Here is a 57,671-nt window from a genome sequence, read left to right on the forward strand (position 1 = left end):
CGACGCTGAACGATCATGCTGTCAGTGCGCTTGTTGTTGCGAGTACGGTAGCCACGGGTGAGCTGGCCCCACGGAGTAACCGGAGCGCGGCCCGTACCAGTCTTGCCTTCGCCGCCGCCGTGCGGGTGATCCACCGGGTTCATCACAACGCCGCGGACCGTCGGGCGAATGCCGCGCCAGCGGTTGGCGCCGGCCTTGCCGAGCTCGCGCAGGTTGTGGTCATCGTTGGAAACCACGCCAATGGTGGCGCGGCAGTTGATGCCGATGCGGCGCACTTCGCCGGAACGCAGGCGAACCTGAGCGTACTCGCCTTCACGGGCGATCAGCTGAGCGTTGGAGCCAGCAGCACGGGCGAGCTGAGCGCCCTTGCCCGGGAAGAGCTCGACGCAGCAGATCGTGGTGCCGACCGGGATATTGCGAAGGGGCAGGCAGTTGCCGACCTTGATGGCGGCCTCGGAGCCGTTCACGATCTCGGAGCCGGCAGTCAGGCCCTTCGGGGCGATGATGTAGCGGCGTTCGCCGTCTGCGTACAGCACCAGAGCGATGTGCGCGGAACGGTTCGGATCGTACTCAATCCTCTCCACGCGGGCGGGGATGCCGTCCTTGTTGCGGAGGAAATCAATCAGGCGATAGGCGCGCTTGTGGCCGCCGCCCTTATGACGGGTCGTAATGTGACCGAAATTGTCGCGGCCGTTGATGCGGTTCTTCTTTTCGGTAAGCGCAGCAAAAGGCTTGCCCTTGTGAAGTTCCGGATGAACAACCTTGACCATGTGACGGCGTCCGGCGGACGTCGGCTTCATGCTGACGAGAGCCATTACTTCACCTCCTGCGCGAAGTTAATGTCCTGACCAGGCTTGAGGCACACGTAAGCCTTGCGGACATCCGAACGACGCCCCTCAAAGCGGCCAAAGCGTTTCTGCTTGCCCTTCAGGTTAGTAACCTGGACGGAGTCAACCTGCACCTTGAACAGCAGCTCGACTGCATCCTTCACTTCTTTCTTGGTCGCGTCCTTGGCAACGCGGAAGGCAACCTGGTTGTTTTTGTCGGCGATCATGGTGCTCTTTTCAGAGACGATCGGGCCAACCAGCACCTTGTAAAGACGTTCCTGGCTCATCCCAGCATCTCCTCGATCTTGGCGATCGCAGCCTTCTCAACCACCACGTTCTTGTAGTGAATAAGGGAAAGCGGATCAGCGTAGCGCGGCGTAACAACAGAGACATTCTTCAGGTTGCGGGAAGCAAGATAAAGATTGTCGCTGACTTCGTTGGCAATGAACAGCGCCGAATCGGCAACGCCCAGAGCCTTGGCCTTGGCGGCAAATGCCTTGGTCTTGGGAGACTCGACATCAAGCGACTCGACCACGACCAGACGGCCGTCCGCAACCAGCTTCGAGAAGATCGAAGACAGCGCGGCGCGATACATCTTCTTGTTGACCTTCTGGCTGAAGTTCTCATCCGGAAGGTTCGGGAAGGCGCGGCCGCCCTTGCGCCACAGAGGAGAAGAGCTCATGCCGGCGCGAGCGCGGCCGGTACCCTTCTGCTTAAACGGCTTCTTGGTGCTGTGGTGAACTTCGGCGCGGGTTTTCTGCGCGCGGGTTCCCTGGCGTGCGTTCGCCATGAAAGCGACAACGATCTGATGAATCAGAGCTTCGTTGTATTCGCAGCCAAACACGGCATCGGCAGCCGCCAGCTTGGCGGTTTCCTTACCCTGTTCGTTAATAACATTCAGTTCCATGGGTCACTCCTTACGCCTTAACTGCAGGACGGACAACAACCTGACCGTTCGCAGCGCCGGGAACAGCGCCACGGACTAACAGCAGACCGCGGGCAGCGTCCACACGGGCAACAACCAGATTCTGGGTGGTGCGCTGGACATCGCCGAGGTGACCGGCCATGCGCTTGCCGGGGAACACACGGCCCGGGTCCTGGCGGTTACCGGTCGAACCGGGGGAATTCGTCGTCACGGAGTTGCCGTGGCTCGCGCGCCCGGAACTGAAGTGGTGACGCTTGATCACGCCCGCGTAGCCTTTGCCGATCGTACGGGCGGTCACATCGACCTTCTGCCCGACGGTGAACATTTCTACGCTAAGAACCTGACCGGGCTTGTAGGAATCAAGCTTATCGGCGTCAACGTGAAATTCTTTAAGGGTAGAGCCGGCTTCAACACCGGCTTTGGCGAACTGGCCGGCAAGGGCTTTCGTCACGCGGCTAGGACGGCGGGTGCCAAAGGCAACCTGAATGGCGTTGTAGCCGTCGGTTGCTTCAGTCTTAACTGCCGTGACACGGTTGTTCGACACATCGAGCACAGTCACGGGAACGGACTTGCCGTCATCCGTGAAAATGCGCGTCATGCCGACCTTGCGACCAACAAGGCCAAGCTTATCACTCATTGTTTTCTCCACCCCGGCTACGATTGGCCGGGACCGTTACTTAAAAGCGCCGCCAAAAAGAGTGCTGGCGGCAAAAAGAGGTGCGATTTTAACCCAAAGCCAGAATTGCTGCAACCCGGGCAAAAATCAAATCCGTTACTCCACCTTGATCTTCACATCCACGCCGGCCGGAAGATCCAGCTTCATCAGGGCGTCAACCGTCTTGTCCGTCGGGTCGATGATGTCCATCAGGCGCTGATGCGTGCGGATTTCAAACTGATCGCGGCTGGTCTTGTTGACGTGCGGGGAACGCAGGATGTCGAACCGCTGGAAGCGGGTGGGAAGGGGAACCGGGCCGCGGACAACGGCGCCAGTGCGTTTGGCCGTATCGACGATTTCCTGAGCGGACTGATCGATCAGTTTGTAGTCGTAGGCCTTGAGGCGGATGCGGATGCGCTGAGACTGCATTTCAAATTTCCTAAAAGAACTTAGAAAGAACAAACAACAAAACAGGGCCGAGATTTTATCTCGACCCTGTTTGTTTTGTCAACTGCCGGAGCCCGACAGTTAATAATCCTTGAGTTTACTCAAGAATCTTGGCCACAACGCCGGCGCCAACCGTGTGACCGCCTTCGCGAATAGCGAAGCGCAGGCCCTCTTCCATGGCGATCGGGGCGATCAGCGTGACGGTCATCGTCGTGTTGTCGCCAGGCATCACCATCTCAACGCCTTCCTCGAGCTCGATCGTGCCGGTCACGTCCGTCGTGCGGAAGTAGAACTGCGGACGATATCCCTTGAAGAACGGGGTGTGACGGCCGCCTTCTTCCTTCTTCAGCACGTACACCTGAGCCGTGAACTTCGTGTGCGGAGTGATCGTGCCGGGCTTGGCAACCACCTGGCCGCGCTCGACTTCCTCGCGCTTCGTGCCGCGCAGCAGGCAGCCGATGTTGTCGCCGGCCTCGCCTTCGTCGAGCAGCTTGCGGAACATCTCAACGCCCGTGCAGGTCGTCTTCTGAGTCGGCTTGATGCCCACGATTTCAATTTCATCGCCCACGCGGATCGTGCCGCGCTCAACGCGGCCCGTCACCACCGTGCCGCGGCCGGAAATCGAGAACACGTCCTCGATCGGCATCAGGAACGGCTTGTCAAGCTCACGCACGGGCTCCGGGAAGTACGTGTCCATCGTGTCGGCCAGCTTCAGGATGGAGGGAACGCCGTACTCGGACTGATCGCCTTCCAGGGCCAGCTTCGCAGAACCCTTGATGATCGGGATCTCGTCGCCGGGGAACTTGTACTCGGTCAGCAGGTCGCGGACTTCCATCTCAACCAGCTCGAGCAGCTCCGGATCGTCAACCAGGTCGCACTTGTTCAGGTAGACGATGATGTTCGGAACGCCGACCTGACGGGCAAGCAGAATGTGCTCGCGGGTCTGGGGCATCGGGCCGTCGGAGGCGGCCACCACCAGGATCGCGCCGTCCATCTGGGCCGCGCCCGTGATCATGTTCTTCACATAGTCGGCGTGCCCCGGGCAGTCCACGTGAGCGTAGTGGCGCTTCGCGGTCTCGTACTCCACGTGAGCGGAGTTGATCGTGATGCCGCGGGCCTTCTCTTCAGGAGCCGCGTCAATCTGGTCATAAGCCATGGCATGCCCGCCGAACTTCTGGGCGAGGACGGTCGTGAGCGCAGCCGTCAGGGTGGTCTTGCCGTGGTCAACGTGACCGATCGTGCCCACGTTCACGTGGGGCTTGGAACGTACATACTTCTCTTTTGCCATTTTTCTTCCTTATTGGGAATTGCTGTGAAGATCTGATTATTTTATCTCAGATCATCAAATTACTTTGCTTTTTCTGCGATGACGGCCTCGGTCACGTTGCGCGGGGTTTCCTCGTAGTGGTCGAATTCCATCACGTACGTAGCGCGGCCCTTGGTGAGCGAACGCAGACGGGTCGCGTACCCGAACATTTCAGCCAGCGGCACCATGGCGCGAATGGCCTTTCCGCCATTTTCCATGTCGTCCATGCCGTCAACCTTGCCGCGGCGGGAGGACAGGTCGCCGACCACGTCGCCCATGCTCTCTTCCGGAGTCTCGACCTCGACCTTCATGATCGGTTCGAGCAGAACGGGCTTGCCCTGGCGCAGGCCGTCCTTGAAAGCCATGGAAGCAGCCACCTTGAAGGCGTTTTCGTTCGAGTCCACCTCGTGGTAGGAGCCGAAGTACAGGGTCGCCCTCACGTCAACCACCGGATAGCCGGCGAGCACGCCGGACTTCAGAGAGTCCTCGATGCCCTTCTGGACGGCCGGGATGTACTCGCGCGGCACCACACCGCCCTTGATGGCGTCGACGAACTCGAAGCCCTTGCCGGCAGGAAGCGGCTCAAGCTTGAGCACGACGTGGCCGTACTGGCCACGGCCTCCGGTCTGCTTGACGAACTTGCATTCCGCCTTCTCAACCGTGGCGCGGATCGTCTCGCGGTACGCCACCTGAGGCTTGCCGACAGTCGCTTCAACATTGAACTCGCGGCGCATGCGGTCAACCAGCACGTCGAGGTGCAGTTCGCCCATGCCGGAAATAATGGTCTGACCGGATTCTTCATCGGTGTGGACGCGGAAGGACGGATCCTCCTGGGCCAGGCGCTGAAGGGCGAGAGCCATCTTCTCCTGGTCGGCCTTGGTCTTGGGCTCGACAGCCTCAGAAATCACAGGCTCCGGGAATTCCATCTTTTCAAGAATGACCGGGTGGTCGATGTCGCAGAGCGTATCGCCGGTGGTGACCGTCTTCAGGCCCACGGCAGCAGCGATATCGCCGGCCTCGACTTCCTTGATTTCCTTACGGTGATTCGCGTGCATCTGCAGCAGGCGGCCCAGACGCTCCTTCTTGTCCTTCGTGGCATTGAGCACGGTTTCGCCGGAAACCATGACGCCGGAGTAGACGCGCAGGAACGAGATCTGGCCGACGAAGGGGTCGGTCATGATCTTGAAGACCAGGCAGCTCGCGTATTCCTTGTCGTCGGCACGGCGCTCGACAGGCTGATCGTTCAGGTCAAAGCCCTGAACCGGGGGAATGTCAACAGGAGAGGGCAGGAACTCGATCACGCCGTCGAGCATGCGCTGCACGCCCTTGTTCTTGAAGGCCGAGCCGCAGAACATCGGCTGAGCCTTGTTGGCGATGGTGAGCTGGCGAAGGCCCTTGACGATGTCCTCGTTGGAAAGCTCTCCGTTCTCGAGATACTTTTCCATGAGCTCGTCGTTCGCCTCGGCGGCAGACTCAATCATCTTTTCGCGCCATTCCTTGGCCTGATCCACCAGCTCGGCGGGGATCTCCTCGTAGTCGAACTTGGTGCCCTGGGAGGCTTCGTCCCAGACGATGGCCTTCATCTCCAGCAGGTCGATCACGCCTTTGAAGGCATCCTCAGCGCCCAGCGGAATGACGACGGGAACCGGGTGGCCCTTCAGGCGGGTCTTCATCTGATCGTAGACACGGAAGAAGTTCGCGCCGACGCGGTCCATCTTGTTCACGAAAGCGATGCGGGGCACGTGATAGCGCTCCGCCTGGCGCCAGACCGTCTCGGACTGGGGCTGCACGCCGCCAACGGAGTCATAGACCATCACGGCGCCGTCAAGCACGCGCATGGAGCGCTCGACTTCCACCGTGAAGTCCACGTGCCCCGGGGTGTCGATGATGTTCAGACGATAGGCATCCGGGTACTGCATTTTCATGCCGTGCCAGAAGCAGGTCGTGCAGGCGGAGGTAATCGTGATGCCGCGCTCCTGTTCCTGCTCCATCCAGTCCATCGTGGCCGCGCCGTCGTGGACTTCGCCGATCTTGTGGTTCACGCCGGTGTAGAACAGAATGCGCTCGGTCGTGGTCGTTTTGCCCGCATCAATATGGGCAGAAATACCAATGTTGCGATAGCGCTCAATCGGAGTGGTACGCATAGTAAATTTGTCCCTTTAAAGGGAGGCGTTTTCAGCAAACGTCCTCCCTTGTTTGAAAAATTAGAAGCGGAAGTGGGAGAACGCCTTGTTGGCTTCAGCCATGCGATGGACCTCATCGCGCTTCTTAACCGCACCGCCGCGGCCCTCGGCGGCATCCATCAGCTCACCGGCGAGACGCTGGGGCATAGATTTTTCGGAGCGGCTCTTCGCGGATTCACGCAGCCAGCGCATGGCCAGCGCCATACGACGAATCGGGCGGATTTCGACAGGGACCTGGTAGTTCGCACCGCCGACACGGCGGCTCTTCACTTCAACCAACGGACGGACGTTATTCAGAGCTGTAGTGAAAACTTCCAGCGGGTCCTTGCCGGATTTTTCCTGAATCTGCTGGAGAGCGCCATAGACGATGCGCTCGGCGACGGCCTTCTTGCCGTCCAGCATGATCACATTGATGAACTTGGTGATTTCAACGCTGCCGAACTTAGGATCCGGCAGGACTTCACGTTTGGGTACTTCACGACGACGGGGCATTCTTTCCTCTCGTTAAATCTTCAGTCATTTTGACCCATTATGGCGGGCCATATATCCAGCAGCCACTTACTGCAGGCTGCGACTTACTCGGCATTCGGTTAAACCGACCCTGCCGTTCTGTCCTTGCAGCTGCTCTGCAATGATCAGGCAGCCTTCGGGCGCTTCGCGCCGTACTTCGAACGGGACTGCTTGCGGTCCTTGACGCCCTGGGTATCCAGAGAACCGCGGACGATGTGGTAGCGAACGCCCGGCAGATCCTTCACACGGCCGCCGCGGATCAGCACCACGGAGTGCTCCTGAAGGTTGTGTCCTTCGCCGCCGATGTAGGAAATGACTTCAAAGCCATTGGTGAGGCGAACCTTCGCGACCTTACGAAGAGCGGAGTTCGGCTTCTTCGGGGTGGTGGTGTAGACACGGGTGCAGACACCGCGCTTCTGCGGGCTGTTCTTCAGCGCAGGGCTCTTGCTCTTCTCATGAGTGAGAGTGCGAGGCTTGCGCACAAGCTGATTGATGGTTGGCATTAAAAACGTCCGTTAAATAAAAAACTTTTAAATTAAAAGTTTCCGTTGGCTAATACATACTTATGTCTTTTCACGCCGGCGCGCGGCAAAGCCTGAGCCTTCCGCACACCTGTCGAGAAAAGACATGTGAGTATGGACTTTAAAGGCCGAATTGTCAAGTCACCTTCTGATTTTTTAAGATTTTTAGCCTCCGGAGACCTCAAGCTGCGCCCCAAACTAAAAGGCGGACCATCATTCCTGACGGTCCGCCCTGCTGCGCGAGAACTTAACGCTTATTGCGCAGAAGGATCTGCCTTGGGAGCCGAAGCGCTCTGCGCGGCAAGCTCAGAGGCCGCAGCCACCTGTTCGGCGGCGGTAGCTTCGGCCAGAGCCCTGGCCTCAGCCGCCTCAGCAGCTTCCTTCGCCTTAACGGCCTTGTGATAGGCAAGTCCGGTTCCAGCCGGAATCAGGCGGCCGACGATCACGTTCTCCTTGAGTCCGCGGAGGTGATCGACCTTGCCCATGATAGCGGCCTCGGTGAGCACCCGGGTCGTTTCCTGGAAGGAAGCGGCGGAAATGAAGGAGTCCGTCGACAGCGAGGCCTTCGTGATGCCAAGCAGCAGATTCTGGTAAGTGGCAGGCTGCTTGCCTTCCTTGACGGCAGCGTCATTGGCATCGAGAAGCTCAGCGCGCTCGACCTGCTCACCCTGGATGAACCCGGTATCTCCCGGATTTTCCACGATGACGCGGCGCAGCATCTGGCGAACAATGACTTCAATGTGCTTGTCATTGATCTTCACGCCCTGCAGCCTGTACACGTCCTGCACTTCATCAACGACGTACCGGGCGAGGGCCTCGATGCCGAGCAGCCTCAGAATGTCATGCGGATCCGTCGGGCCGTCCACAATCTCCTCGCCCTTCTGGACAACCTGGCCGTCATGGACCAGCACGGTCTTGTCCTTCGGGATGAGGAACTCGTGGTCGTTGCCTTCGCCATCGGTGATGATGAGGCGCTGCTTGCCCTTGGTCTCCTTGCCGAACGTCACGGTGCCGGTCACCTCGGCGAGCATGCCGGCGTCCTTCGGGGAGCGGGCCTCGAAGAGCTCGGCCACGCGCGGCAGACCGCCGGTAATGTCGCGGGTCTTCTGAGACTCGACCGGAATGCGGGCGAGGACCTCGCCCCGGCCGATGCTCTGGCCGTCGCGAACCAGCACCAGAGCCCCCACGGGCAGCTGAATCGTCACCGCGTGATCCGTGCCGGGAACCTTGACCTCGTTGCCGTTCACATCGAGCAGATGAACCAAAGGACGCAGGGTCGACACCGACCCGCCCTTGCGGGACCCGTGGCCGGAGGCGCCGGAACGCTTCGGATCGATCACAACCTGAGTGGACAGTCCGGTCACCTCGTCGGTCTGGCTCATCACCGTGACGTTTTCGATCACGTTTTCAAAGCGGACCTGGCCAGCGTGCTCGGAAATGATCGGACGAGTCATCGGATCCCAGGTCGCGATCTGAGCCCCGGCCTTGACCAGCTGGTCGGGATGCACGAGCAGCGTCGCGCCGTAAGGGATCTTATGCCGTTCACGCTCGCGGCCGGTGGTGGCGTCGGAAACGACGACCTCACCCGAACGGGAGATGACGACAAGCTCGCCCTTGTCGGACGTCACGTAGCGCATCGCCGAGGTGTAGGACACCTTGCCCGCGGCCTTGGCCTCGACGCTGGAGGCGACCGCCGCGCGGGAAGCTGCACCGCCGATGTGGAACGTACGCATCGTCAGCTGCGTGCCCGGTTCGCCGATGGACTGGGCGGCTATGACTCCGACCGCCTCTCCGACATTGACCAGCGAGCCGCGCCCGAGGTCGCGGCCGTAGCACTTCGCGCAAAGCCCGTGACGGGTTTCGCAGGTCAGCGGCGTACGGACGGAGACCTCGTCAATTCCGGCCGCGTCGATCTTGTCGCAGATATCCTCGTCAATCAGCGTCCCGCGGGCCGCAATCAGCTCATCGGTCTCAGGATTATGGATATCCTCGGCAGCCACGCGTCCGAGAATTCTGTCGCGCAGAGCCTGAACAATGTCGCCGGACTCCACGAGAGCGCGCATCTTGACGCCGCGGGTCGTGCCGCAGTCCTCTTCGGTCACCACGAGGTCCTGCGTCACATCGACCAGACGACGGGTCAGATAACCGGAGTTCGCGGTCTTCAGGGCCGTATCCGCCAGGCCCTTGCGAGCGCCGTGGGTCGAAACGAAGTACTGCAGCACGTTCAGGCCTTCACGGAAATTCGCGGTAATAGGCGTTTCAATAATGGAGCCGTCCGGCTTGGCCATCAGGCCGCGCATGCCGGCCAGCTGGCGAATCTGGGCAGGAGAGCCGCGGGCGCCGGAATCTGCGGCCATGTACACGGAGTTGAAGGACTCCTGCGTTGTCTTCTTGCCGTGGCGATCCACAACGGGCTCGACCGACAGATTCTGCATCATGACCTTGCCGACCTTATCAGCCGTACGGCCCCAGATGTCCACCACCTTGTTGTAGCGCTCGCCCTGAGTGACGAGGCCGGAAGTGTACTGGGACTGAATTTCCTTCACTTCTTTTTCAGCCGCAGCCACAAGCTCGTCCTTCTGAGCCGGGACCTTCATGTCCGACACGCAGATCGAGATGCCCGCCTGAGTGGACAGGTAGTAGCCGCGGTTCTTCAGCGCATCCACAAAATCCACCGTGGCCCTCAGTCCGCAGGTACGGAAGGACGTCGAGATCAGGCGGCCGATTTCCTTCTTCTTCAGCGTCTTGTTGATTTCAGCGAACTTCATGCCCTTCGGCAGGATCTCGGACAGCAGCGCCCGGCCTGCCGTGGTCTCGACGCGGATCACATGGTCCTTGAGCTCGCCCGTCTCGCGATTGAGCTCGTACTCCTTGATGCGGACCGTGCACCGGGTCTGAAGCGTAACCACCTTGGCGGCGAGGGCGCGGCGCACTTCGTCCACATCCTCGAAGAACATGCCCTCGCCCGGCGCGTTCACGCGGGCGCGGGTGCTCCAGTAAAGGCCGAGCACCATGTCCTGAGAAGGCACGTTGGCCGGATCGCCGTTGGCCGGGAACAGAATATTGTTCGTCGACAGCATGAGCGTGCGGGCCTCAAGCTGGGCCTCCAGCGACAGGGGCACGTGAATGGCCATCTGGTCGCCGTCGAAGTCGGCGTTGAACGGAGCGCACACGAGAGGCGGCAACTGCAGGGCCTTGCCGCTGATCAGCTTCGGCTCGAAGGCCTGGATGCCCAACCTGTGCAGCGTCGGGGCGCGGTTGAGCAGCACCGGGTGCTCGTAAATCACTTCTTCCAGGATGTCCCAGATGACGGGATCCTGCGTTTCGACCATCTTCTTGGCGGCCTTGATGGTGTTGGCCAGACCGCGCATCTCGAGCTTGTTGTAAATGAACGGCTTGAAAAGCTCGAGAGCCATGGGCTTCGGCACGCCGCACTGATGCATCTTGAGCTCCGGCCCCACGCAGATCACGGAGCGGCCGGAATAGTCGACGCGCTTGCCGAGCAGGTTCTGGCGGAAGCGCCCCGACTTGCCCTTGATCATGTCGGCCAGGGACTTGAGCGGGCGCTTGTTCGGACCGGTCATGGCCTTGCCGCGGCGGCCGTTGTCGATCAGGGAGTCCACGGCTTCCTGCAGCATCCGCTTCTCGTTCCTGACGATGATGTCGGGGGCCTTCAGCTCAAGCAGCCTCTTGAGTCGGTTGTTGCGGTTGATGACTCTGCGGTACAGGTCGTTCAGATCCGAAGTGGCGAAACGGCCGCCGTCGAGCGGAACCAGCGGACGGAGATCAGGCGGCAGCACCGGAAGCACTTCGAGGATCATCCACTCGGGATGGATGCCGGAGCGGTTGAAGCCCTCGAGCACCTTCAGGCGCTTCGCGTACTTCTTGATCTTGGCGTCGGAGTTGGTCTCCTTCAGCTCCGCGCGGAGCTGCTCGATCTCCTTCGGGATGTTGATGGACTTCAGGAGCTCGCGAATAGCCTCCGCACCCATCATGGCCTTGAATTCGTCGCCGAACTCCTCGGTCTTCGCGACATAGTCGTCTTCCGTCAGCAGCTGGCCGCGCTTGAGCGGAGTCATGCCGGGGTCCACGACAACATAGGCTTCAAAGTAGAGCACGCGCTCGATGTCGCGCAGCGGGATGTCGAGCACCATGCCCATGCGGGACGGCAGGCTCTTCAGAAACCAGATGTGAGCCACGGGGCTCGCGAGTTCAATGTGCCCCATGCGCTCGCGGCGAACCTTGGACAGCGTCACTTCCACGCCGCACTTCTCGCAGATGACGCCGCGGTGCTTCATCCGCTTGTATTTGCCGCAAAGGCATTCGTAGTCCTTGATCGGCCCGAAAATGCGGCAGCAGAAGAGCCCGTCACGCTCTGGCTTGAAAGTGCGGTAGTTGATCGTCTCCGGCTTTTTGACTTCGCCGTAAGACCACTCTCTGATTTTTTCCGGAGAAGCAATCGAAATGCGCAGGGCATCAAAATGATTATCCTGCTGCACCTGCTGAAACAGATTGAGAAAGGCGTTATTCATTCCGATAACCGTCCTTAATTTTTCACATAGTCGAGATCAATGCCAAGCGAGCGGATTTCACGAACCAGCACATTGAACGATTCCGGAGTTCCGGCGTCAATGGACAGATCGCCCTTGACAATGTTTTCGTACATCTTGGTGCGGCCGTTCACGTCGTCGGACTTGACGGTGAGCATTTCCTGCAGGGTGTATGCCGCGCCGTAAGCCTCGAGCGCCCAGACTTCCATCTCGCCGAAGCGCTGGCCGCCGAACTGGGCCTTTCCGCCCAGCGGCTGCTGGGTAACCAGAGAATACGGACCGGTGGAGCGGGCGTGCATCTTGTCGTCCACCAGATGATGCAGCTTGAGATAGTGCATGTACCCGACCGTTACAGGGCAGGAGAACGCTTCGCCGGTGCGGCCGTCGTAGAGCGTCGCCTGGGTCCTGTTCTTCGTGAGCTGCAGCCTCTTGACCTCCTCATCCGGGAAAGCCATCTCGAGCATCTGGTTGATCTGCTTTTCGCTCGCGCCGTCGAACACAGGCGTCGCAAACGGAATGCCGTCGCGGAGGCGGCGGGCCATAGCGATCACTTCATCATCGGTAAGGCTGTCGATATCTTCCTTCTTGCCGGTCGTGTTGTAGACCTTGTTCAGGAAGGCGCGGACCTCCTTCACCTGCTTGCCGCGCTCGCTGTCAAGCAACTCCTGGAGCCTCCAGCCCAGTCCCTTGGCCGCCCATCCGAGATGGACTTCCAGCACCTGGCCGATGTTCATACGCGAAGGCACGCCCAGAGGATTGAGGACGATGTCCGCGGGGCGCCCGTCGGCCATATACGGCATGTCTTCCACCGGATTGACCTTCGAGACCACGCCCTTGTTGCCGTGGCGGCCTGCCATCTTGTCGCCAGGCTGCAGACGGCGGCGCTCCGCAATGTAGACCTTCACCATCTTAAGGACGCCGGGGGGCAGCTCGTCGCCGCGCGTGAGCTTGTCTTCCTTGAGCTTGTAGGCGTCGGCAAACTCCTTCACCTTGTCCTCGAGGGCTTTGCGCGTGAGGTCGATCAGTTTCTGATCGTCCTCGGTTTCCATCACGATCGAGAACAGGCTGCGGGAATCGAGGCTGTTGAGGTATTCGGCCGTCAGAGCAGAGCCCGAAGCAAGCCCGTTAGGTGCAGACAGGGCCTTTTTGCCGGCGAGCTGGCGGCGCAGACGGGCGCAGGCGTCGGTTTCGACGATTCTGCGTTCATCGTCCAGGTCGCGCTGGTAGCGCTTGAGTTCGCTCTCGATGATCGACTTGGCTCGCGAATCGCGCTCAACGCCCTCGCGGGTGAAGACCTGAACGTCAATCACGGTGCCGGACATGCCTGAGGGCACGCGCAGCGAAGTGTCCTTCACGTCGGAAGCCTTTTCGCCGAAGATCACGCGAAGCAGCTTCTCCTCAGGCGTGAGCTGAGTCTCTCCCTTCGGCGTCACCTTGCCCACCAGCACGTCGCCCGCCTGGACCTCAGCGCCGATGAACACTATGCCGGCGTCATCGAGGCGGTTGAGCTGCTGCTCGGGCAGGTTCGAAATATCGCGGGTGATCTCCTCAGCGCCCAGCTTGGTGTCGCGGGCAACGACGGAGAGCTCTTCGATGTGGATGGACGTGTACCGGTCGTCTGCGACCACCTTTTCAGAAACCAGAACCGCGTCTTCGTAGTTGTAGCCGTTCCACGGCATGAAGGCGATCAGCATGTTCTGGCCCAAGGCGAGCTCACCCTGGTCCGTAGAAGCCCCGTCGGCCAGCACGTCGCCCTTGGCGACATGATCGCCGATCATGACGATAGGACGTTGGTTGATCGTGGTGGACTGGTTGGAGCGGGTGAACTTCTGAAGGTTGTAGATGTCGACGCCCACTTCACCGGCAACGCTTTCGTTGTCGTTGACGCGGATCACGACGCGGTTGGCGTCCACATAGTCGACAATGCCGCCGCGGCGGGCCTGAACCGTCGTCTTGGAGTCCACGGCGACCGTGCGCTCCATCCCGGTTCCCACGAGCGGATACTGCGGCCGCAGGCAGGGCACAGCCTGACGCTGCATGTTCGCGCCCATCAGGGCGCGGTTGGCGTCGTCGTGCTCAAGGAACGGAATCATGGAGGCAGCGACAGAGACGATCTGCGACGGGGCGACGTCCATGTACTGGATGTCGGCGGGCCGGGCAAGAACGAACTCGCCCTTTTCATGGCACGAGACCAGTTCCTGAGTAAGCCGGTTGTTCTCATCCAGATCCGCGTTGGCCTGAGCGATGATGTACTTGCCCTCTTCAATGGCGGACAGGTAGTCGATGGTGTCCGTTGCTACGCCGTCCACAACGCGCCTGTAGGGCGTCTCAAGGAAGCCGTAGGAATTGAGCCGGGCGTAAATGGCCAGGGAGTTGATCAGGCCGATGTTCGGTCCTTCCGGAGTCTCGATCGGGCAGACGCGTCCATAATGGGTCGGATGAACGTCGCGGACTTCGAAGCCCGCGCGCTCGCGGGTGAGGCCGCCCGGTCCAAGGGCGGAAATGCGCCGCTTGTGGGTGATTTCAGAAAGCGGGTTCGTCTGATCCATGAACTGCGACAGCTGGCTGGAGCCGAAGAATTCGCGGATGGACGCCGAAATGGGCTTGCTGTTAATCAGATCCTGCGGGGTGAGCCCGTCGCTGTCGGCCTGGCCGAGGCGCTCGCGGACCGCCCTTTCCACGCGGACGAGGCCTGCGCGGAACTGGTTTTCAGCCAGCTCGCCCACGCAGCGGACGCGGCGGTTGCCGAGATGGTCGATATCGTCGACGCCGTTGACGGGAACAGTCCTCGACACGCCGTTGTCATCGGTCATGACGACATCGTCCTGTCCGTTGCGCAGCGCAACGAGCAGCTGCATGGTGTCGACGATGTCCTCGGCGGTCAGCGTGGAGGGTCCCTTGGGATCGGACTTGCCGAAGCGTGCATTGATCTTCATGCGACCGACGCGGGAGAGATCGTACGTGTCCTCCGAGAAGAACAGACGCTCGAAAAGCCCCTCGACAGCCTCTTCCGTCGGCGGTTCGCCGGGGCGCATCATGCGGTAGATGGCGATGCGCGCCGAAAGCTTGTCAGCCGTCTCATCAAGCTGCAGGGTATCGGAAATGTAAGCGCCGTGGTCGAGCTCGTTCGTGTAAAGGACGTCAATGTCCTTCACACCGGCCGCCCGCAGGCTCTCCAGCAGCTTGTCCGTAATTTCAGCGTTGGCGGAAGCGAGGACCTCACCGTCCTCCGAGACGATGTCCTTGGCCAGAACGCGGCCGATCAGGTACTCGTCAGGAACGGGGATCTCCTTGATGCCGGCCTGGTTGATCAGACGGACATGGCGGGCGTTCACGCGCTTGTCGCCCGGGACAAGAACCTTGCCGTCCTTGTCAAGGATGTCAAAGCCCATCGCGTCGCCCTTCAGGCGCTCGGGGACCAGCGCGAGCTGCGCGCCCTCAGCCTTAAGCGTGAAGTGGTCGAACTCGAAGAACCGGGCGAGGATCTGCTCCGAGGTCATGCCCAGGGCCTTCAGCAGAATCGTGCCGGGCATCTTCCGGCGGCGGTCGATGCGGAAATACAGGATATCCTTCGCATCGAACTCGAAATCGAGCCAGGAGCCGCGGTAAGGAATTACGCGCGCGGAAAACAGCAGCTTGCCGGAGGAATGGGTCTTGCCCTTGTCGTTCTCAAAGAAAATGCCGGGGGAACGATGCAGCTGGGAAACGATAACCCGCTCGGATCCGTTGATGATGAAGGATCCCTTTTCCGTCATGAGCGGAATTTCGCCCATGTAGACTTCATTCTCGCGAACTTCCTTGACTGTCGTTGGAGATTCGCGGTCGTAAATTTCAAGTCGAATCTTCGCGCGCAGACGGCTGCAGAAGCTCAGTCCGCGGAGCTGGCACTCGGCAACGTCAAACTCCGGCTTGGCAAGGTCGTAGCTGACAAAGCTGAGGCGGGCCAGCCCGTTGTGGCTGGAAACCGGGAAAATCGAATTGAAGGCTGCCTGCAGACCGATATCCTTGCGGGCATTGGGCTTCACATCGGCCTGAAGGAAATCCGCGTAAGACCGCAGCTGGATATCCAGAAGAGGAGGCACTGCAAGGACGCTCGGACGATTGGCGAAACTTTTCCGAATGCGCTTCTTTTCAGTGAACGAGTACGACATGGACACTCCGTTCGACGCGAGCGAGGAAATATCCTGGCTCAGGAGAAGAAAAAGCAAGGGACGGCAAAAGCCGCTTGGATAAGCACTGCTATCCTAGCGGCATAAACCTGCACGTCTGCAAGGCGACGTCTCTCACTCATTTGGGAAGATTTTGAAAGAAGCTCGCCTGTGCAAGCCTCTTTCAAAAACTTCTGCGCTCTAGCGCTATTTTATCCGGTCCGGGGATATCGGACCGGATAAAATCCTCAAGCGAAATTACTTGAGTTCGACCTTGGCGCCGACGTCTTCGAGCTTCTTCTTCAGCTCTTCGGCCTCAGCCTTGGGCAGAGCGGTCTTGATCGCCTTCGGGGCGGCTTCGACCAGATCCTTGGCTTCCTTCAGGCCCAGGCCGGTGGCTTCGCGGACGACCTTGATGACCTTGATCTTGTTCGCGCCGATGTCAGCCAGGACGACGTCGAACTCGGTCTTGGCTTCAGCAGCGGCGGCAGCGCCGGCGGCAGGAGCCGCAGCGACAGCGACAGCGGCGGAGGCGGAAACACCGAACTTCTCTTCCATCATCTTGATGAGTTCAGAGATTTCGAGAACGGACTTGGAGGCAATAGCCTCGAGGATTTCTTCGTTGGAAAGCGCCATTTTGAATGACTCCCAAATTACGTTGTATGAAAGTAAAAAAGCTTACAGGGATCAGGCCGCAGCCTTCTCCTTGGAATCGCGAACTGCAGCGACGGTGCGCACGAAGCGCGCCGGAACTTCGTTGAGCGTGCGAACGAACTTCGCAATCGGTTCGTTCATCGTTGCCATCAACTTGGCAAGCAGCTCGTCGCGGCTCGGCAGCTTGGACAAGGCTTCGATGCCAGCAAGGTCGAGTTCCTTGCCGTCCATCACGCCGCCCTTGATGACGAACGCTTCGTTCTTCTTGGCGAAGTTGAACAAAATCTTGGCAACGGCAACCGGATCAGCGGAAAAACCGTAGACCAGCGGGCCGACAAATTTGTCAGCCGCGCAGGCGAACGGCGTTTCTGCCGCGGCGCGCGCAACCAGGGTGTTCTTGGCAACACGCAGTTTCACACCGTTCTTGCGGGCTTCTGCCCTGAGAGCGGTGATCGCTTCAACGCTCAGTCCACGGTATTCGGCGAAAATCAGGGAAGAGCTTTCGGCGAAAATCGCCTTCACTTCTTCAATGACAGCCGCTTTGTCTTGACGATTAAGACCCATGGTCTGGCTCCACTCAGAGGTGCTAAAACTTCTAGCACCGGTTCCTTTATGACCGGCTCACCCCGAGAGAGGAAGATCTCTGCCGCTCCGCCTGAATATCCAGGCGTTACAACGTAATCCATTCTCTTCGGTATTTGCCGTCTGCGCTGGATATCTTTCTCCGCGCTGCCGCTCGGGTCGGCGCAGGAAAGACTTTTGAAACTTTCTGTCTCCAGCGGTCTTTGACTCTGGCCCCGTCCCTTAAGGACCGGGCCACCAAAGCCCTTGAGGCTTCACAGCCTCTCCCGCCCCTCTTCTTTCGAACAGAGGCAGGGTGAATCTTGAAAATCAGAGGGTGCTCATATCCACGCGGACGCCGATGCCCATCGTGGAGGAAACAGCAACCTTCTTCATGTAGACGCCCTTGGCGGCAGCAGGCCTGGCCTTATTGAGGGCGTCAATCAGCGCCTTCAGGTTCGTCTGCAGCCTGGCGGTGTCAAAGGAAGCACGGCCAATAGCGGCGTGCACAATTCCGGCCTTGTCGGCGCGGAACTGCACCTGGCCGGCCTTCGCGTTCTTGACAGCCTGAGCGACATTCGGCGTGACCGTGCCGACCTTCGGGTTCGGCATCAGGCCGCGCGGGCCGAGGATCTGGCCGAGGCGGCCGACAACGCGCATGGCGTCCGGGGAAGCGATCACGACGTCGAAGTCCATGAAGCCGCCCCTGATCTTTTCAGCAAGATCATCAAAGCCGACGATGTCAGCACCCGCCGCCTTCGCCGCTTCGGCGTTGGCGCCCTGAGTGAACACCGCCACGCGGACCACCTTGCCCGTGCCTTCCGGCAGAACGCAGGCTCCGCGGACAACCTGATCCGACTTCTTCGGATCAATGCCCAGCTGAACCGCAACGTCGAACGACTCGTCAAACTTGGCGGTGGCGCAGCTCTTCACCAGATCAATGGCGGACTTGACGTCGTAGAGCTTGCCGGCTTCAACCTTCGCCCGGTTTGCAGCGACACGCTTAGAGAACTTCTTAGCCATTACAGACCCTCCACCGTAACACCCATCGAGCGGGCAGAACCAGCAATGGTGCGGACCGCAGCATCAAGATCGGCAGCCGTAAGATCGGGCTCCTTCGCCTTGGCGATTTCCTCGGCCTGGGCGCGGGTGATCTTGCCAACCTTGTTCGTGTGGGGACGGGCAGAGCCCTTGTCGATCTTAGCGGCCTTCTTGATCAGGACGGTCGCCGGCGGGGTCTTCATGATAAACGTGAAGGACTTGTCGGAGAAAGCCGTGATCACAACCGGGATCGGGAGTCCCTTTTCCATGGACTGCGTCTTGGCGTTGAAAGCCTTGCAGAACTCCATGATGTTCAGACCGCGCTGGCCGAGAGCCGGTCCGATCGGGGGCGCAGGATTAGCCTTTCCCGCAGGCACCTGCAGCTTGATGAAGCCAATAATCTTCTTTGCCATTTGTTTACCTCTTGGGTTTTTGCGCCCGGAATCGGGCTCCCCAATGCAAGATTAAACGAGCCTTTTATTTTATCAGATCAAAGGCTCGCTACTCAATATAAAAATTATCCTGCTTTGATTTAAATTAAATTTTCTCGACTTCGTCGAACGCGAGATCCACCGGTGTCTGACGTCCAAAAATCGAGACCAGAACCTTCAGACGGTTCTTGTCGTAATTGACTTCATCGACCCGTCCGTTGAAGTCCGCAAAAGCGCCTTCCTTGACCCGAACCGTTTCGCCGAGCTCGAAGAGCACCTTGGGCTTCGGCTTTTCGACTCCCTCGGCCACCGTGCCCTTGACTCGTGCGATGTCGGACTCCGGAATTCTTGTGGGGCGGTTTCCGCCGAGGAATTCCATCACGCGCGGCGTATTGCGGACCAGGTGCCACGTGTCGTCGTTCATTACCATCTGGATGAAGATGTACCCGGGATACAGGCGGCGCTCCGATGTCACCTTGCGGCCATTGCGGATTTCCTCAACCTTTTCGGTAGGCAGGAGGACTTCACCGAAACAGTCCTTGAAATCAGAATGCGCGATCCGGTCGGTAAGGGCGTTGTAGGCGCTCTTTTCCATGCTGGAATAAACATGCAGAGTGTACCAGTGCATCTCCCCGGCTGCGTTCTTTGTTGACTGCGCAGGCTCCTGCTTCGATTCTTCAGCGGTCATCTCTTTCTCCGTCAACCGGCCAGGCAATTAAATAAGCTTGAGCAGGACATCATAAATGCCCCACTCAATGATTTTATCCATAATAAACAGGAAAAAAGCGATAATGAGCACAAAGCCCATGACCAGCCCCGTGCTCGTCAGTGTTTCCCTGCGGGTGGGCCACACGACAAGGCGGAGCTCGTCAAGCGAGTCGCGGCCGTAGGCGATGAAGCGCTTGCCCGACGGGCTGAACCAGGCCAGAGCCAGGCCGACGATCAGTCCGGCCGCCAGGCAGGCAAGCCTCACGCCGAGATGTTGCTCAGATAGGAAGGTAAAGGCAAGAACGCCGGCCAGGGCTGCAATAATCGCAAGAGTGACCAGGACAAGATCCAACCCCTTCCCGGATTCCTCCTGCTGCTGAATTTTCGCTTTGTTGCTCATTGTCCACAATCCTGTCGGAACTACGCCCCGACAAACAGCTAAGCCGCGGTCACACTACTGATCGCGGCTTTGCCATTAATTTGGCAGGGGCAGAAGGAATCGAACCCTCAACCTACGGTTTTGGAGACCGTCGCTCTGCCGATTGAGCTATGCCCCTGCAGAACGAGCCGCAGTACGGCCCGTTGTCAGATTACTCAAGAATCTTGGCCACAACGCCGGCGCCAACCGTGTGACCGCCTTCGCGAATAGCGAAGCGCAGGCCCTCTTCCATGGCGATCGGGGCGATCAGCGTGACGGTCATCGTCGTGTTGTCGCCAGGCATCACCATCTCAACGCCTTCCTCGAGCTCGATCGTGCCGGTCACGTCCGTCGTGCGGAAGTAGAACTGCGGACGATATCCCTTGAAGAACGGGGTGTGACGGCCGCCTTCTTCCTTCTTCAGCACGTACACCTGAGCCGTGAACTTCGTGTGCGGAGTGATCGTGCCGGGCTTGGCAACCACCTGGCCGCGCTCGACTTCCTCGCGCTTCGTGCCGCGCAGCAGGCAGCCGATGTTGTCGCCGGCCTCGCCTTCGTCGAGCAGCTTGCGGAACATCTCAACGCCCGTGCAGGTCGTCTTCTGAGTCGGCTTGATGCCCACGATTTCAATTTCATCGCCCACGCGGATCGTGCCGCGCTCAACGCGGCCCGTCACCACCGTGCCGCGGCCGGAAATCGAGAACACGTCCTCGATCGGCATCAGGAACGGCTTGTCAAGCTCACGCACGGGCTCCGGGAAGTACGTGTCCATCGTGTCGGCCAGCTTCAGGATGGAGGGAACGCCGTACTCGGACTGATCGCCTTCCAGGGCCAGCTTCGCAGAACCCTTGATGATCGGGATCTCGTCGCCGGGGAACTTGTACTCGGTCAGCAGGTCGCGGACTTCCATCTCAACCAGCTCGAGCAGCTCCGGATCGTCAACCAGGTCGCACTTGTTCAGGTAGACGATGATGTTCGGAACGCCGACCTGACGGGCAAGCAGAATGTGCTCGCGGGTCTGGGGCATCGGGCCGTCGGAGGCGGCCACCACCAGGATCGCGCCGTCCATCTGGGCCGCGCCCGTGATCATGTTCTTCACATAGTCGGCGTGCCCCGGGCAGTCCACGTGAGCGTAGTGGCGCTTCGCGGTCTCGTACTCCACGTGAGCGGAGTTGATCGTGATGCCGCGGGCCTTCTCTTCAGGAGCCGCGTCAATCTGGTCATAAGCCATGGCATGCCCGCCGAACTTCTGGGCGAGGACGGTCGTGAGCGCAGCCGTCAGGGTGGTCTTGCCGTGGTCAACGTGACCGATCGTGCCCACGTTCACGTGGGGCTTGGAACGTACATACTTCTCTTTTGCCATGGTGAACAGCTCCTGGAAGCCAGAGCCGGAAAATCATCTTTTCCGGCTCTGCAGAAAAATGGTGCCCGTGATGCGGATCGGACGCATGACCTCTCCCTTACCAAGGGAGTGCTCTACCACTGAGCCACACGGGCATGTTTGGAGCGGGTGAAGGGAATCGAACCCTCGTCGTAAGCTTGGAAGGCTTCTGCTCTGCCATTGAGCTACACCCGCCTACCTAGACGAGATCCCTCCCGCCCTACAACTAGATTCTTCCCTCATCCGTAAATTTGGTGGAGGGGGATGGATTCGAACCATCGTAGGCGTAAGCCAACAGATTTACAGTCTGCCCCTTTTAGCCACTCAGGCACCCCTCCAGGGAAGCGAGATCAGGATTATGCTGACAGAAGCGGAAAAAGTCAAGCCTCCGCGATTATGATTTTTTATTTTTAAGTGTTTTCCCCAATGCGCGAGGCCGACTTTCCGTCCTCGCCGCACCTTTCGGCCTCTCTGCGCGTCTTTCGCTCGACCTCTGAAACAACGACGGCATCCTGGATTTCAAGGTGCCGGGCCCCCGCACTCGCAGGAGTTCCATCGTCCTGGGCCCGGGCCCTTTCGGCCATCTCCTCGCCCTTCTCTATTTCGTGCTCCACCTTCTTCTGGGCGAAATACTGCATCAGAGTCGCGCCAAGGAACAAAGCAGCCCCCAGGCCGACCAGCACAAGAACAAACACGCCGAGCACCGGCAGCAGCAAGACGGCGAGGACGGCAAGAATCACAAGGCTTATCACAATGGACAGCCAGCTTTTAGGGGAGCCTCCCCCGCCAAAGTTGTAATAGAACATCCGCATGCTTTGAAGATTCACCCGATGTTTTTTGATTGAGCCAGCCTCTATTTTCTACCAAACAAAACTGAATTGTTGCAACAAAGCTGAATCTCTTTTCTTTATTTGGTTAAAATGTCTAATCTTTTTTATTTCTGAACAGCACCTTTTTTGTTTGGCAGCATCAGCGGCCTGCTTATGCAGCTCTCTGCCGACTACTGTCGGCTGGCTTTCAGCCCCGCGTCGTCAAAACCCGAGGGCCATATCGCCGCGGCTGCCATCATTGCTGCGCAATTCTATGACTCAAGAACAAAATTCCCGTGCCGGAAGCGCTCTTCCGGACGTCCAGTCCAGCTCTGATGTCAGGCACATTCCGATTCAGCGCGTCGGGGTCAAATCCGTCTCCTACCCCGTCACCGTGAAGACCGCGGATGGCTTCATGCATACGGTGGCCAGCGTCAACATGTACGTTTCGCTGCCCGCCAGCCAGAAAGGGACCCACATGTCCCGCTTCTTCCGCCTTCTGGACGAAACGACGCAACCCCTGTGCAAGGAAGTTGTCGAAGATCTGATGCAGCGCATGCTCGCGGCACTGCACGCCACGGCAGGCACTATCGAGTTCGAGTTCCCCTTCTTCGTGAAGAAACCGGCCCCGATATCGAAGATCCCGAGCCTCATGAGCTACAGGGGAGGTTTTACCGTGACCGCCGAGGACGGACGCACTGCCGTAACCGAGCACGTCCTCGCCCCTGTCACCAGCCTTTGCCCCTGCAGCAAGGAAATTTCCCGCTATGGGGCGCACAACCAGCGCTCCCATATCACGATCGACGCCGAATGCGCGGAGAGCGTGCCGCTGGAGGACCTGATCCACATCGCGGAGACCAGCGCCTCCTGCCCACTGTGGTCGCTGCTCAAGCGGGAAGACGAAAAATTTGTGACGGAATTCGCCTACGATCACCCGAAATTCGTCGAGGACATTTCTCGGGACGCCGCAAAGGCACTCAAGGACGACCGGCGGATCATTTCCTTCCGGCTTCAGGTTGAGAACTTCGAATCCATCCACAATCATTCCGCATACGCCCAGATCACTTTCGATCGGCGCGCGCCCTTGTGCGACTGACCACTCCGGAGAGGCTGCCCCACGGCAGCCTTTCTTGACTGAGGGCGGCCTCTTTCCCCTGCTCCCCCGGTCTGGGACAATAAGCGGGTACCTTCCGATACTTTTTCTTTTTACCCAAAATGCTTGATCAACAGAAACAGGAACTCACAGAACTTTTCCAGCGTGCCCTGGCATCTATCGGGGCCGGCGCCCTTCCCGTCGTACTGGAGCGGCCGAAAGTTGCATCTCACGGCGATGTCGCCTGCACCGTTGCCCTGCAGTCAGCAAAAGTCCTTCACAAAGCCCCCCGCCAGATCGCAGAAATGATCGTCTCCGCCCTGCGTTCGGATCCCGAGTTCCCCAGGCTGCTCTCTTCCGTTGAAATCGCCGGCCCCGGCTTCATCAACATGAGGCTCGCCAATTCCGCACAGCAGGAAATCATCAAGACCATTCTGGCCCAGAAGGAAAAGTTTGGAACAAACAACTCGAAGGCCGGCCAGTCCGTTATCATCGAATACGTCTCCGCAAACCCGACCGGCCCCCTGCACCTCGGGCATGCCAGGCAGGGCGCCTTGGGTGACGTTCTTTCTAACATCCTGAAGACGCAGGGTTGGAAGGTAACCCGCGAGTACTACTACAACGACGCCGGAGCTCAGATCAACAACCTGACGGTCTCCGTCCAACTGCGCGGCAGGGAGCTGCTCGGCGAAAAAATTGATTTCCCCGAAAAGGGATATCACGGCGAGTACATCATCGACATCGCCAGGGACTATCTAGCCCGCAGGCCCGTGACCTCTTCGGGCGCGACCATCACTCCGGACGGGAACCTCGAAAACGAACAGCTCGTCCGCAAATATGCGGTGGCCTATCTGCGCAACGAGCAGGACGCCGACCTTAAGAAACTGGGCGTCGAATTCGACAACTATTACCTTGAAAGCTCACTCTACAGCGACGGTCTAGTGAAGGAAGCGGTCGACGCCATCATCGCCTCGGGGCACACTTATGAAAAAGACAATGCGCTGTGGCTGAGAACCACCGACTTCTCCAAGGAAGACCTGGGCGGCCTGGTGGACGACAAGGACCGCGTTATGAAGAAGCAGGACGGTTTCTATACCTACTTCGTTCCCGATGTCGCCTACCACCTCACCAAATTCCGGCGCGGATTCTCAAGAGCCATCAACATCCAGGGCTCCGATCACCACGGCACCCGCGCGCGTCTGCGCGCCGGCATTCAGGCGGCGAGCCGCCAGCTGGGGCTCAACGTACCCAAGGTGTTCCCCGAGTGGCTCCTGCACAAAATGCTCCTGGTGATGAAAGACGGCAAGGAGGTCAAGATGAGCAAGCGCTCGGGATCCTATGTGACCCTGAGCGATCTCGTGAACTGGGTCGGCAAGGACGCGGCCCGGTATTTCCTCGTCTCCCGCAAGGCCGACGCAGAATTCACTTTTGACATCAACCTCGCGGTCTCGAAGAGCGACGAGAATCCGGTTTACTATCTGCAGTACGCCTATGCCCGCATATGCTCCATCTTCAGGCAGGCCGAAGAAAAGGGCTTTTCAGTTCCCTCCACGGAAGAGATGGGCCGGCTGGATCTGTCCTGCCTGACGGCCAAGGACGAAATCGATCTGATCAACCGGCTCTCGGACTACTCCAACACCCTCAGTTCCATCGCCGAATCCCTCTCGCCGCACCTTCTGTGCTTCTATCTGAGGGACCTCGCCGCCAGCTTCCACGCCTTTTACAATGCGGAAAGGGTGCTGACGGAGGATGCCGTCACCCGCAACGGCAGACTCGCCCTGCTCGCCGCCGTCAGGCAGGTTCTGGGCAACGGCCTTTCGCTGCTTGGCATAAGCGCTCCCGAAAAAATGTAAGCCCGCCTGGTCGGCTCTGCCGATGACACAAGGAGTGGTTAAATATGAAACAATTTATTACCGGCTTCCTCTGCGGCGCAGTCGCCGCTTTGCTAGTCGCGGCAGGAGGCGCTTTGTTCGTCACCGAGTCCCCGGTCCCCTTTATGAGCAAGGTTCAATCGTCCTCCCAGGCCTACGTCGAGGAAGCCTTGAAGGGACGCTCGCCGGACCCCAATGAAAAGCTCTACGCCCCGGGCACCACTCCCCGCCCGGCAGCCTCGGCCGCGTCATCCTCGCCGGCTGCCGCCTCCTCAAACGCTCCTGCCGCAGCCTCGAGCCCGGCTGCCGGCATCAGTGACGCGGCGGTTCCCGCCCCCGCCCCGGCTCCCGTTCAGCCGCAGAACCCGGCCTTCTTTATTCAGGTCGGCTCATATAAAACGGCCGATGACGCTGAAACAATTAGAGCCAAAATCGCCTTTTCAGGACTTGATTCCAGCGTTTCTCACGGGAAAGATGGGTACTACCGGGTAAGAGTCGGACCCTTTGATTCCGAGAGCGCCGCCCAGAAAGCCCTGGGCACGCTGAAATCAAACGACCTTCCGGGACAAATTATTCACTAAGAACAGGATTTCTTTAGCAATGATTTCGCGTAGAGATTTTTTGGGAATTTCCTCGGCCGCACTGCTGTCCGCCCCTTTTTCAACCTTTGCCTCGCCGCAGTCTCCGGTGGAAAAGAAGGAATACACGCTGGTTCGCCCGACTATCCCGGTGAAGGGCAAAAAGGTTGAAATCGTCAACTTTTTCGCCTACACCTGCCCGCACTGCCTGAAATTCGCCCCTGTGATCGAACCCTGGAGTGAAAAGCTGCCCTCCTGGATCAGCTACAGGCAGGTTCCCGTCGCCTGGGACGCCAGGACCGAGCCTTTTTCGCGGGCCTTCTATGTGCTGCAGAGCCTTCGGCTGCTGCCCAAGCTGCACATGAAGTTCTTCGAATCCGTTATTTACCAGACCCACAAATACGAGTCCGGCAGTCTTGCAAAGGATATCCGCGACTTCATGCTTGCCAATGGAGTTCAGGCTCAGGCCTGGGATTCCGCTTACAACTCCTTCGGCATTGCCAACAAGGCCCGCGCCGCCTCCCAGACCTGGCAGTCTTACGGGCTTGATGCGACCCCGATGGTGGGCATCGACGGGAAATACCTGACCGGTCCCCACATGACCACTTCGCGCCAGGCCTGTCTTACCGTGATTGAGGCTCTGGCTCAGAAGGCGAGGAAGGCAAAAGCCTGAACCACTTTTTACAGCGAGGCCTCGAAGCCATGTCTTTCAATGTTTTCATCACCGGAGCGACTGGCGGCATCGGAGCCGGCTTTGCACGCGCCTATGCTGCGAAGGGAGCGACCCTGGGACTCGTCGCTCATCATCGGGATGCTCTCGATCGCCTCATCAGCGAGCTGCCGGGCAGCGGCCACAGGGGATACGTCGCGGACGTCACGGATCGCGACGGAATCATCCAGACCGCCCACCGTTTCGAAAAGGAAGCTGGACCCGCCGACGTCGTCATTGCCAATGCGGGCATCTCCATCGGCGTCAAGACCCAGTACTACGAGGATCTCGCCGTCATGGACCGCGTCTTCCGCATCAACGTCATCGGCATGGCCAATACATTCCATGGCTTCCTGCCCTCCATGATCGCCCGCCGCGCAGGCACTCTGGTCGGCATCGGGTCTGTGGCCGGCATACGCGGGCTTCCCGGATCAGAGGCGTACTGCGCGAGCAAATCTGCGGTCATCACGTACTGTGAAAGCCTCAGAATCGAGATGAAGAAGTCCAACGTTGAGGTCATCACGATATGCCCGGGCTTCGTCCGCACGCCCCTGACCGCGATGAACCCGTACCCCATGCCCTTCATTCTCGAACCCGATGAGTTTGCAAGGAGGGCCGTCGCTGCAATCGAGGCTCATAAAACCTACGCCGTGATCCCCTGGCAGATGGCGCTGCTCGCCAAAATCATGAGGCTGGCGCCAAACGCGCTCTTCGACCGGATCCTGATGGGAAGGAAGCAAAAGCCCCGGGCTAAGGACATGGGAAAATAACTGCGCCTGGCCGAAGCGCCTCTTCCCCATCCTCCGGAAGGCGCCGCGAAGGAGCCGCGGCCGCCTTCCCGCATGTGGATTATGAAGAGGCGCGCACCCGCAGGGCTTCTCCGCCTCTCAGGAGCGATGCCGCCCGCCAGGGCTGCAGTACCCCGCCCTGCTCAAGATTAATGAACAGAATCCTTCTCGCGATGGCAGCGCGCGCGACCGTTCTCCATTCCGCTTCCGACAGATTCGCGCCGATCGCCCATGTCGTCAGCTCGTTGTGCCTTTCCGCCAGCACCTCTTCGGTCGCGTTGCCGCGAAGGACGTCGATGATGTGGCTCATCCGAAAATAACGCCCTGATTTCCTGTAGCAACGGATTACACAGCTCACAAATTTCCGGGCCTCGACGGTCCTGTCGATCATTCGGGGAGGGGAGACGCAGTTGTCGCAGCGCCCGCAGAAATCCGCAGCGCTTTCCCCGAAATAGCCCAGCAGGGCCTGACGACGGCAGCACCCCGCCTCCGCGTAGCCGACCATGGAATCGAGCTTCTGCAGGCAAAGCTGGCGATATTCGTCGCTGCCCGTACTCTGAGCGATAAAGCTTTGCTGCACCACGACGTCCCGCCAGCTCCAGATCAGCCAGGCCTCGGCGGGCTTTCCGTCCCGGCCCGCCCTCCCCGTTTCCTGGAAATAAGACTCGATGCTCCTTGGCAGCCCGATGTGCACCACGAAACGGACGTCTTTTTTGTCAATGCCCATGCCGAAGGCAATGGTCGCCACCATGACCAGGCCGTCAGAGGCAAGAAACCGGGCACTGTTTTTCTCTCGGAGCTCCGGCGCCATACCAGCATGATAGGCCAGAGCCGGAACGCCCTGACCCCGTAAAAACTCCGCTATTTCCTCCGTTCTTTTGCGCGACAGGCAGTAGACGATCCCCGTCTGCGACGGATGACGCTTCACGATGAAGTCCAGCAGCCGGGGCTTCATTTCCGCCGTCCCGTAGCTGACCCGGTAAAAGATGTTGGGCCTGTTCAGCGAAGAGGAGAAAATAAGCGGATTGATGAGCAGGCGCTCTGAAATCTCCCTCTGGGTCCTTTCGTCCGCCGTGGCGGTCAGTGCAATTCTTGGTACGGCGGGGAACAGCCTCTTGATCACTCCGAGGGCGCTGTACTCCGGCCGGAAATCGTGACCCCAGGTCGATATGCAGTGGGCCTCGTCGACCGCGAAAAGCGACAGCCTGATGCGCCCGAGCATCGACAGGATTTTTTCACTTACAAGCCGCTCGGGCGTGATGTACAGCAGATCGAGGCTGCCCTCCAGAAGCGCCTTCTCTGTCTCCCGGTTTTCTTCCGCTGAATTGATCGAGCAGAGGCTTGCGGCCTGCACCCCCGTTTTCCGCAGCCTCGACACCTGGTCCTCCATCAGTGCGATGAGCGGCGACACGACCACCGCGGTCCCCTGCCTGACCAGCGCGGGGACCTGATAGCAAAGGCTTTTCCCGCTCCCGGTAGGCATCAGGACGAGGACGTCGCGCCCCTGGATCAGAGCGCTGACGATTGTTTCCTGATAGGGCCTGAAGTCGGGAAAGCCAAAGACTTGCTTGAGAGCCTCCGAAGCGGAGGGAAAACGTTGCATAGGCACTGTTGGAGGAAAGCTGCGGCCGGATGCTGATGACCGGCATCGAGCTTAAACCAAAATAGCAGCCCTTTTTCGATGAGCCTTGGCCATCGCAAAAGGGCTGCTAAAGAGGCAAAACAATAGTTTTCAGTTCTTGGCCGCTTTTTCAGCGTCCAGCCGCTTCTGCCTCAGGCAGGCCGCGGCCGTAAACATAACATCGCTTGCAGAGTTAAGCGCAGTCTCGCAAGAGTCCTGAATCACGCCAATGATGAAACCCACGGCCACAACCTGCATGGCAGTGGAATTGTCGATGCCGAAGAGGCCGCAGGCCAGAGGAATGAGCATCAGGGAGCCGCCTGGGACGCCGGAGGCGCCGCCGGCGCAGATGGAGGCCACGAAGCAGAGCAGCACGGCGGTCCAGAAGTCTACATGCACGCCGAGCGAATAAGCGGCGGAAAGCGTCAGTATCGTGATGGTGATCGCGGCACCGGCCATATTGATGGTCGCACCGAGAGGAATGGAGATCGAGTACGTCCCCTCGTCAAGCTTGAGACGCCGGCACAGATCGAGATTGACCGGAATGTTGGCCGCCGAAGATCTGGTGAAGAAGGCGCAGATGCCGGAGACGCGCAGGCACTCGAACGTCAGGGGGTACGGATTCCTGCGGATGCAGGCAAAAACCAGCAGCGGATTCACCACAAACGCAATGAAGAACATGCTGCCCACCAGCAGAAGGATGAGCTTGCCGTAACCGGCGAATGCGCTCAGGCCAACCTCCGCCACCGTGCTCGATACCAGCCCGAGGATGCCGAGAGGGGCGAAGCGGACGACGATCCGCACGACGGACGTCACGGCTTCCGACAGGTCCTGGATGACTTCGCGGGTGGAGTCCGATGAGCGCCGCAGAATGAAGCCGAGAGCGGCCGACCAGGCCAGAATGCCGATGTAGTTTGCGTTAGCCAGCGCCTTGACGGGGTTGTCCACAATATTGAGGATGAGGTTCTTCAGAACCTCGGCGATGCCGCCCGGGGCCGCCGCCTTGGCGGCGTCAGCCGCCAGATGTATGGAGGTCGGCCAGATAAAGGAAACGATGACTGCCACCACGGCCGCGCTGAGTGTGCCAATGGCATACAGCACGATGATGGGCTTCATAGAAGTCCTGGTATCGACGCTCTGGGTGGCGATGGAGGCCGCCACCAGAAAGAAAACCAGCACCGGGGCGACGGCCTTCAAGGCGGAAATGAAGACTGTGCCAAGGAAACCAAGGGGCTTGGCGATGCTGGGAGCCAGCAGGGCTATCGCAACGCCAATGACAAGAGCCAGCAAAATCTGTTTAACCAGAGACCATTCCAGGAATGGCATGAGGACACGAGAGATTTTTCGCATTTTTTTGGTTTATTTAAGGTGATGAGGGATTGCAGCGGCATCCCTGAAGTCCTTCCCTTCGGGCGCGCCTGTTTTCAAGAATAGCCTCTTTTGTATTTTTTTTCTTTCAACATCACGCAAATTTCCAACAACTACCGCCATTCGGCGGATAATGTCGGGAATTCAGAATTTCTAGAGCGCCGCGCAGCTAAGATATGCAGCAACTCAAACCCGCCGTCAGATTTGTATTAACCTGCGTTTTTCTGGACGCTCTGGGGTTTGGATTGATCATTCCCGTCCTGCCGCGCCTCATTGGGGAGCTGGCCGGAGCACGGGATCTCCAGACTTACTGGTACGGCATCATTATGGCCGGCTACGGTCTGATGCAGTTTCTGTCCTCTCCGGTGCTGGGAGCGCTTTCCGACAGGTATGGCCGCAAGCCCGTGCTGCTGACCGGCATCTTCGGCCTCGGAATTATGCAGCTGGTGCCAGCGCTCTCCTCGTCTCTGCCGCTTATTCTCGCCTCCAGGCTGGCTGGCGGCATGCTGTCGGCCAACACTGTGGTGGCCCAGGCCTACATCGCCGACATCACGCCGGCAGCAAAACGGTCTTCCTCGTTCGGGAAAATAGGCGCGGTCTTCGGGGTCGCTTTCGTGATCGGGCCCGCCATAGGAGGGATCCTCGGCCAGATCAATCCCAGAATTCCCTTCGCCTTCGCCGCGAGCATCTGCTGCCTGAACTTCCTGTACGGGATCTTCGTGCTTCCGGAAAGCCTCAGGACTCCGGACCCCCGGCCCTGGTGCTTTTCGCGGTTCAATCCCTTCGGCGGACTTTTCCGGCTGCTTGCGGTCAAACGCATCACGCCCATGGTGCTCGTGATCGGACTCATTTACCTCGCTCAGTCCCTGATGCAGTGCACATGGGCCCTCTACACGGAATTCCGCTACGGATGGACTCCGTTAAACATCGGACTGTCCATGTTTCTCATAGGCGCCTGCATTGCCGGGGCTCAGGGCTTCGTCCTGCCGCGGCTGCTCCGCTGGACGAGCGAGCCGCGCATTGTGACAGGCGCCCTGTGCATCGGATTTGCGACTCTGGCCGGCATCGGTCTCTCTCCGTGGGGATATCTTGCTGCGCTGCTTTCATGGCTGTTTTCCTTCACAGGAATGGCCCCCGCCGTCATTCAGGGAGCCGTATCGCGCCTTGTGCCGGAAACATCCCAGGGAGAGGCTATGGGAGCCGTGAGTTCGCTTAACTCATTTTCCGGGGTGATCGCCCCCCTGATGTCCACTCCGATGCTGGTGTACACCGCATCGGGCGCCGCGTCCTCCTTCTTGTCCGGCGTGCCCTACTTTCTTTCTTCGTCCATTCTGCTTCTGGCCCTTGTCATTGCCATGACGGCCATCAGATCTTACCGCTGAGACCGGGCGGGGCGACAGCAACCGCCTGGCTCTCAAAAAACACTGCGGGCGGCGCCGCAGCCGCGGGAGATCCCGGACTGCGGCGGGGTTGTCAGATATCTTCCTTTTTCATGTCAATGGCCCCGCAGGGGCACTCGTTAGCGCAAATGCCGCATCCCTTGCAGAAGTCGTAATTGATCTGATAACCCAGTCCCGGGCCAAGCTTCACGATCGCGTTGTCCGGGCAGACGCCATAGCAGTTGTCGCACTCAAAGCAGTTGCCGCAGCTCATGCAACGTCTGGCCTCGTAAAGCGCATTGTCGGCCGTCAGGCCCTTGAGCACCTCCTCGAAGGTCGTCTGCCGGCGGACCATGTCGAGAAGCGGCCTTTCCGTCTTAGGCGCATCGGCGAAATACCAGGTGTTCAGGCGCTCAAACGCCGCCGGACGACCGCGGACTGGCTCCTGGTACTCCGTTCCCCGCAGCCAGCAGTCAATCGCGCGAGCCGCGCGTTTTCCATGCCCGATGGCTACCGTCACATTGCGGACATCCTTAACCGCGTCGCCGCCGGCGAAAATGCCCGCTCGGGTCGTCATCATCTTTTGGTCGACGACAATAGCCCCGGCGTCTGTCTTCAGGCCCTTTACGCCGCCCAAGAAGCCGAGATCAGTTTCCTGGCCCAGCGCCAGAACCACGGAATCGGCCGTTATCGTTTCGTATTCTCCGGTGGGCTTCGGGTTCCCCTCCTCATCGAGAACCATCTTCTCAATGCGGACCTTTCCCTCCTCTGCATCAGCAATGGTAGAAAGCCACTTCATGGAAACGCCCTCTTCCGCAGCCTCCTCAATCTCGAAGCTGTGGGCCGGCGCCTTCTGCCGGGTTCTTCTGTAAACGATGAGCGGCTCGGCCCCCATTCTCCGCACGGAGCGGGCCACGTCCACCGCAGTGTTTCCCCCTCCGTACACGACGACTCGCCGGCCCAGCCGGGGCTTTTCCTCGCCCTCCATGGAGCGCAGAACCGAGACCGCGTCAAGGATATGGGCTGAATCGCCCGCCGGGATATAAGCCCTGCGCGCGAGCTGAGCCCCAACGCCTAGGAAGACGGCGTCATAACTTCCGTCCGCCATCTCTTTTTCCAGATCCTGAACCGCGTGATTGAGAACGATTCGAACACCGAGATCAGCAATTCTCTGAATCTCAGCATCCAAAACCGCTCGGGGCAGACGATACTTGGGAATTCCATAACGCATCATTCCGCCGGGAGCCGCGGAAGACTCCAGCACTGTCACCTCATGCCCGAGCAACGCGAGATGATAAGCGGCGCTCAGCCCCGCAGGGCCGGAGCCGACAATCAGCACTTTCCGGCCGCTGCGCTCTTTAGGAGCGGGAACCTTCCACTTTTGCTTAAGCGCCTCGTCCCCCAGGAACCTCTCCACGGAATTGATTCCGACCGGCTCGTCGAGCTGCCCCCTGTTGCACGCCCCCTCGCAGGTGTGGTAGCACACCCTGCCCATGGTTGCCGGGAATGGATTGTCCTGCATGACCTTCGCCCAGGCCGCCTGATAATCGCCGTTTTCAGCAAGAAACAGCCAGTCCCTGCACCGTTCGCCTGCGGGGCAGGTGGCACTGCAGGGAGGCTCGTGAAAGGCATAGGCGGGCTTAAGCGTCCGCCAGGCCCCCGTGTGATTCTCCAAGGATGTTTTCGGCTTCAGGGTAATGGCAAACGGCGTTTTTTCACTCAGCTCAGACATGTTCCTGCTCTCCCTTAGGTTCAACCAGGCTGCGGAAGAGCCCCTCCGGCTCTTCATCCGACAGCGCGGTCAGACCGAATTTCTCAATGTTGCGATCGGCTATCCGCTGCAGATGCTCAACGGTCGCCGGGTCTCCTCTCTTGCCAAACAGGTGGGCGAAGCGCTTCTGGCCTTTCAGGTAGGCCTCCACGGGAAGCTGGCGGCGGATTTTATAAGAGCCGGTGATCTCGCCGTTTTCCGCCTCGAACACAGGGAAAAGCCCCGTCTCGGCGGCAAGGCGGGCCATTTCCACTGTTTTGGAGGATGGGAAGCCCCATCCCAGGGGGCAGGGAACGAGGATGTGAATGTAGCGGGCGCCGTGGATCTGCATGGCCTTGGTCACCTTGCGCTCAAGGTCGTGCAGATCGGCCACCGTGGCCGTGGCCACATAGGGGATGCCGTGGGCCATCGCGATCAGAGGAACGTTCTTGCCCTGACCGAACTCGTTGCCTTCGTAGCCGGGAATCGGCATCGTGGTGGCGGTTCGGGCCGTGGGAGGAGTCGCGGAGCTTCTCTGGACGCCGGTGTTCATATAGGCTTCGTTGTCGTAGCAGATGTAAAGAACGTCATCGTTGCGTTCAAACATTCCGGACAGGCACCCCATGCCGATGTCGGTCGTTCCGCCGTCTCCGCCCTGGGCCACCACCCGAACCGGGCTCTTGCCCTCTTTCGCGGCCCGGATCCTGAAGGCGGCCGCCATCCCGGCGGCCACAGCGGCCGTGTTCCCAAAAAGCGAATGCAGCCAGGGCATGCGCCAGGCGCTTTCCGGATAGGGCGTCGAGAAAACCTCCAGGCATCCCGTGGCGTTGGCCACCGCCAGACGGCCGCCGGTCGCGGCGAGTGCGGCATCGAGTGCATAGCGCGCTCCCAGAGCCTCCCCGCAGCCCTGGCAGGCCCGGTGCCCGGAATTAAGGGAGTTATACCTGTGATCTGAACTCTGCAGTGTCTTCTGCTGTTCCGCCAGCAGGCGATTCCCGACCGTAAAAGTCCCGGTCTGGTAAAAGTGAACCGTGTTCTCTTCCTGCATGACTGTCTCCTATTTTCCTGCCTGGCGGGCAGCGTCGCGAACCATCTCTTCGTTGGCCGGCCCGACGCGCCAGCTTTTCTTCTCGCGCTCCAGCTGCCGATCCACCAGAGCCTTGTTCAGGTCCATGAAGTACAAGGCGGGCAGCCTTCCATCGATAGCCGCAAGGAAAGTTTCCTTGAGACTCCTTCTGGTGATGGCACGGCCTCCTAAGCCGGCGATTACGGTTGTGACCTGGGCGCCGGATCCTCCCAGGGCGGAGGCCACCTCCATGCCCAGAACTCCCCTGCTGCCGGGCGTGACTGTGCGGTCGATGACAATCACCCGCTTCGCGCCTCTCAGGGCCTCGGCCACCGCCTCATAGGGGAACGGCCGGAAGCTCTTCAGGCTCACCACACCGACGGCAGTGCCTGCCTCCCTCATTTCGTCCACGGCGTCCTTAATGGTCCCCAGGCAAGACCCCATGGCGATCACCCGCGTCTCGGTTCCTTCGCAGCGGTAGCAGGACAGCAGGCCGCCGGACTTGCGGCCGAACACAGCCTCGAACTCACCGGCCACCTTCGGAATGACATCCAGGGCCTGCCTGAAGCGGCAGGCCTGCAGGCAGCGAACCTCCGTGAAAGCCTCCGGACCAACCATGGCACCGATGGACACCGGATCGTCGGGGTCAAGGATCTGGCGGGGCGCAAAGGGAGGCAGGAACTGATCCACCTGAGACTGCTCCGGGATATCCATTCTCTCGAGCGCGTGCGTCAGCACAAAACCATCCATGCACACCATGACCGGCAGCGACAGGGTCTCCGCGATTTTGAAGGCCTGGATATGCAGGTCGACCGCTTCCTGGTTGTCCTCGGCAAACAGCTGAAGCCACCCGCTGTCACGCTGGGAAAGGGAATCGGACTGATCATTCCAAATATTGATGGGGGCGCCGATGGCGCGGTTGGCAACCGTCATGACGATGGGAAGCCCCAGGCCCGATGCGTTGTAAATGGCCTCCGTCATGAACAGAAGGCCCTGCGAGGCGGTGGCGGTATAAGACCTAGCACCCGCTGCGCTCGCACCGATGACTGCGCTCATGGCACCGAACTCGCTTTCCACATTCATGAATTCGCAGTCCTTGATGGAGCCGCTCCGCACATAGCGGCCGAGCGCCTCAACGATGTGCGTCTGAGGGGAAATAGGATAAGCGCAGATAGCGTTTGGGCGGCAGAGAGCCACTGCCTGGGCGACGCCCTGTGAACCTTCCAGCTGCTTGAGCATATTTAATCTCCGTCCTTAAGCGAGAGCATGTGGCTCCAGGCCCCGGCGGCAACGTTCGCATTGGCCTGGGCTACCTTTCCGGAATATTTCTGTCCATAAGCCGCATTGATGCTCTCCAGCTTGAGAAGTCCCGTCATGGCGGCAAATCCGGCCAGCATGGCCGCGCCGGGCAGCGGCCTGCCGATATATTTAAGCGCCAGATCCGTGGCGGGAACCGTCCTGACATGGCCCTTGGGCAGCTTCGAGACAAGTTCGCTCAGGCCGATGTCCTCAGGAGCGGCGGCGCTGTTGACCAGCACGAAGCCGCTGCGGCTCAGGCCTCCGAAAACATCCACCGTCTCGATCAGCGTCCTGTCCTGAATGAGAACCGCATCGGGCTCCTCGATAGGCTCGTGGAGCCGGATGGAGTGATCGCTGATGCGGGCGAACGCCACCACAGGGGCTCCCGTCCTCTCGGAGCCGAAGCTGGGGAACGCCTGCGCAAAGTGCCCTTCCATGAAAGCAGCCAGGGACAGCATTTCCGCCGCCGTGACCACTCCTTGGCCGCCGCGGCCATGTAGACGTACCTGAAACATAAGTCTTCCTTCTTCACTGTTTGAGCGTTGTTGTTGTGTTTGCGGGGTGCTGCAGTAAGAGTCACGTTGATATATTAAATAGAAACCCTGCCCCCTTCTAGGCTTTTCTTTGCATTGGGCGCAAGCCGCACTTTCCTCGGAAAGCCGGGACCGGACCGAGCGCCGCGGAGGCCTCCCCGAACCGCCCGCTTCGTTCAAAATGCGAGGGCCGGCCTGCGGCCCGGGTAAAACTTTCCTCCTATTTTTGGTAGAATTATCAGTTGCAATTGGTTTTCTCCTGGAGTTCGAAGTATGGTTCCAACAGCAACGACGGTGGGGGGCTATCTGCAGACTTTGCCGCCCGACAGGCGCGTCGCAATGGCGCGTGTCTGCAGCCTGATTCGCCGCAATGCCCGCGGCGTTCATGAAAGCATGCGCTATGGCCTTGCGTTTTATGAATACGACACCAATCCGCTGTTTGCCTTGGAACCCGGCGAAAAGAGCATGACCCTTTTTGTCGCGGAACCCAAGGTGGTGGAACATTTCTCCGGAAAGCTGAAGGGCATCAACACCGAGACCAGCTCCATTTATTTCGACAACCTGAACCGCCTTCCCCTCGACATCGTTGAGAAGGTGATCAGGGAATCCGTTGTTTCCAGGCAGGAACGCATCCGCAGCAACGAGCCCGTGCCCGGCCAGGAAGAGCTCCTCAAGCTCTGGAGGATCCAGGCGGAGGCCGCAGCGGTTCCCCCGCCCATCATTCACATTCCGGTCAATCCTCCCGAACCGGAAGACAAGGCCGAGTAAGCGCCGGCCCAAGGCAGAGCCCTCAGCCGGGGGCTCTGTTTTTGCATTCCCAGGCCTTTTTCCGAGCCTCTGCCCTGAAGGCCCGGTCTGTCCCCTGCTGTCAAGCCCCGCCCATTTTGCCTGGAAGAACTCCGTCGGACCTAAGTCTTTCTTCCCGCCCCTGAATGCCATACATCCCCATTACGAGGGAGCGACTACCTTAAAAGCCGGCCGCAGGATATGATGAAGAGAATTCTTACCCTGCGAGAGCCTCTCTTATGAAAAGTGACGACTCACACGGCAAAGAAATCAAACTGGCGCGCCCTCTTTGGCTTCTGATCGCCGTCAAGGCCGCCTGCATTTTCCTGCTGTGGCTTGTGTTTTTTTCTCCCTCGCATCGCCCTGATACTTCCGTCGATGCGGTCGGGCAGGCTTTATTTCCTTCCCCCCATATCAATATCGATAACTCCAGAGACAAATCATGATTACGCCTGAATTAGTTGACCTGTCTCGTCTGCAGTTTGCCGTTACCGCCCTTTACCATTACCTCTTTGTCCCGCTGACGCTGGGGCTGTCCATGCTGCTGGTGGCCATGGAGGGGTGCTATGTCATCACGAAGCGGGAAGTCTACAGAGACATGACCCGCTTCTGGGGCAAACTGTTCGCCATTAATTTCGCCATGGGCGTTGCCACAGGCATCACCATGGAGTTCCAGTTCGGCACGAACTGGGCTTATTACTCGCACTACGTGGGCGACATTTTCGGGCCGCCCCTCGCCTTCGAGGCCCTCATGGCCTTCTTCCTGGAATCCACGTTCGCCGGCCTGTTCTTCTTCGGCTGGAAAAAACTCAGGCCGGGCGTGCACTGGCTGTGCACGTTCCTGATGGCCTTCGGAACGAATATTTCCGCCCTGTGGATCCTGGTGGCCAACTCCTGGATGCAGCATCCCGTCGGCTCCGAGTTCAATCCGGTGACGCTGCGCATGGAAATGTCCAATTTCTGGGAGGTCATCTCGAGCGAGTGGGCCCAGGCAACTCTCGTCCATGACATTTCCGGCGGATACATGACCGGGGCCGTTTTTGTTGCCGCCATCTCGGCCTGGTACCTGCTCAAGAAGCGCGACGTCGAGTTTGCCAAGCGATCTCTGGCCGTGGCCTGCGCCTTCGGCCTTGTCACTTCGATCGTGACGGTGCACATGGGCGATGAATCCGGCTATCTGGTCACCCGCGACCAGCCCGAAAAAATAGCCGCCATGGAGGCGATCTGGGACACCGCCGAGGCGCCCGCCGGTCTGACGCTCTTTGCCCTTCCGAACACCGAGCGGCGGGCCAATGCGCTTCAGGTCGAGTTCCCGTGGGTGCTCGGCCTCATCGGCACGCGATCCCTTTCCACGCCGGTGCCTGGCATCAACCAGCTCGAGGAGCGCAACGCCGCCCGCATAGCGAGCGGCGCCAAGGCCGTGACGCTGCTTGAGCAGCTGCGCAAGGACCCCAGCAACGCTGCCCTTCTGGAATCCTTCAATGCCGTCAAGAAGGATCTCGGCTACGGGCTGCTGCTCCGCAAATACACCTCTGACGTCTCTACAGCCACCCCCGAGATGATCAAGAAGGCGGCCGCAGATACGATCCCCCCTGTGTCGCTGTTGTTCTGGAGCTTCAGGGGCATGGTGACCTGCGGCATCATCATGCTGCTGCTGTTTGTCCTCGGCTTTTACTATTCGGTCAAAGGCATCCCGGAAACTAAGGGGCTTTACCTCAAGCTGGCAGCCCTGGCGCTGCCCCTGCCCTGGATCGCCAACGAACTGGGCTGGATCGTGACCGAGGTCGGGCGCCAGCCCTGGACCATCTACGGGGTGCTCCCGGTTCACATCTCGGTTTCCTCGCTCACGGCGGGCGAAGTTTTAGGCTCGCTGGCTGGGTTCGCCCTTCTGTACAGCGCGCTGCTCATTGTGGAAGTCTGGCTGATGAAGCGCTTCGCAAGCCTCGGCCCCTCCACTTTGGGCACCGGCCGCTATTTCCATGAGAAACACTAACCGCTCACCGGAGACGCCAAAATGATTGACTACGAGATTTTGAAACTCATCTGGTGGCTTTTCATCGGAGTGCTTCTGGCCGGCTTTGCCGTCATGGACGGCCAGGACATGGGGGTTGGAGCTCTGCTGCCCTTCCTTGGCAAGACAAACGAAGAGCGCCGGATCATGATCAACTCCGTCGCCCCGCACTGGGACGGCAACCAGGTCTGGCTCATAACCGGAGGCGGCGCCATGTTCGCAGCGTGGCCCATTGCTTACGCCGCAGCCTTTTCCGGCTTTTACTGGGCGATGCTCCTGGTGCTGGCCATGCTCATCTTCCGTCCGGTTTCCTTTGACTACCGCAGCAAGTTCGACAGTTCGCGCTGGCGCAGCTGCTGGGACACGCTCCTGTTTCTCGGCTCTGCCGTGCCTCCCATCATTTGCGGTGTAGCCTTCGGAAACCTGCTGCAGGGCGTGCCGCTGGTCTTTGATGAGTCCATGAGGGTGAGCTATCAGGGCAGCTTCTTCGGTCTTCTCAATCCCTTCGGCATCCTGTGCGGCCTTGTGGGCATCGTCATGGTGATCATGCACGGCGCCAATTTCCTCGGCCTCAAGAGCGTCGGAGAGCTCAACGCAAGGGCGAAGAAAGCGGCCGCCGCGGCCTCTCTGGGCACCCTCGTGCTTTTCGTCCTGGCCGGCATCTGGATGGCGGCGGCCCTTCCCGCTTACAACGCATCGGGAATCGACCCGGCGGGGCTTCCCAACCCGCTGGCAAAGACGGTTACGGTGGGCGGCAGCTGGCTCGACCACCTGTCCGCAACGCCTGCGCTGTTCATCTTCCCGCTGCTGGGCATTATCGGCGCAGCCCTGAGCTTTGTGTTCTCCAGGGCGGAGAAGTGGGGCGCTGCCATCGTGAGCTCCGGAGCATCGCTCCTGGGAATCGTGTTCACGCCGCTTGTCACCATGTTCCCGTTCGTCATGCCCTCGTCCATTGACCCGCGCTCGAGCCTGACGCTTTGGGACTGCACGAGCTCGCAGCTCACGCTTGAAATCATGCTGTTCGTCACGCTGATCTTCCTGCCCATCCTGCTTTTTTACACCGGCTGGGCCTATCGGGTCATGCGCGGCAAGGTGACTCCGGAATACATCTCGGAAAACAGCCACCATCTCTACTAAAAGGAACTGAAATGGCCTACTTCTACTGGATTGCTAGCGTCACTCTGGGCTTGATGCTGGGGGTTCTGCTGTGCATCAAGCAGGACATCTCGGACAAGGAAGAATAACCGGCCGGGCGCAGCGGCATTCAACTCTTTAGGATGCCGCCCCGTCCGGGCCGCCCGCCTTCCGCCCCGAAAAAACGGGCCGTCTGCAAGATGAACTGTCCCCACTTTGTGAGACAGAATTAATTGAGCGCCGGTGTGGTTTTACCTGTTACCGCTTCCCTGAATTGCCTGGGGGAGCGGTAACTTAATTTCGCTTGAATGCGTTTCTCATTGTAATAGGCGCAGTAGGCTTCAATTTCCTGCCGGGCCTGGTTAAAAGTCAACAGATTTTTGTCAAAGCGCTTGTCCGGGTGGTACAGCCACTCCGTCTTCAGCGTTCCGTTCCAGCCCTCCATGACGGCGTTGTCCCAACAGTTTCCTTTGCGTGAATAGCTCTGCTTAAAGCCGTAATCCCGAGCTTGTTTCCTGAACATCGGGCTGGTGTACAGCCCTCCTTGGTCGCTGTGCAGCACAGCCGGTCCGCTGGCCACCGCCTTAAGCGAGTGGAGCGTCTGCATCGCAAGCGCCATATTTTGGCAGGGGCTCATTTCACAGACGACGATTTCGCGAGTGCAAAGATCCATAACGAGCGAAAGATAGAGCCAGCCAGTTTTAGTCGGAATATAGGTCACATCCGTCACAAATACCTTGCCCGGCTCCTGTTGAGTAAATTTGCGGTTCAGCGTGTTCTCGAGAACAGTCCCGTCGGCCAGCTGCCCCTTTCTGAGGCTGACTCTGTATGTGCTCTTCCTTCGAATCACGGCCTGGCATCCAAGTTCCTTCATGACGCGTGCGACCTGGTTGTGTCCGGGTTTTCGTTTATGGCCATCCATGCGAAGGGCTGCCGTCATCCTTCTGACGCCATATCGTCCTTCGTGGCGTTTTTGGAGCTCTTTGATGCGATCGCCAAGAGCCTTAGCCGCGAGCACTCTTTTGCCAGGATTTCCAATACGGCGGTAAAAGGTGCTCCGGCTGGCACCTGCAATTTCGCAAGCTCGGGCAACGGGTACCCCGCTGCGATGTGCGCTCTTAATTGCCGAATCAAGGATGGCACATTGTTTTTTTTGAGCCCAGATGCTCGTCTATGGACTTCAGCAGGCAGTCCAGGACAATCCGCTGTTCCTCAATGGTCCTCCGGGCTGTCTTAAGCTCTTTGGCCACATTTTCTTTGCCGCGGGGTGCAGTTGTTTTATCAGGCATGTGCTTGATCTCCGGGGCTTGGCAACGGACTCCTCTTTTGAGGATGGGAGCGCCGAACTTTTCAACGTTTTGCACATACCGACGTACATCGCTGACGCTCATCCCCAAAGCACGGCCCGCCGCATTGTACGATTTACAAAAAGCGTACACCCTGACAGCCTCCCACGCCATGGCTTCAGTTCTTTTCCGCCGGCTGTTATCCAGGCTCCATGAAACATCACCACGATCAAATGCCGCTTGCCAGTTCTCTACGCTAGTGCGGGCCAACCCCAGCTGTTTTGAGATAATACGGGACCGAGCTCCCTGCTTCAGTAACGTCAATACTTTTTGACGAATTTCAATCGAGATCTTTTTGGACATGAAAATCCCCAGAAAGTGTCTCACCTTCTAGGGACAGTTCAAAACGGCCCGTTTTTCTCTTTTTCCTGCAGGACTCAGTTGAACTTCTGGCCCATCTCGCGGGTGGTCAGGAACTTCACGTTCTCCCAGTGCTTCTGGGTGGTCTGCAGGTTGTAGACCGAAGTGGCGAGATACACGAGGTTGCCGTCCGCATCAACGGCGAGGCGGGCCGCCTGCTCGTCGCAGAACTCCTCTTTCGTTTTCCCCTTGTCGTCAGGGAAAAGCAGCCATCTGGCCGTAGAAACCTCCGTGGGCTCATAGATCGCGTCCACGCGGTACTCGTTGGCCAGGCGCTGGGCCACGATCTCGAACTGCAGAACACCCACTGCCCCCAGGTAGATGTGTCCGATGTCATCGGTGAAGACCTGGATGGCACCCTCCTCTCCCAGCTCCTGAAGTCCCTGCCTGAGCTGCTTTTCCTTGAACGGATCCTTGCAGCGCACCGACCGGAACAGCTCCGGAGCAAAAAACGGGATGCCGACGAATCCGAGCTTTTCCCCTTCGGTAAGGGTATCGCCGATGTGCAGCTGGCCGTGGTTGTATATGCCGATGATGTCGCCCGCGACGGCATCGTCCATCCGCTTCCTTTCCTGAGCCATGAAAGTCAGGGCATTGGGGATCTTCATCTCCTTGCCCTCGCGGACATGGAAAACCTTCATGCCGGGCGTATAGCGCCCCGAGCAGACGCGGAAAAATGCGATGCGGTCGCGGTGCCGGGGATCCATGTTGGCCTGGATTTTGAACACAAAGCCGGTGAACGGGGACTCGGTCGGCTGAACCATGCGGGTCCCGGCGTCCCGCGGCCGCGGCGACGGCGCCCAGTTGACCAGAGCCTCGAGCACATCCTCCACGCCGAAATTGTTGATGCCCGAACCGAAAAACACGGGACTCTGGTCGCCGGCCAGATAGCGCTCCAGCGAGAAAGGCTCGCCCGCGCCCTTCACCAGGCTGATGGCATCGCGGACATCCTTCATTTCCATCGGAAACAGCTCGTCGAGTTTGGGATTGTCCAGACCTCTGATGACCTCCGTTTCATGCGTCAGATGATCTTCCCCAGGCCGGAAGCGGACCAGCTCGTCATTGAGCAGCGAGAAGACCCCGCGGAAGCTTTTCCCCATTCCGATGGGCCAGGTGATAGGCACGCAGCTCAGCTGCAGCACGTCCTCAATTTCATCGAGTACGTCAAGGGGATCCCTCACCTCTCGGTCCATTTTGTTGATGAAGGTGATGATCGGCGTATTGCGCAGCCTGCAGATCTCCAGCAGCTTGATGGTCTGGGCCTCAACGCCCTTTGCCGCGTCAATCACCATGACCGCGGCGTCCACAGCCGTAAGAACGCGGTATGTGTCCTCTGAAAAATCCTGGTGCCCCGGGGTATCCAGAAGATTGATGACCTTGCCCTTGTAGTTGAACTGCATGACCGAGCTGGTCACCGAAATGCCGCGTTGCTTTTCAACCTCCATCCAGTCGGACGTCGCGTGCCGAGCGGCTTTCCGGCCCTTCACCGCGCCGGCGAGCTGGATCGCCCCTCCGAAAAGAAGCAGTTTTTCCGTCAGCGTGGTTTTGCCCGCGTCAGGGTGGGAAATAATGGCGAAAGTCCGCCGGTCAGCGACATCGCGGACCAGGGCTGGATTAGGAGAAGTCATAGGTGATCGAACAGAGCCTGAGGACGGCAGGGCATGCTGCCGCGCCTTTTTCAGAAAGGTTTTGAATTTTAGCAAGCTTTCCGGTAGGCCGAGCCAAAAACCTTTACCGTAACGTTAAAATTCCGGCCGTATGCAGATTTTCCTCTCCCCTTTCATGGCGGCCAGATCCTATGAGCTACTTTCCAAAATGGCAGATTAAAACCTCGGGCGTGATCGCCCCTGACGAGGCACTGCCAGCCTCCCAGACCATTGCACTGGGCATACAGCACGTCGTGGCGATGTTCGGTTCCACGATTCTCGCCCCGATCCTCATGGGCTTCGACCCCAATGTCGCCGTACTCATGAGCGGCATCGGAACCCTCATCTTTTTCCTTGTTGTCGGCGGCCGGATCCCCAGCTACCTGGGATCTTCCTTCGCTTTCATCGGAGTGGTCATCGCTGCCACAGGCTATGTGGCCGGCTCCGGGCTCAATCCAAACATCAGCGTGGCGCTGGGCGGAATATTGGCCTGCGGCCTGGTCTATTTCCTCATCGGGCTCGTTGTTCAGGCGGTGGGGGTCAACTGGATCGAAAAGCTCATGCCCCCGGTGGTCACCGGCGCCGTGGTCGCAGTGATTGGCCTGAATCTGGCCCCGACGGCCTGCAAAAGCATCGGTCAGACGAATTTCGACGCCTGGATCGCTATTTTGTCCGTGCTGTGCGTCGGGGGCGTCGCGGTCTATACGCGGGGGTTCGCCCAGAAGCTGCTCATTCTGATCGGCCTTTCCATCGCTTACGTCATATACGCCATCCTTGCCAACGGTTTCGGCCTGGGAAAGCCCATTGATTTTTCCATCATCGCCGACGCGGCCTGGTTCGGCGTGCCCAATTTCCAGCATCCCGTGTTCCGGGCAGACGCCGTTCTGCTCATCGTGCCCGTGGTGATTATTCTGGTGGCAGAAAACCTTGGACACGTGAAGGCCGTCACCGCGATGACCGGCCGGAATCTCGATCCCTACATGGGCCGCGCGTTCATGGGCGACGGGCTTGCGACAATGATTTCCGCCAGCGTGGGCGGCACCGGCGTAACGACCTACGGGGAGAACATCGGGGTCATGGCTGCCACAAGGGTGTACTCCACGCTGCTGTTTCCCGTGGCGGCTGCGATTGCCATTCTGCTGGGCTTTTCGCCCAAGTTCGGGGCCCTCATCCACACCATCCCCCAGCCTATCCTTGCCGGCATGTCCATTGTCGTGTTCGGCCTCATCGCCATTGCCGGCGCCAGAATCTGGGTTGAAAATCACGTGGATTTCAGCAACAACCGCAACCTGATCGTGGCTGCCGTAACTCTCATTCTGGGGGGAGGCGACTTTTCGCTCTCCCTGGGAGGATTCACCATGGGAGGCATCGGAACAGCCACGTTCGGAGCCATCATCCTCAATGCCATCATGAGCCTCGGCGAAAAGAGGTCTCTTAAGTAACCCATGCGCGCGTCTTGAGCCCAGGCGGCAAGGCGCGCGCCATCCGCTATTCACGGAGCGCCATCAGCCCCTTTTCTGAAACACCTTCCTGAAGGCCTCCGCCATGGAGCCTTCAGGCCGCCCGCGCTGCGGGGAGCCCGGCCTCCTGCCGCGCGCGGCTCCTGCGGCAGAAGGCGCGCCGGCGGAGCGCTGCTTCATGGAAAGGGCGATCCGGCGGCGCTCCGCATCCACGTCCAGCACCCGCACCTTCACGATCTGCCCGACCCGGACCACCGCTGCCGGATCCTTGACGAAGGAGTCGGAAAGCTCGGAGATATGCACCAGACCGTCCTGGTGGACCCCGATATCGACAAAGGCGCCAAAGGCCGTGACATTGCTCACGACGCCCTCGAGCGTCATGCCCGGCCGGAGGTCCGAGATCTCCTCGACCCCTTCTGCGAATCTGGCCGTGACGAAGTCCGGCCGGGGATCCCGCCCCGGCTTCTCCAGCTCGCTGAAAATGTCCTTGATCGTGGGCAGGCCGAAACGCTCGGTTACGAAATCCGCAGCCCTCAGCCTGCGCAGCGCGTCATGGTTGCCGATGAGCGACTCGAGACTGAGGCCCGACCGCGAGGCGATCAGCCGGGCCAGCGGATAGGCCTCCGGATGCACCGCCGAGGCGTCCAGCGGATTGACTGCTCCGGGAATGCGCAGGAAACCCGCCGCGAGCTCGAACGTCTTCTGTCCAAGCCCGGGGACCTGCAGCAGCTGCTCCCTGCTCTGAAAGGCTCCGTGGCTGTCGCGCCACTGCACCACGGAGCGGGCTGTCCGGGAGTTCAGGCCCGACACCCGGGCCAGGAGCATCGGGCTCGCAGTGTTGAGATCCACGCCGACTGAATTGACGCAGTCCTCCACAACGGCATCCAGCTTTCTCGCCAGGCTGGCCTGATTCACGTCATGCTGATACTGACCTACGCCAATCGCCTTGGGGTCGATCTTCACCAGCTCCGCGAGCGGATCCTGGAGCCTGCGGGCAATCGACACCGCTCCCCTGAAGCTCACGTCCATGTCCGGGAACTCTTCCGCAGCCAGTTCGCTGGCGGAGTAGACGCTGGCCCCCGCCTCGCTCACGACGACTTTGGCCATATGCAGCTCCGGGTGCTGCCGCAGCAGTTCGCCGGCCAGACGGTCCGTTTCGCGGGAAGCCGTCCCATTTCCAATGCTGATGAGGCGGGGCCGGTACTTCAGGGCAAGGCGGTACAGCGCCTCAAGGGCTCCCTTTCTGTCGTTTTTCGGCGGGAACGGATAGATCACCGCCGTAGCCTGGACCGCACCCGTGTCAGAAATGACGGCCACCTTCACGCCCGTCCGTATTCCGGGATCCAGCCCGATGACGCCTTTGCGGCCGGCAGGCGCCGAGAGCAGCAGGTTCTGCAGATTGGAGCCGAAAACGGCTATGGCCTTTTCCTCCGCACCCTCCCTCAGCTTCTGGAAAAGCTCGGTCTCGAGCGCCGTGAGGCACTTGACCCTCCAGGTCCAGCGGCAGACGCCCATCAGCCAGTCTTCAGAGGGCCGCCCCGAGAACGTGATGCCCTCCTGTTCGGCGATCATTGCCTGGCACGGATGAGGCCTTGTCTCCTCCAGGTCCTCCGGCAGAGCCACCCTGACCGAGAGGATCCCCTCGGAGCGGCCGCGGAAAATAGCGAGAACCCGGTGCGAAGGCACCTCTGGCAGCGGCTCCCTGAAATGAAAGTAATCCTCATACTTTTGACCTTCCCGCTCCTTTCCCTCGATGACCTCGGAGCAGAGATCCGCTGTTTTCCAAAGATAAGCTCTCAGTTTTCCAACGAGCTCCGCATCGGTCGAGAACTTATCGGCCAGGATGTCCCTGGCGCCGTCAAGCGCCGAAGCGGCGTCAGGAAAAGCCTCGGAAAGATACGCCGCAGCCTCTGCCTCCGGGACCAGCCGGGGATCGGCGAACAGTTTTTCTGCAAGGGGCTCCAGCCCAGCCTCGCGGGCCTTCTGCGCCCGCGTGTGCCTTCTGGGCCGGAACGGCAGGTACAGGTCTTCAAGCCGCTGCTTGCTCCCGGCCGAAAGAATCTGTTCCTGCAGTTGCGGCGTAAGCCGGCCCTGCTGCCGGATGGAGTCAAGGATGACTCCCCGGCGCTCCTCCAGCTCCTTCAGGTAGAGAAGGCGCTCTTCGAGCGCCCGCAGCTGCGTGTCATCGAGACCGCCTGTCGCCTCCTTCCTGTAGCGGGCGATGAACGGAACCGTCGCGCCTTTCTCCAGCAGAGAGACTGCGGCCGCGGCCTGCGCCGGCCCGCAGTGGATTTCAGAGGCAATGACGGATGCAATTTTGCTGAGAAGATTTTCCATTTTTTCAATATCGCGGGCAGGGCCTGAGGCAGCGGAGCGCTCAGGCGGCCGACAGCTTTTGGGCGATGAGGCGGACGAGCCCCTGATCCTTGTTTCGATAAGCTTCGTTGCGAAGCTGCAGAATCCGCGGCGTTTCAAAAGACTGGGGAGTTTCCTGGCTGTATGTGAAGCGAAACCTCACCCCCTCGGCGGTTTCCTCGATGTCAATCTCCTGCCAGCTGCGGGGCCATTCCCGGCTCGCGGCCACGTGAATTTCCAAGTGCCCGTCCGGCTGCAGGAAAACATGGTCTTCGACGCTGACGGCCCCGAAGTTCTTCACCCTGCGCAGCCAGCGGTTTCCGTCCTCCGAAGTGAACTCATGGACCTCTGAGCCCTCGCAGCCCGGCAGGAGCAGGTCCGGATGCCTGGCAAAATGCTCCAGCGCCTCCCAGGACCGGCTCTTCCCGACCCCCTTCAGTTCTATTGAGTGTGAAAAAACCTTCATTTTTCTGATCGTGCCTTCTTCCACCCCGGGTTCAGGCGCGCACCGTACCGCGCTTTATTCTTTTCTCAAGCCACTGGCTGTACCAGGACATCAGGAAAGAGGTGACGAAATAAATGAACCCTACGAAAAGATACCCGATGCCAAAAAACTCCCTCCAGACGGGATCTCCGAGCGCGAGTCTCAGGCTTCCGAGGAGATCATACATGGACACGACCGTCACCAGCGAGGTGTCCATGAAGGTCGACAGCAGGCTGTTGACAAAGGCCGGTATCACGGCCGCCAGGGCCTGAGGCAGCAGCACGTACAGGTAAGCCTGGAGCCTTGAAAGTCCCAGGGACTCCGCCGCCGCCATCTGAGCGGGCGGAATGGCCTGCAGCCCGCCGCGCACGGTCTCTGCCATATAGGCGGCCTGGAACAGAACAATGCCCACAGCCACCCGCCAGAAAGTCGAGGACTCTGAGCCCGCGGGCATCAGCAGCGGGAACACGAAAGCCGCGACAAACAGCACGGTGATCAGAGGAACTCCGCGAACCAGCTCGATATAGGCCGTGCACAGGTTGCGGACCAGCGGCAGTTCGGATCGCCTTCCGAGGGCCAGCAGGATGCCGATGGGCGCCGAGGCCGTCATGCCGATCAGCGTGAGCATCACGGTAAGCGGCAGGCCGCCCCAGGAATCGGAATCAACCTCCTCGAGCCCCCAGACGCCGCCGTACATCAGTGCAAAGAAAACGGCCAGGGAAGCTGCCCACCCCGCAATAAGGAAGCGCACGCCCTTCCTGTTCCAGAACTGTGGCAGGGCCGTGAGCACGAGCATCACAAGAATGATGGCCATGCCGACGGCCGGCCTCCACTGCTCCTCGTAAGGGAAGCGGCCAAAAATGATCAGGCGCCACTTCTCGGCGATGAACCCCCAGCAGGCGCCGGACGCCCGGTGGCAGGCCTCTGCGTCCGCCCGAAACACCGCATCGGCCAGCCCCCACTGGGCAAAGCGCCACAGCAAGACGGCGCCGATCAGAACGCCAAGCAGGGTCGCGCCCGCCGAGAGCCACCCGGCGGGACCGCGCACCGTCCGCGCAGAAAGAAAGTTCAGTGTCTTCATGCGGCCGCTCCTGTCCGCATGAAATGCGCGTTAACCACGTTCATGATGACGGACGTAATGAGGTTCAACAGCAGGTACACCAGCATGATGAGGCAGATCATTTCGAGGGCCTGCCCGGTGGTATTGATGGAGGTGTTGCCAATGCATACGACATCGGGATAACCGATGACCACAGCAAGAGAGGAATTCTTCGTGAGGTTCATGAACTGGCTGGACAAGGGCGGAATGGCCAGCTTCATGGCCTGCGGGAAAATGACGTAGCTCGAGGTCTGGAGCGGAGACAGGCCCAGCGCGAGTCCCGCGTCCCACTGCCCGATGCCAACAGACTGAATCCCGGCCCGGATGACCTCCGCGATGGAGGCGGACGAAAAAAGGGTGAGCCCGAGCCAAAGAGCCAGGAACTCCGGTGTCAGGGATCCGCCGCCCTCAACAAGGAAGCCGTTGACGGCCGGATGGCTCCAGCCCTGCAGCTGCCCGCAGATGGCCCAGACCAGGAACGCCGTGAGGAAAAAGACCCCGAACGCCGCAAGCCAGGCTACCAGAAAGGTAGAAGCCCTCAGAACGATGCGGCGCGTGAGCACCGCAGCGGCCAGACCGGCAAGCAGCCCCGCGAGGCAGGCCGCCGTGTTGTGGACCGGCACGGCGAACTGCAGCCCCGCCTTATCGAGGGTGAGCCACGCATCCGAACCGACCGCGGCCTCCATGTCCGGCAGCAGCTCCGTAATCACCGTGTAAATAGCGAGCAGCCCCACGATCAGGGGGATGTTGCGATAAAGCTCCACATGCGCCCAGCCTAAAAAATGGACAACCGGCTGGCGCGAAATCTTCATAAAGGCGACGACGATGCCCAGGATTGTGGCGGTAAAAATGCTGACGACAGCCACTTTCAGAGTGTTGAGGATCCCCACGGTGAAGGCTCTCAGAAAAGAGTCCGATGAGCTGAAGGGGATCAGCGACTCTCCGATCTCAAAGCCCGCCGGATGGCTTAGGAAACCGAATCCGTTCTGAATGTTCCTGGCGGCCAGGTTTTCAGAGACATTGGACGCGAGGAGAAGGAAAAACGCCAGGAGGCCCCCCGCGATGGCCAGCTGTATCACAGCCTCCCTGAACTTTCTGATCTGCTGTCTGCGGCGCCAGGCGGCGTCTCCGTAGGGCGGCTCTGCTTTTTTGTAACCGAACATATGGTTTTGGAAAGAACTTTGGGTTAAAGGCAGGCCCGCGGCCTTTCCCTGAGGCGGGCGGCCTGCCTTTTCATGCTTCTTTTAGCGCATCGGGGGAGCCATCAGCAGCCCGCCCTTTGTCCACAGGCGGTTCAGCCCGCGCGACAGGCCAAGGGGAGTCTTCGGCCCGAGATTGGCTTCAAAAGACTCGCCATAGTTGCCGACCTGCTTGATGATGCGGTAGGACCACTGCTTGTCCAGACCGATCATCTGCCCCAGATTCTCCTCCAGCCCGAGGAGGCGGCGGACATTCGGGTTGCGGCTGTTCTTCATGGAGTCCACGTTGTTCTTCGTTATGCCCAGCTCCTCGGCCTCGAGCATGGTGTAGAAAGACCAGCGCACAATTTGGAACCAGTCGTCGTCCCCGCGGCGGATGGCCATGCCAAGAGGCTCTTTGGAAATGGTGTCCGGCAGGATGACGAAGTCATTGGGATTCTTGGCCCTCAGTCGGGCGCCGGCCAGATCGGAGCGGTCTGTCGTATAGGCCTGGCAGCGTCCGGAAATGAAGGCACCCTGCGTGGCCTCCGTCGTGCTGAACACGACCGGCTTGTATTTAATGTTGTTCGCCCTGGCGAAATCCGCCAGATTCTTCTCGCTGGAGGTCCCGGTCTGGACGCAGATCGTCGCCCCGTTCAGCTTTTTGGCGGAATTAATCTTGTACTTCTTGGGCACCATGAAGCCCTGCCCGTCGATGTAGTCTACGGCGACAAAAACAGAGCCCTGGGAAGCGTCGCGGCTCATGGACCACGTCGTATTGCGGGCGAGCAGGTCAATCTGGCCTGACTGCAGGGCCGTAAAGCGCTGCTCGGAGGCAAGCGGCACATACTTCACCTTGTTAGCATTGCCCAGAACTGCGGCGGCCACCGCCCGGCAGATGTCCACATCAAGGCCGCTCCAATGCCCCTTGCTGTCGGCATTGGAAAAGCCGGGAGCGGCTGTGTTGACGCCGCAGATTAGCGTGCCGCGGTGCTTGACGGCATTGAGGGTTTTCCCGGCGAAGGCCGGCGAAGCGCAAAGCGCAGCGGCTGCCGCGATGGCGAAGGCTGACACTACCTTTTTACGAAGCTTCATGGTTTTCTCCCTGACGGTCCTACGTTTTCTTCCCCCGCCGCCCGGCGCGGCTCCCGTGCAGACAGGCGCTCCGGAGCAAAAGAGGAACTTATTATTGAAAACTTTAGCAGACCGGCCCCGTCAAAAAACAGGGCCGCTTAGTTGATATTAGCTATTTCGGCCCCCTGCCGCCGTCTTTTTTTGACTTAAAGCGAAGAAGAGCTCAGCGCGCTCCTTTCTTTTTCTGACCCGCGGCCCTGGGCGCCCGTTCCTCGAACTCGAAACCCACCTTCCCCTTGCTGTCGAGCCTGAGGAAGGCCGAAAACTTCCTGTGCGTCTTGTTGGAAACGAACCCCTTCAGCAGATCGGTCTTGCCTTCCTTCAGGAGCTTCTCGAACTCTTTCCGATCCAGCTCCTGCTGCAAAATGACCTTTCCCACGCGGAAGGAGCATTTCCCGGTGCCTCCCTTCAGTGCGTTCTCGCAGGCGTAGGCCATGGGCAGCTCGTAGAGCTTCCCTCCGCAGACAGGGCAGACCCCGATCGGACTAAGCGCGCTGAGGTCGGGCGCGGCGGTGTCTGCGTCCTCGCGCGACGGACCGTCAAAAACAAACTCCAGCTTGTAGTCAGGAGCCGGCGTGAGGCGCAGCACAGCTGCAAAAGGCCGGCCCTGCTTGCTCACAAACCCCGTAAGCGGCCCAATCTTCTTCTTGGCGATCAGCTCCTCGACCTCCTCGGGCTCAAAGGTGCGTCCCCCCGGGTGCTTGGACAGGCTGAAGTCGCAGTCCTTATTGGTGCAGGCATACCGGCGGAACGTCTCTACAACCTCGCCCCCACACTTCGGGCAGCGCTGCTTCAGATGGATGGGGTTGGCCAGCGGCACGGAGTCTCCCTCGTACTGCTTGGCTGCATCCACAATCCTGCGGGTCATGTCCCTGATGCCGTCCATAAACTCTTCTCGCGAGAGGCTTCCCTTTTCAATCTGCGCGAGGCGGCTCTCCCACTCGCCCGTGAGCTCCGGCTCGGACAGTTCCTCGATCTTCAGCCCCTTCAGCAGAGTCATCAGTTCGAAAGCCTTGGCCGTAGGCCGCAGCTCCCTGCCCTCGCGCAGAAGATACTTCTGGACAATCAATCCTTCGATGATGGCGGCCCGGGTGGCCGGCGTGCCGATTCCTTTTTCCTGCATAGCCGATCTCAGGGCGTCGTCCTCCACCATTTTGCCCGCGCCTTCCATGGCCGACAGCAGGGTGGCTTCCGTGTAGCGCGGCGGAGGGAGAGTCGTTTTCTCCAGAGTCTTCACTTCGTCCGTCCTGACGGTTTCGCCGGGATTCAGTGCGGGAAGCCCCGCCTGGGCGCCGGCTGCGTCTGCCCCGTAGACTTCGCGCCAGCCGGGCTTGACCAGTACGTTTCCCTTGGTCCGGAAGGATTCGCCCTCGACTTCAGTAATGCGCGTCGTCTCATCGACTTCGGCTGCCGGATAAAAAACGGCCATGAAGCGGCGTGCGATCATGTCGTATATCTTGGCCTCCGGCTCCGAGAGCTTGGATGGAAGGTGATCCGACAAAGGCACCAGGGCGAAATGGTCGCTGATTTTCGCCGTGTTGAAGATCCTCGGGTCGGGCTTCACCCAGCCCCCGCTGAGCGGCTGCGAGGCAATGCGGCTGAACTGCGGCAGCTGCGAGAGAAGCGACAGCGTCTTTCGCGCCTCCGGCACATAGTCCGTCGGCAGGCACTTGGCATCCGTTCGCGGATACGACAGCACCTTGTGCTTTTCATAAAGCGCCTGCGCCAGGGCCAGGGTCGTCTTGGCGGTAAAGCCGAAGCGATTGTTCGCCTCGCGCTGCAGAGTCGTCAGATCGAACAGCGGGGGCGCGGAATGCTTGACCCGCTTACGGCTTTCTGTCGCCCTTCCCGGCTTGCCCCGGCATTTCGCGGCCACGGCCTGCGCCTTCTCGCGCTCCCAGATCCTATCGGGCCGGTTCTCCCCGTCCGTCTTTTGCGACGGGTCGAACCACAGGCCCTCATAAGTCCCGTTCTCAGAGCTGAAGGAAGCCTGCACCTGCCAGTACTCTCTGGGCTTGAAGGCGCGGATCTCCGCCTCGCGATTCACCACCACGGCGAGCGTCGGCGTCTGGACCCGGCCCACCGTGGTCAGGAAAAAGCCGCCGTTTTTGCTGTTAAAGGCTGTCATGGCCCGCGTTCCGTTGATCCCGACCAGCCAGTCGGCCTCCGAGCGGCTCCGTGCGGCCTGAGCAAGCGACTGCATTTCTTCATCGGACCTCAGATGCTGGAAGGCGCTTCGAATGGACGCCGGGGTCATCGACTGCAGCCAGAGCCTCTGTATCGGCTGCTTCGCTTTCGTGGCCTGCACGATGTAGCGGAAAATGAGCTCTCCCTCGCGGCCCGCATCGCAAGCGTTGATGAGTCCGGTAATGTCCTTGCGCTTGATCAGCTTCGCGAGCAGCTTCAGCCGCGGGGCGGTTTTCGCGATGGGCTTCAGCTCGAACTTCGGGGGAATAAGGGGCAGGTGCGCAAAGGTCCACTTCCCCCGCTTGACGTCATATTTGTCAGGGACCGCCAGCTCCAGCAGATGACCGACAGCGCTGGCTACCACATACTGGTCGCCCTCAAAATAGTCTCCAGCATCGCTTTTTTTTCTTTCCATTCCGCCCAGAACTTTCTGGATGTCGTTGGCGACGGAAGGCTTTTCTGCAATGATCAGTTTTTTGCTCATGGGGGTCCAAGAGAAAAAGATAGGTATATTTTTCAGGATAACAGCAACTTCAGGCCGGTGCTTTCAGTCCCGCCTGTCGGAAAGGCGGATCCTCGGATCAGACAGCCTGTTGATTTCGTTTGCGATATCCTGCACGCTTTCCACCAGCGTGGCTCCGTTCCTAATCAGATGGTTCGGGCCTTTGGAGTGAGGGCTGTGGATATCGCCCGGCACAGCGAGAACATCGCGTCCCAGATCGGCTGCGATTTTAGCCATCCCGACGGCCTTGGACATCGTTCCGGCCTCCATGATCACGACGGCCTGGCACAGGGCCACGAGAAGATAATAGCGGGCCCGCAGGTTGGCCTCCGAAAACTGGGCGCCCGGCATCAGAAAGCCGAGCACAAGTCCCCTGCGGGCCGCCTCGGCCATCAGATCCCGGCACTGGGGCGGATAGACGCGGTTCAGTGGCGTCGCGCAGACAACGGCAGCGTCGCCTCCTTCAGACAGAGCCCCTTTCAGAGACTCGGCGTCCACTCCCTCCATCATGGCGCTGGCCAGAGCCAGATCCGCATGACCGAGCCCCGCTCCAAATTCGCGGGCCGTCCGGGCGCCCGACGGCGAAGGGCGCCGGGAGCCGAATATCGATACGAACCGGCGCCGGAGGAGCTCCCTTCGGCCCAGCCCGAACAGGACGAAAGGCGGAGAGGACAGCTGCAGCAGCCCCCGGGGATAGTCGGAATCAGCCAGCGTGACGGCAAACGCCCCCCTTTCCCGGCTCGTCCACTCGAGCGCCAGTTCGACGGAGCGCTGTCTCTGCTCATCCATCGGACCCGCGACCTGCCGCGCCTGTTCTGGGGAAAGCCTGGACTGCAGCCGGTGCGGCCCGGCCTCCAGGACGCCCTCCGGGCCGCCGTACGCCCTCAGCAGGGCGACGGCATCCTTCAGACCGAGGCCGGGCGCGGAGGAAAGAACCAGCCAGGCGCGTAATTCGTTTTCTGATATCTTCAGATTCTCATTCACGGGCGCGCCTCGTAAAAATCGAATTACAATTTTCGCCTATTCTCCGCCGGGCATCCAGAGCCCCGCTCCAGCCCGGCCCATTCTCTGGAGCATGACGTGGCCAAACTGCCTATTGTTATTTATCCGAACCCTGTCCTTGCGGAACACTGCGCCCCGGTCACCGAGTTTGACGAAAAGCTGGCCCAGCTCGCCGCAGACATGGCCGAAACGATGTACGCCGCTCCGGGCGTCGGCCTGGCCGCACCTCAGGTTGGAAAGACGCTGCGCCTGGTCGTCATCGATGTCTCTGAAGAGAAAAATCAGCTGCTTACGCTGGTCAATCCCCAGATCACCGCCTATTCGGAAGAAACCAAGGTCTGCGAGGAAGGCTGTCTGTCGCTGCCCGGGATCTGGGACAAAGTGAAGCGTCCGGCGGAAGTCACCGTGAGGGCGCAGGACCTGCAGGGGAACTTTTTCGAAAAAGACTGCGACGGACTGCTCGCCGTGTGCGTGCAGCACGAGCTCGACCACCTCGACGGCATCGTGTTCGTAGACCACCTGAGCCGGCTGAAAAAAGACCGCGACCTGAAGAAACTGCACAAACTCAAGCTCGAGGCGAAAAAAAAGAGAGCCGAGAGCGAGTCACGCTGACCGCTTACTGATCGGATGAGCGGCCATGTGCCCGGCCATCGCCGTTCCGAGCCTGGCGCCAAGAGCCTCCGGAAAGTCGTGTCCCATGCCGCTCACCATCAGCAGCTTCGCCCCGGGAATCAGCCGGGCGGTCTCCCGGCCCGCCTCGGGAGGCAACAGCGGATCGCGGCTGCCGTGAAGCACCAGGGTTGGGGTCCGAATCTGCGAAACTGCCGGCCTGCGGTCGCCGCTTTTCAGAATAGCCAGAAGCTGCCGCCGCATGCCTTCCTGCGCCCGATCGCCGGGCGTCAGCCGCTCTAGAATGGCTCTCTTCTCCTGCTCGGTCCTCGGAAACTCGGGCGACCCAATGGCCCCGAGGAGCCGGTCCATGCTGTGCGCCGCCTCCCGCCTTGAGCCCGCTCCGGGGGAAGAGAACACAACCGCGCTGACGGCGCTTAGCCGCCCGAGCCCCGTTCTCGGGTTCCCGGTGGCAGAAGAAATGGATGTGAGGCTCACAGCCCTGTCCGGCGCAAGCCGGCACAGCTCCTGAGCCACCATCCCGCCCATTGAAATTCCCCCGACATGGAATCGCTCCAGGCTCAGATCATTGGCGGTGCGGAGCGCGTCCCGCGCCATATCCTCCAGATCGTAAGGCGCCTCTACTCTGAGCCGCAGAAGGTCCTTGAAGATGGAGGCCAAAAGCGTCGGCATGCCCACTTTTCCTTCCATATAGGGCGAGTTCCCTGAATCACGGTTCTCTATGACCACCACGCGGTATCCGCGCTTTACCAGACAGCCGGTGAAAGACCTCGGCCAGAGCCATCCCGGCATTCCGAGCCCCGGTATCAGAAGAACCGGTTCCCCGGCGGCGCTTCCCATCTCCGTCACCGCCAGACGGACGCCGTTGCTTGCCTTTGCTCGCATTTTTTACAATACCTCCATTCCCACAGGCATCGAGCCCGTTTCGGCATTGGAATTCCGACATGAAAATTATTTTTGCAGGCACCCCGGATTTTGCAGCGTGTGCGCTGGAAGCCCTTCTTGGCGCCGGCCACGAGGTATGCCTGGTTCTCACCCAGCCCGACAGGGCCTGCGGCCGGGGCATGAAGCTGACCCCCAGCGCCGTTAAAACAGTGGCGCTGGCCCATCATATTCCCGTGGCCACTCCCGTGACACTCAGCATCGCCAAGGGCGGCGCACCGGCCGAGGAAGCCCACAGCCTCATCAAGGCCCAGGGAGCAGATGTTCTCATCGTCGCGGCCTACGGCCTGATTATTCCCCAGGCCATTCTTGACATGCCGGCCGGCATCGGACGGAATCGCGCCATCAAGGCGATCAACATCCACGCCAGCCTGCTGCCGCGCTGGCGCGGGGCCGCCCCTGTGGCGCGGGCCATCGAGGCCGGCGACCCGCAGACCGGCGTGACCCTGATGAAAATGGAGGCCGGGCTGGACACCGGCCCCATGATCGACACGGTCTTCACAGACATCGAAGATCAGGACACAACTGCGAGCCTGACCGAGCGGCTCGCCCGCATCGGCTCGGAGCTGCTCGTCAAGGACCTAGAACGGGCCCCTGAGCTCACGTGCACGCCGCAGCCCGAGGCGGGCGCCTGCTATGCCTCCAAGCTCCTCAAAACGGAGGCCCGGGTCGACTGGGAGGCCAGCGCCGGCCTCATCTGCAGGCGCATCAGGGCCTTCAACCCGTTTCCGTCCTGCTCTTCGAGCGTGCGCGGCACCGCCATCAAGTTCTGGGCCGCGGAACCCGTCAGGCTTGAAAGGGCCGATGCCGCCCCAGGCACCATCATCTCGCTGGAGGACGGCATCACGATAGCCGCCGGAATCGGAGCTCTGCGGATCCTCGAGCTTCAGAAGCCCGGTAAAAAACGGATGAACTGGAAGCCTTTCCTGCAAAGCTTCCCGCTGCACATCGGAGAAACCTTTAAATGAATTCAGCGGATTTAGCCACCGTCTTTGTGTATGCGGTTCAGGTTCGACTGGCCATGGCCTGCGACGGGGCCTCGCTCGATCATGCCGTCGAGTCTGTCCACAGCCGGATAACCGATTCCGTCCTCAAGTCCGCTATCCAGGCCGTTTCCTATGAAACCGTCCGCAATCTGGCCGCAGCGGACAAACTGATCGGACGATTCGCCAAACGCGAGCCCGAACGCCCCGTCTGCGCGCTACTGGAAGCCGCGCTTGCCCGGATGATCGTGCATCCCGAAAAGGATTTCGTGACGCTCGACCAGGCCGTCAAGGCCGCCCGG

Annotated in this window: 49 protein-coding genes, 4 tRNA genes and 1 pseudogene (2 of these 54 running past the window's edge); 14 read left to right on the plus strand and 40 right to left on the minus strand. The window is 59.9% G+C overall.

The annotated features are described in order from the left end of the window. The 23 genes from rplB to MUN46_RS02275 all read right to left on the minus strand — a co-directional run. Positions 1-815 carry the 5' portion of a 50S ribosomal protein L2 gene (rplB, locus tag MUN46_RS02165; protein WP_237978807.1) on the minus strand. The gene continues 13 nt to the left of window position 1, outside the view, so the window shows 815 of its 828 coding nt (coding positions 1-815); its start codon is at positions 813-815; the stop codon falls past the left edge of the window. Beyond that, a complete protein-coding gene (rplW, locus tag MUN46_RS02170) occupies positions 815-1,114 on the minus strand; it encodes a 50S ribosomal protein L23 (protein ID WP_237978809.1) in 300 nt (99 codons plus the stop codon). Before rplW ends, rplB begins: the two co-directional genes overlap by 1 nt. Continuing rightward, the gene (gene rplD, locus MUN46_RS02175) at positions 1,111-1,734 is read right to left on the minus strand and encodes a 50S ribosomal protein L4 (RefSeq protein WP_243376041.1); all 624 of its coding nucleotides are present in this window, start codon (positions 1,732-1,734) and stop codon (positions 1,111-1,113) included. Before rplD ends, rplW begins: the two co-directional genes overlap by 4 nt. 10 nt (positions 1,735-1,744) lie before the next feature. Then, complete coding sequence (rplC, locus tag MUN46_RS02180; RefSeq protein WP_237978812.1) at positions 1,745-2,389, minus strand: 50S ribosomal protein L3; 645 nt, start codon at positions 2,387-2,389, stop codon at positions 1,745-1,747. Between the two features lie 135 nt (positions 2,390-2,524). Then, positions 2,525-2,836, minus strand: coding sequence for a 30S ribosomal protein S10 (gene rpsJ / locus MUN46_RS02185; RefSeq protein ID WP_022442716.1), 312 nt, complete (start codon positions 2,834-2,836; stop codon positions 2,525-2,527). 115 nt (positions 2,837-2,951) lie between these two features. Beyond that, positions 2,952-4,142: an elongation factor Tu gene (gene tuf / locus MUN46_RS02190; RefSeq protein ID WP_243376042.1), complete on the minus strand. Its 1,191-nt coding sequence runs from the start codon at positions 4,140-4,142 to the stop codon at positions 2,952-2,954. Between the two features lie 59 nt (positions 4,143-4,201). Continuing rightward, positions 4,202-6,304, minus strand: a complete 2,103-nt coding sequence (gene fusA / locus MUN46_RS02195; protein WP_243376043.1) for an elongation factor G — start codon at positions 6,302-6,304, stop codon at positions 4,202-4,204. Between the two features lie 60 nt (positions 6,305-6,364). After that, complete coding sequence (gene rpsG / locus MUN46_RS02200; protein ID WP_237978818.1) at positions 6,365-6,835, minus strand: 30S ribosomal protein S7; 471 nt, start codon at positions 6,833-6,835, stop codon at positions 6,365-6,367. Between the two features lie 143 nt (positions 6,836-6,978). Further along, positions 6,979-7,356 (minus strand): 30S ribosomal protein S12, encoded by a 378-nt coding sequence (rpsL, locus tag MUN46_RS02205; protein WP_237978819.1) that lies wholly within the window; start codon positions 7,354-7,356, stop codon positions 6,979-6,981. Between the two features lie 272 nt (positions 7,357-7,628). Next, positions 7,629-11,906: a DNA-directed RNA polymerase subunit beta' gene (gene rpoC / locus MUN46_RS02210; protein WP_243376044.1), complete on the minus strand. Its 4,278-nt coding sequence runs from the start codon at positions 11,904-11,906 to the stop codon at positions 7,629-7,631. 14 nt (positions 11,907-11,920) lie between these two features. Beyond that, a complete protein-coding gene (gene rpoB / locus MUN46_RS02215) occupies positions 11,921-16,075 on the minus strand; it encodes a DNA-directed RNA polymerase subunit beta (protein WP_243376045.1) in 4,155 nt (1,384 codons plus the stop codon). Between the two features lie 255 nt (positions 16,076-16,330). Next, the gene (rplL, locus tag MUN46_RS02220) at positions 16,331-16,708 is read right to left on the minus strand and encodes a 50S ribosomal protein L7/L12 (protein WP_237978822.1); all 378 of its coding nucleotides are present in this window, start codon (positions 16,706-16,708) and stop codon (positions 16,331-16,333) included. A 51-nt stretch (positions 16,709-16,759) separates the two neighbouring features. Next, positions 16,760-17,290 carry a 50S ribosomal protein L10 gene (gene rplJ, locus MUN46_RS02225; protein WP_243376046.1) on the minus strand — a complete coding sequence of 177 codons (531 nt, stop codon included), beginning with the start codon at positions 17,288-17,290 and terminating at the stop codon, positions 16,760-16,762. Between the two features lie 327 nt (positions 17,291-17,617). Beyond that, the gene (rplA, locus tag MUN46_RS02230) at positions 17,618-18,310 is read right to left on the minus strand and encodes a 50S ribosomal protein L1 (protein ID WP_243376047.1); all 693 of its coding nucleotides are present in this window, start codon (positions 18,308-18,310) and stop codon (positions 17,618-17,620) included. After that, complete coding sequence (gene rplK, locus MUN46_RS02235) at positions 18,310-18,741, minus strand: 50S ribosomal protein L11 (RefSeq protein WP_237978825.1); 432 nt, start codon at positions 18,739-18,741, stop codon at positions 18,310-18,312. The genes rplA and rplK overlap by 1 nt, the downstream gene beginning before the upstream one ends. Positions 18,742-18,865: 124 nt before the next feature. After that, on the minus strand, positions 18,866-19,447 hold the full coding sequence (gene nusG / locus MUN46_RS02240; protein WP_243376048.1) for a transcription termination/antitermination protein NusG: 582 nt from the start codon (positions 19,445-19,447) through the stop codon (positions 18,866-18,868). 27 nt (positions 19,448-19,474) lie between these two features. Next, positions 19,475-19,867, minus strand: coding sequence for a preprotein translocase subunit SecE (secE, locus tag MUN46_RS02245; protein ID WP_243376049.1), 393 nt, complete (start codon positions 19,865-19,867; stop codon positions 19,475-19,477). Between the two features lie 81 nt (positions 19,868-19,948). Next, positions 19,949-20,024: transfer RNA gene (locus tag MUN46_RS02250), tRNA-Trp, on the minus strand. 33 nt (positions 20,025-20,057) lie between these two features. After that, positions 20,058-21,248, minus strand: coding sequence for an elongation factor Tu (gene tuf / locus MUN46_RS02255; protein ID WP_243376042.1), 1,191 nt, complete (start codon positions 21,246-21,248; stop codon positions 20,058-20,060). Positions 21,249-21,307: 59 nt separating this feature from the next. Further along, positions 21,308-21,382, minus strand: a tRNA-Thr gene (locus tag MUN46_RS02260). A 5-nt stretch (positions 21,383-21,387) separates the two neighbouring features. Beyond that, a tRNA-Gly gene (locus MUN46_RS02265) sits at positions 21,388-21,461 on the minus strand. A gap of 57 nt (positions 21,462-21,518) precedes the next feature. After that, positions 21,519-21,604: transfer RNA gene (locus MUN46_RS02270), tRNA-Tyr, on the minus strand. A 72-nt stretch (positions 21,605-21,676) separates the two neighbouring features. After that, positions 21,677-22,072 carry a hypothetical protein gene (locus MUN46_RS02275; RefSeq protein ID WP_285230538.1) on the minus strand — a complete coding sequence of 132 codons (396 nt, stop codon included), beginning with the start codon at positions 22,070-22,072 and terminating at the stop codon, positions 21,677-21,679. Positions 22,073-22,349: 277 nt separating this feature from the next. Between MUN46_RS02275 and folE2 the strand changes: the two genes are divergently transcribed. From folE2 to MUN46_RS02300, 5 genes are all read left to right on the plus strand, one after another. Then, positions 22,350-23,171 carry a GTP cyclohydrolase FolE2 gene (folE2, locus tag MUN46_RS02280; RefSeq protein ID WP_243376051.1) on the plus strand — a complete coding sequence of 274 codons (822 nt, stop codon included), beginning with the start codon at positions 22,350-22,352 and terminating at the stop codon, positions 23,169-23,171. 119 nt (positions 23,172-23,290) lie between these two features. Beyond that, positions 23,291-25,021, plus strand: coding sequence for an arginine--tRNA ligase (gene argS, locus MUN46_RS02285; RefSeq protein WP_243376052.1), 1,731 nt, complete (start codon positions 23,291-23,293; stop codon positions 25,019-25,021). Between the two features lie 44 nt (positions 25,022-25,065). Beyond that, positions 25,066-25,620, plus strand: a complete 555-nt coding sequence (locus MUN46_RS02290) for an SPOR domain-containing protein (RefSeq protein WP_243376053.1) — start codon at positions 25,066-25,068, stop codon at positions 25,618-25,620. A 40-nt stretch (positions 25,621-25,660) separates the two neighbouring features. Next, the gene (locus MUN46_RS02295; protein ID WP_243376054.1) at positions 25,661-26,290 is read left to right on the plus strand and encodes a thiol:disulfide interchange protein DsbA/DsbL; all 630 of its coding nucleotides are present in this window, start codon (positions 25,661-25,663) and stop codon (positions 26,288-26,290) included. A gap of 29 nt (positions 26,291-26,319) precedes the next feature. Beyond that, a complete protein-coding gene (locus MUN46_RS02300; RefSeq protein ID WP_243376055.1) occupies positions 26,320-27,096 on the plus strand; it encodes an SDR family oxidoreductase in 777 nt (258 codons plus the stop codon). Positions 27,097-27,175: 79 nt separating this feature from the next. On the opposite strand, the gene MUN46_RS02305 is transcribed toward MUN46_RS02300, so the two are convergent. After that, positions 27,176-28,717 carry a RecQ family ATP-dependent DNA helicase gene (locus tag MUN46_RS02305; RefSeq protein ID WP_243376056.1) on the minus strand — a complete coding sequence of 514 codons (1,542 nt, stop codon included), beginning with the start codon at positions 28,715-28,717 and terminating at the stop codon, positions 27,176-27,178. A gap of 129 nt (positions 28,718-28,846) precedes the next feature. Next, positions 28,847-30,085 (minus strand): serine/threonine transporter SstT, encoded by a 1,239-nt coding sequence (gene sstT / locus MUN46_RS02310; protein ID WP_281069852.1) that lies wholly within the window; start codon positions 30,083-30,085, stop codon positions 28,847-28,849. A gap of 194 nt (positions 30,086-30,279) precedes the next feature. Between sstT and MUN46_RS02315 the strand changes: the two genes are divergently transcribed. After that, positions 30,280-31,485 (plus strand): MFS transporter, encoded by a 1,206-nt coding sequence (locus MUN46_RS02315; RefSeq protein ID WP_243376058.1) that lies wholly within the window; start codon positions 30,280-30,282, stop codon positions 31,483-31,485. 91 nt (positions 31,486-31,576) lie between these two features. On the opposite strand, the gene MUN46_RS02320 is transcribed toward MUN46_RS02315, so the two are convergent. From MUN46_RS02320 to MUN46_RS02335, 4 genes are read right to left on the minus strand one after another with little or no spacing between them, the layout of a single operon-like run. Then, positions 31,577-33,214, minus strand: a complete 1,638-nt coding sequence (locus MUN46_RS02320) for an NAD(P)-binding protein (RefSeq protein ID WP_243376059.1) — start codon at positions 33,212-33,214, stop codon at positions 31,577-31,579. Continuing rightward, positions 33,207-34,280, minus strand: coding sequence for a thiamine pyrophosphate-dependent enzyme (locus tag MUN46_RS02325; RefSeq protein WP_243376060.1), 1,074 nt, complete (start codon positions 34,278-34,280; stop codon positions 33,207-33,209). Before MUN46_RS02325 ends, MUN46_RS02320 begins: the two co-directional genes overlap by 8 nt. A gap of 9 nt (positions 34,281-34,289) precedes the next feature. Then, positions 34,290-35,537, minus strand: coding sequence for a transketolase C-terminal domain-containing protein (locus tag MUN46_RS02330; RefSeq protein WP_243376061.1), 1,248 nt, complete (start codon positions 35,535-35,537; stop codon positions 34,290-34,292). A 2-nt stretch (positions 35,538-35,539) separates the two neighbouring features. Further along, positions 35,540-36,112, minus strand: coding sequence for a 2-oxoacid:acceptor oxidoreductase family protein (locus MUN46_RS02335; protein WP_243376062.1), 573 nt, complete (start codon positions 36,110-36,112; stop codon positions 35,540-35,542). A 291-nt stretch (positions 36,113-36,403) separates the two neighbouring features. On the opposite strand from MUN46_RS02335, the gene MUN46_RS02340 reads away from it, so the two are divergent. The 4 genes from MUN46_RS02340 (at position 36,404) to cydB (ending at position 40,064) form a co-directional block, all read left to right on the plus strand. Continuing rightward, complete coding sequence (locus MUN46_RS02340) at positions 36,404-36,898, plus strand: DUF1801 domain-containing protein (protein WP_243376063.1); 495 nt, start codon at positions 36,404-36,406, stop codon at positions 36,896-36,898. A gap of 257 nt (positions 36,899-37,155) precedes the next feature. Further along, on the plus strand, positions 37,156-37,362 hold the full coding sequence (gene cydP / locus MUN46_RS02345; RefSeq protein WP_243376064.1) for a cytochrome oxidase putative small subunit CydP: 207 nt from the start codon (positions 37,156-37,158) through the stop codon (positions 37,360-37,362). Further along, positions 37,359-38,909: a cytochrome ubiquinol oxidase subunit I gene (locus MUN46_RS02350; protein WP_243376065.1), complete on the plus strand. Its 1,551-nt coding sequence runs from the start codon at positions 37,359-37,361 to the stop codon at positions 38,907-38,909. Before cydP ends, MUN46_RS02350 begins: the two co-directional genes overlap by 4 nt. Positions 38,910-38,933: 24 nt before the next feature. Then, on the plus strand, positions 38,934-40,064 hold the full coding sequence (cydB, locus tag MUN46_RS02355; protein ID WP_243376099.1) for a cytochrome d ubiquinol oxidase subunit II: 1,131 nt from the start codon (positions 38,934-38,936) through the stop codon (positions 40,062-40,064). Positions 40,065-40,290: 226 nt separating this feature from the next. Here cydB and MUN46_RS02360 read toward each other — a convergent pair whose 3' ends face one another. The 3 genes from MUN46_RS02360 to MUN46_RS02370 form a co-directional block, all read right to left on the minus strand. After that, entirely contained in the window at positions 40,291-41,226 is a 936-nt protein-coding gene (locus MUN46_RS02360; protein ID WP_340309687.1) for an IS3 family transposase, read from the minus strand. After that, positions 41,192-41,710, minus strand: coding sequence for a hypothetical protein (locus tag MUN46_RS02365; RefSeq protein ID WP_243376066.1), 519 nt, complete (start codon positions 41,708-41,710; stop codon positions 41,192-41,194). Before MUN46_RS02365 ends, MUN46_RS02360 begins: the two co-directional genes overlap by 35 nt. 74 nt (positions 41,711-41,784) lie before the next feature. Next, positions 41,785-43,395 (minus strand): peptide chain release factor 3, encoded by a 1,611-nt coding sequence (locus MUN46_RS02370; RefSeq protein WP_243376067.1) that lies wholly within the window; start codon positions 43,393-43,395, stop codon positions 41,785-41,787. Between the two features lie 170 nt (positions 43,396-43,565). Here MUN46_RS02370 and MUN46_RS02375 point away from each other — a divergent pair, with 170 nt between their 5' ends. Continuing rightward, the gene (locus MUN46_RS02375; protein ID WP_243376068.1) at positions 43,566-44,855 is read left to right on the plus strand and encodes a solute carrier family 23 protein; all 1,290 of its coding nucleotides are present in this window, start codon (positions 43,566-43,568) and stop codon (positions 44,853-44,855) included. A 63-nt stretch (positions 44,856-44,918) separates the two neighbouring features. Here the strand turns inward: MUN46_RS02375 and MUN46_RS02380 are convergent, their stop codons facing one another. From MUN46_RS02380 to MUN46_RS02410, 7 genes and pseudogenes are all read right to left on the minus strand, one after another. Continuing rightward, on the minus strand, positions 44,919-47,210 hold the full coding sequence (locus MUN46_RS02380; protein WP_243376069.1) for a Tex family protein: 2,292 nt from the start codon (positions 47,208-47,210) through the stop codon (positions 44,919-44,921). A gap of 40 nt (positions 47,211-47,250) precedes the next feature. Continuing rightward, positions 47,251-47,694, minus strand: a complete 444-nt coding sequence (locus MUN46_RS02385) for an SRPBCC family protein (protein ID WP_243376070.1) — start codon at positions 47,692-47,694, stop codon at positions 47,251-47,253. A gap of 31 nt (positions 47,695-47,725) precedes the next feature. After that, a complete protein-coding gene (locus tag MUN46_RS02390; RefSeq protein WP_243376071.1) occupies positions 47,726-48,793 on the minus strand; it encodes an amino acid ABC transporter permease in 1,068 nt (355 codons plus the stop codon). Beyond that, positions 48,790-49,974 (minus strand): amino acid ABC transporter permease, encoded by a 1,185-nt coding sequence (locus tag MUN46_RS02395; protein ID WP_243376072.1) that lies wholly within the window; start codon positions 49,972-49,974, stop codon positions 48,790-48,792. The genes MUN46_RS02390 and MUN46_RS02395 overlap by 4 nt, the downstream gene beginning before the upstream one ends. Positions 49,975-50,055: 81 nt before the next feature. Further along, positions 50,056-51,084 (minus strand): amino acid ABC transporter substrate-binding protein, encoded by a 1,029-nt coding sequence (locus tag MUN46_RS02400; RefSeq protein ID WP_243376073.1) that lies wholly within the window; start codon positions 51,082-51,084, stop codon positions 50,056-50,058. Between the two features lie 205 nt (positions 51,085-51,289). Next, positions 51,290-53,794 (minus strand): annotated as a pseudogene (locus MUN46_RS02405) (DNA topoisomerase III); the annotation flags it as partial. A gap of 63 nt (positions 53,795-53,857) precedes the next feature. Next, entirely contained in the window at positions 53,858-54,796 is a 939-nt protein-coding gene (locus MUN46_RS02410) for a DNA-processing protein DprA (RefSeq protein WP_243376074.1), read from the minus strand. Between the two features lie 96 nt (positions 54,797-54,892). On the opposite strand from MUN46_RS02410, the gene def reads away from it, so the two are divergent. Beyond that, positions 54,893-55,426, plus strand: coding sequence for a peptide deformylase (gene def, locus MUN46_RS02415; RefSeq protein ID WP_243376075.1), 534 nt, complete (start codon positions 54,893-54,895; stop codon positions 55,424-55,426). Here def and MUN46_RS02420 read toward each other — a convergent pair. Further along, entirely contained in the window at positions 55,418-56,329 is a 912-nt protein-coding gene (locus tag MUN46_RS02420; protein WP_243376076.1) for an alpha/beta fold hydrolase, read from the minus strand. The genes def and MUN46_RS02420 overlap by 9 nt on opposite strands. Before the next feature lie 59 nt (positions 56,330-56,388). On the opposite strand from MUN46_RS02420, the gene fmt reads away from it, so the two are divergent. Together fmt and rsmB are read left to right on the plus strand one after the other, a co-directional pair. Continuing rightward, the gene (fmt, locus tag MUN46_RS02425; RefSeq protein WP_243376077.1) at positions 56,389-57,354 is read left to right on the plus strand and encodes a methionyl-tRNA formyltransferase; all 966 of its coding nucleotides are present in this window, start codon (positions 56,389-56,391) and stop codon (positions 57,352-57,354) included. Further along, positions 57,351-57,671, plus strand: the 5' portion of a protein-coding gene (gene rsmB, locus MUN46_RS02430) for a 16S rRNA (cytosine(967)-C(5))-methyltransferase RsmB (protein WP_243376078.1). 981 nt of this gene lie beyond the right edge of the window; the window shows 321 of its 1,302 coding nt (coding positions 1-321); the start codon lies at positions 57,351-57,353; its stop codon lies off the right edge, out of view. Before fmt ends, rsmB begins: the two co-directional genes overlap by 4 nt.

Source organism: Mesosutterella faecium, from assembly GCF_022809315.2.
Taxonomy (GTDB): Bacteria; Pseudomonadota; Gammaproteobacteria; order Burkholderiales; family Burkholderiaceae_F; genus Mesosutterella; species Mesosutterella faecium.

Bases quoted from the DNA above. Each gene is read 5' to 3' on its own strand.
- MUN46_RS02390 (WP_243376071.1), bottom strand. From the start codon at position 48,793: ATGAAGACACTGAACTTTCTTTCTGCGCGGACGGTGCGCGGTCCCGCC.
- MUN46_RS02275 (WP_285230538.1), bottom strand. From the start codon at position 22,072: ATGTTCTATTACAACTTTGGCGGGGGAGGCTCCCCTAAAAGCTGGCTG.
- rplC (WP_237978812.1), bottom strand. From the start codon at position 2,389: ATGAGTGATAAGCTTGGCCTTGTTGGTCGCAAGGTCGGCATGACGCGC.
- rplD (WP_243376041.1), bottom strand. From the start codon at position 1,734: ATGGAACTGAATGTTATTAACGAACAGGGTAAGGAAACCGCCAAGCTG.
- rplK (WP_237978825.1), bottom strand. From the start codon at position 18,741: ATGGCAAAGAAGATTATTGGCTTCATCAAGCTGCAGGTGCCTGCGGGA.
- MUN46_RS02335 (WP_243376062.1), bottom strand. From the start codon at position 36,112: ATGTTTCAGGTACGTCTACATGGCCGCGGCGGCCAAGGAGTGGTCACG.
- MUN46_RS02315 (WP_243376058.1), top strand. From the start codon at position 30,280: ATGCAGCAACTCAAACCCGCCGTCAGATTTGTATTAACCTGCGTTTTT.
- MUN46_RS02340 (WP_243376063.1), top strand. From the start codon at position 36,404: ATGGTTCCAACAGCAACGACGGTGGGGGGCTATCTGCAGACTTTGCCG.
- MUN46_RS02400 (WP_243376073.1), bottom strand. From the start codon at position 51,084: ATGAAGCTTCGTAAAAAGGTAGTGTCAGCCTTCGCCATCGCGGCAGCC.
- MUN46_RS02375 (WP_243376068.1), top strand. From the start codon at position 43,566: ATGAGCTACTTTCCAAAATGGCAGATTAAAACCTCGGGCGTGATCGCC.
- secE (WP_243376049.1), bottom strand. From the start codon at position 19,867: ATGAGCAACAAAGCGAAAATTCAGCAGCAGGAGGAATCCGGGAAGGGG.
- argS (WP_243376052.1), top strand. From the start codon at position 23,291: ATGCTTGATCAACAGAAACAGGAACTCACAGAACTTTTCCAGCGTGCC.
- tuf (WP_243376042.1), bottom strand. From the start codon at position 4,142: ATGGCAAAAGAGAAGTATGTACGTTCCAAGCCCCACGTGAACGTGGGC.
- MUN46_RS02420 (WP_243376076.1), bottom strand. From the start codon at position 56,329: ATGCGAGCAAAGGCAAGCAACGGCGTCCGTCTGGCGGTGACGGAGATG.
- rpsL (WP_237978819.1), bottom strand. From the start codon at position 7,356: ATGCCAACCATCAATCAGCTTGTGCGCAAGCCTCGCACTCTCACTCAT.
- MUN46_RS02290 (WP_243376053.1), top strand. From the start codon at position 25,066: ATGAAACAATTTATTACCGGCTTCCTCTGCGGCGCAGTCGCCGCTTTG.
- cydP (WP_243376064.1), top strand. From the start codon at position 37,156: ATGAAAAGTGACGACTCACACGGCAAAGAAATCAAACTGGCGCGCCCT.
- MUN46_RS02380 (WP_243376069.1), bottom strand. From the start codon at position 47,210: ATGGAAAATCTTCTCAGCAAAATTGCATCCGTCATTGCCTCTGAAATC.
- MUN46_RS02365 (WP_243376066.1), bottom strand. From the start codon at position 41,710: ATGTCCAAAAAGATCTCGATTGAAATTCGTCAAAAAGTATTGACGTTA.
- MUN46_RS02350 (WP_243376065.1), top strand. From the start codon at position 37,359: ATGATTACGCCTGAATTAGTTGACCTGTCTCGTCTGCAGTTTGCCGTT.
- MUN46_RS02325 (WP_243376060.1), bottom strand. From the start codon at position 34,280: ATGCAGGAAGAGAACACGGTTCACTTTTACCAGACCGGGACTTTTACG.
- rplW (WP_237978809.1), bottom strand. From the start codon at position 1,114: ATGAGCCAGGAACGTCTTTACAAGGTGCTGGTTGGCCCGATCGTCTCT.
- rplJ (WP_243376046.1), bottom strand. From the start codon at position 17,290: ATGGGTCTTAATCGTCAAGACAAAGCGGCTGTCATTGAAGAAGTGAAG.
- fmt (WP_243376077.1), top strand. From the start codon at position 56,389: ATGAAAATTATTTTTGCAGGCACCCCGGATTTTGCAGCGTGTGCGCTG.
- folE2 (WP_243376051.1), top strand. From the start codon at position 22,350: ATGACTCAAGAACAAAATTCCCGTGCCGGAAGCGCTCTTCCGGACGTC.
- tuf (WP_243376042.1), bottom strand. From the start codon at position 21,248: ATGGCAAAAGAGAAGTATGTACGTTCCAAGCCCCACGTGAACGTGGGC.
- rpsG (WP_237978818.1), bottom strand. From the start codon at position 6,835: ATGCCCCGTCGTCGTGAAGTACCCAAACGTGAAGTCCTGCCGGATCCT.
- sstT (WP_281069852.1), bottom strand. From the start codon at position 30,085: ATGCGAAAAATCTCTCGTGTCCTCATGCCATTCCTGGAATGGTCTCTG.
- MUN46_RS02330 (WP_243376061.1), bottom strand. From the start codon at position 35,537: ATGCTCAAGCAGCTGGAAGGTTCACAGGGCGTCGCCCAGGCAGTGGCT.
- MUN46_RS02385 (WP_243376070.1), bottom strand. From the start codon at position 47,694: ATGAAGGTTTTTTCACACTCAATAGAACTGAAGGGGGTCGGGAAGAGC.
- rplA (WP_243376047.1), bottom strand. From the start codon at position 18,310: ATGGCTAAGAAGTTCTCTAAGCGTGTCGCTGCAAACCGGGCGAAGGTT.
- MUN46_RS02300 (WP_243376055.1), top strand. From the start codon at position 26,320: ATGTCTTTCAATGTTTTCATCACCGGAGCGACTGGCGGCATCGGAGCC.
- rpoC (WP_243376044.1), bottom strand. From the start codon at position 11,906: ATGAATAACGCCTTTCTCAATCTGTTTCAGCAGGTGCAGCAGGATAAT.
- rplL (WP_237978822.1), bottom strand. From the start codon at position 16,708: ATGGCGCTTTCCAACGAAGAAATCCTCGAGGCTATTGCCTCCAAGTCC.
- MUN46_RS02395 (WP_243376072.1), bottom strand. From the start codon at position 49,974: ATGTTCGGTTACAAAAAAGCAGAGCCGCCCTACGGAGACGCCGCCTGG.
- fusA (WP_243376043.1), bottom strand. From the start codon at position 6,304: ATGCGTACCACTCCGATTGAGCGCTATCGCAACATTGGTATTTCTGCC.
- MUN46_RS02320 (WP_243376059.1), bottom strand. From the start codon at position 33,214: ATGTCTGAGCTGAGTGAAAAAACGCCGTTTGCCATTACCCTGAAGCCG.
- rpoB (WP_243376045.1), bottom strand. From the start codon at position 16,075: ATGTCGTACTCGTTCACTGAAAAGAAGCGCATTCGGAAAAGTTTCGCC.
- rpsJ (WP_022442716.1), bottom strand. From the start codon at position 2,836: ATGCAGTCTCAGCGCATCCGCATCCGCCTCAAGGCCTACGACTACAAA.
- MUN46_RS02305 (WP_243376056.1), bottom strand. From the start codon at position 28,717: ATGCAACGTTTTCCCTCCGCTTCGGAGGCTCTCAAGCAAGTCTTTGGC.
- MUN46_RS02370 (WP_243376067.1), bottom strand. From the start codon at position 43,395: ATGACTTCTCCTAATCCAGCCCTGGTCCGCGATGTCGCTGACCGGCGG.
- nusG (WP_243376048.1), bottom strand. From the start codon at position 19,447: ATGACCGCTGAAGAATCGAAGCAGGAGCCTGCGCAGTCAACAAAGAAC.